Here is a 57422-nt window from a genome sequence, read left to right as displayed (position 1 = left end):
GATCAATTGCGAGCGGCGTTTCCTGCGCTTTGCTCCGCCGCGCGCGCGGCTCCGCATCGCGCAGGAAACGCCGCAGACAGGAGAACAATGATCGAATATTGTCAGGCATCAGCCCGGTCCAAAATGTCAGGAATCAACCCGGTGGACCATGCAACCCGCGCGATTGAAGTACTCGCATACCACGCCACTGCCCCCGAAGGGGCCTCCAACTTTTGGTCGAGCCTCGACAGTCCCAGCGGGGACTAGACTGCACCCCAAACCGACACAGATGGACTGGTCGGGTAAGGCGCTTGAGGAAACTACATTGTTGATCCGGCAATTTACCGCTCGGATGGATCCATCCCGCTCGAGACGATCCCCGCTCGGAACCGGCTCAAGAGCCTTTGTCTCGTAGTCTGCGGTCGGCCCCCGTACTGTTGTCAGCTGACAACATCTTGTGCGATGTGGGGGAGGGCAAAAGAGGCGCGATGAGAAAGCAGGCGAGTCGGCGTTGTCAGCTGACAACACCTCCTAGGTGATCTGCAGAATTCCGACGGGTCGCCCATTCGAGCACTTGTAGCCCGCGCGTCCGGCGAAACATGGTTAATGCATTTTAATGGTGAATCCGACACCAACACTTCGCAGCAAAACGTTGTCAGCTGACAACACAGCCTAGCTCAATCTAGGCCTTTGATACAGGCGTTCTCACGACTGGCCAGAGCGAGTGAAGGCCCGCGAAGCTCCAAATCGAACTACGGTTGGCTAATCGTTCGAACCCTTCTTGAAGAAGTCTCGTAACCGTTCTTTGACCATCCGCCGATACGCCGTTAGCTGGTCGGAACTGAACTCTTCAAGACGACCGTTGCCACGCCTACTCGCCAAATCTGGCTGCTATCTCCGCGAGGGGTAGTTCTCGATATGACCTTCGCACCGCCGCTACAGACTGCCTAATCATGCGCCAGACTCATGCGGGGCCCAGTGGGGGGCCATCGCCGCTTGTAGATGAGCCGCCCAGCAACTGCCCCCGCCGGTAGTAATGATGCCAACCGGGTTGCTCTACAGCTCTACAGGCGGACGGCCGAGGAAGGAGAATAGAGGCTAGGACTCCGACATCGGTTTAAAGACCGATCGGCACTAACGCTTGCACGCTCATCATAGCAGTTGAAGCTATGTCGCTATGACGGAAATTAGCGACATGATAGCTTCCGTGTCGCCGATTCTCATCAAAGTTATCAAGGCGTTGTCTAGTAGCTACAAAATACCAGAACCGTTGCCCTGGTCGGCGATTGCACTTCCGCTCGCAGCCGCGGAAGATGCTTTAGCCCGTCTAGATGAGCGCCTTGCGAAAAGCCCAATCCGAGACGGTTGGATTAGTCGGACGCACTTCACCGACGCATGCGCCACTCTATGGCTGGAAGGCGAACTCGTCCACCTCGAAGATCTCGTTCTTCATGACGCTGGCATGGATGTTCGTGCGCCAACTCACGAGCTGAGCCGAGCTCGCGATGTACTCCGCGCCCGCCGGCGCATTCACCGCGAGGGCCCCGACTGGGCTCTCTCGTCCGTCGGGATCACCGATCTGCGCGGGTTAGCCGGCACAAATGGAATAGAAGAGGAGGACTGCGAACCGCCGAACATCGGAACTACGCATCATGAGGCGGAGCAGGACAGCCATGTGCCGAGAACCCACGACTACTCTTCTGTAACTCAGAGCAATGACGGACTCGCGCAGGCTTTCGCAGAAATCGACGCCGCGATCGCCAAGACCGACCAGATCTTAACCAGCGATCTCCGTCGAATGACCGAGCGGGATCCACTGGTCTACGACCCCGATTGGGACGAAGAAAAGCGTCTTGCCGTCTGGAGACGCGGCCTTCAGCAAAGCAGGAGCCTGCCTCCGACGCTCGCGGCGGCCATTGCCGCGGACAGCTGGCGCAGTCTCGAGCCCCTTCAGCACCGACCCTGGCTTGGCCAGCTGCTTACGTCTGCGCTGCTAGGTCATCGGAGAAAAGCACGCTCACACCTGGCTTGCCTGCATGAGGGGCTGAAGACGATCCCGCGTGAGCGACGCCGCTCGCGCGACCTTGCAACCCGTCTCGTCGCGGAGCTTGAGGCCATCACGGCCGCTGGTGAGATTGGCCTGAAGACGCACGACAGGTGGCTGAACGAACGCACTCTGATGCTTCGAAGGGTGGCCGGCCATCGATCGACGTCGAAATTGCCGGCGCTTATCGATTACGTCTTCAGCCGGCCAGTCGTTTCTGCCGGCATGATCGCAGAAGAGCTGGATATCACACCGCGTGCAGCATTGAGTCTCGTAAATGAGCTTGGTCTGCGCGAGACCACTGGACGAGGGCGTTACCGAGCCTGGGGTGTTCTCTAAAAAAGATAACCTACCCGAGTGCCAGCAGACGACCAATCTGCCGGTTCCTAATGCCCGCAGGATCAACCCCGCCATCGAGAATTCCCGAGACTCTTGAAAAATACAGCTTGCGCCCAAGCGGGCCTCCGCACCGATTGATCCCCTCCTCCATGACTCGGACTCAACAAGAGAGATGGACAAACGGCCGATCTGCCGCAGGCTTCGTTCTCGTGACCTTGGAACGGCCTAAAGTCCTGCTGCCCATGCCGTTGCGGCGCTTGAGCTCGGCGGCTCTCCTAAGCTCAGCCTGCCGCGAACGGACAGGGGACTCGATGCTCGTGACCACCCACAGGCGAAAACGATAGCGGGTGGTGGGCTTGTCGATGGGGCTAAGGCCCATGTATCATCTGCATCCTTTCCTTGGGCTCCGGCGCTACGAGAATGACAGGGTATCCCGACCGCGGCAATCGTATCCCGTTGCGTGGTGTCGCTGGCGGCGATCACCGCGATCGTAGGCAGGAGCCGGGCAGATCAGCTGGCGATTGCCGGAGGGCTGAAGGCTGAAGGCTGCATCATTCATTGGCAGCGGTTTACAGAGTCATGCAACAGCCGCGTTGGACGGCCCATTCATCATTATTTTGCTCGAGCGGGATCGCGCCGATCAGGCGTACGATGGCGTCTTCGTTCAGGAAGATGCCGACCACCTCGGTGCACCGCTTAATCTCGTCGTTAAGGTCCTCGATTGGGTGGTGGAGTGCTGCTTGGTCCGGGGCTGCGGCGAGAAGGTCACATAGGCCAGCACATCGGTCCAAGCCTCGCCAGCAAGCGCGCAAGCTTGGGCAATTTTGGCGGAGCTGGTCGGCGACCTTGCACCATTGCGCCTTTTCTGTCTCCGCATCGTCTGGGCAAACGCAGTAGCAATGAACGCTGAGACGACGCGGCGTCCACTTTTTTGCCGGCATGCGCCGGGGCGTTGTTAGAGGCAATGCCGGAGACGCCGATGTCAGCGTCCGCCGAACGCCCTGAAATAGTGTTCGATCAAAAATTGCTGCAGATCCTCGTCTGCCCGCTGACTAAGGACCCGCTGGAATTTGGCTCGGCCAAGCAGGAGCTGATCTCGCGATCGCGCAAGTTCGCTGACCCGCCCGTTTTCATAATCCGTTAGGCAAAGCGGCGATCTGGCACGGGATTTGATCTCAAGAGCCTGGGTGCTCGGGTAGTGAAACTTTACCGTCGTGGCGAACAAGTCGAGAAACGCCCGGCCACTTCCGGGCCGGGCCCAAGCGGGGATAGAACCCATGAAAATGGTTATGGCAATTATCAAGCCATTCAAGCTGGAAGACGTCCGTGACGCCCTGACCGACATTGGTGTTCACGGTCTCACGGTGACAGAAGTCAAGGGATATGGCCGTCAGAAGGGCCATACGGAAATCTATCGCGGCGCCGAATATGCCGTGAACTTCCTGCCCAAGATCAAGATCGAGGTCGCTGTCGCTTCTGATCAGGTCGACAAGACCATCGAGGCCATCACGTCCGCTGCGAAAACCGGGCAGATCGGCGACGGCAAGATCTTCGTCATCAATCTCGTCCACGCGGTCCGCATCCGCACCGGAGAGACCGACGCCGCGGCCCTTTGATTTCGCGGCCTGGATCTACCTTTCGATAACCCGAGCTTCGGTGTGGTGCCGTGCCAGTTCGCGCGCAGTTCTTCCGGATCGGAACCGTGTTTTTCGCGAGATGCACCGCGGCCTATCGACAGCGGCTCGGGTCGCTGTAGTCCGATCGCGCAAACCGGCGCCGCACTCGCTAGAGCTGGCCCTCGATCGCTTTCTCGGAACCGGAAGCATCGCGTCGGGAGCATTCCTTCAATGCGGCGGAGGAACTCGGGCCGATTGCTGAGCAGCACGTCGTGCTGTTCAGCAGATCGCCTATGCGCCGCATTGCGGACCGTGTCACTAAAGGTACCGTCGCGTTCGCCAACAGTTTGGCACGTTCCAGACAGTAGGCGCGTTTGCGTTCCGACGGAAACGGGGCGGCCGTGTGGCGGTCGGCGATGATGTTTTTGAGCGTTGGGCATTCTCGTGATGAGCGCCACATCTGACCGCTTCCCGCGACAATGAGGCGCGGGAGAAGAATGCTTCGACCATGAGATTGTACCCTCGCGAGCTCCCGGGCATGCATGTAGAGGAGAGTGCCAAGCTACGATGGTCAACTTCTTGCAAAGTCCTTCGAACAACGTCGGCGCGTTTCGACATTCAGTCCAGGCGCCAGAGCATCACGCGGCGAAGTTTTCACAACTTATGCCGTCCCGCTGCAGCGAGCCTCGGGCTTTGACAGCTCGTAGCCGCCGTACTGCCTGAGCTCTTAAGACCAAGCTGCGCATCTGCGTAATCTGTATGCACGGGCTCAAGTGCACTTGCTGCCTGGAGAGCTTTATGCGGATCATCGCAAACCGCCGCTTAAGGAAGCGGGGCTGTCGATGATCTCGCTCGGCGCGACGGGCTATCATGGCGGCCGCTGGAGGCCAACCCGAGGCAATCTTTCCGGCAAATGCGGGCCAAATGTAAGGGCCAAGTACCTCGCGGCTCAAGACAATCCACCGCATCCAGACAAGTGCTAACGTCGCGGGCATTTCGATGCCGGCCGGTTGGCCGAGAATGGACGACGAGCAGGCTAGCAAGGGCTATTGCCTCTACAAAATGGCTGCAAGGGGAAACCACCTAACGCTTGCTCGACCAGAGTGCGCAGCAATTCGGTATTGAGAACACCATGGCGACGTTCGTCCATGCGGCATGTGATGGGGCTGAAATGCCTTACGAGCAAGCGCGGAAGCGCCGCCCACGAATTCAGTCGAACTCAGAGAGTACAATGATGGGCATTCAGACGCCCAACCGATTCACGCTCGGTAACTCCAGCGAGGGCGATCTTGTCGATCCGCTGACCAGGATCGAATTCACCTGCTTATCGAGGTGAATGTCGATTCCGATAATGTGATCCGCAACGCGGTCTCAACGAGACGATGCGGCGTGGTATTGGGCGCGCGATGCCTTGGCGTTCACCGAGCGAATTTGCTGGGTCTGTACCGGCACGCACGCGCCGGCACCTGCGCGCAGTAGTGAACCGCTTGGCATCGTCATCCGGGAGATTCCCAGTTTAAACCTGTTACATCATGCAACTATGCATGACTATCTCGTGCATTTTTTGTCACGTGCATGCTCTGGATTGGGCTGGCTTCGGTCGGCGCGGTCTTCGCAGTCGAGGCTGACGCCAAGGCGGCCTCAGCACTTGCGCAATCGATCTCATTCGTCGCGTTACTGCTCACCAGGCTCACCAGGCTCGTGCAAACAAAGAAACTCGATCCATTCAAGAGCGCATTTTCGAGGCACCCAGCGTACAAGCTTTCGCCGTAGGCGAACCTAATGGCGGTGGCACATTGCCTGCAGGCGCTCGATCTCTAGAAGGACGTCGACAAACTCCACGTGCTGTTACGGCGGCAAGAACCCGCATGCGAACTGGCTAGTTGGAGTGCACCCAATGTCGAAAGAGGAATACAATGAACGGGTCGCAATTCGAGCGCGGAAACATCGTGGCAGAAGAGCTGTCGGCGACGGTCGCCTCGAAAACGACCGATCCGATTCAGGAACACAATTCCCGCCCCAAAGCCGAAGGCCTGTACGATCCGAGCCTGGAGAAGGATTCCTGTGGCGTCGGCTTCATCGCCAACATCAAGGGCCAGAAGTCGCATGAGATCGTCTCGGATGCGCTGAGCATCCTCTGCAATCTCGAGCATCGCGGCGCCGTCGGCGCCGACCCGCGCGCCGGTGACGGCGCCGGCATCCTGGTGCAGATCCCGCACGCCTTCTTCAGCCGCAAGGCCAAGGAGAACAAGTTCGAGCTACCCGCGCCGGGTGAATACGCCATCGGCGCGCTGTTCATGCCGCGCGACACCGCCTGGCGCAACGTCATCAAGAGCATCATCGCCGACCAGATCAAGGCGGAGGGCCTGACCCTGCTCGGCTGGCGCGACGTGCCGACCGACAATTCCTCGCTCGGCGTCACCGTGAAGCCGACCGAGCCTGCCTGCATGCAGGTGTTCATCGGCCGCAATGGCGTTGCCAAGACCGAGGACGAGTTCGAGCGCCGGCTCTACATCCTGCGCAAGTCGATCTCGCAGGCGATCTACCAGCGCCGCGACCGCGGCCTCGCCGGCTATTACCCCTGCTCGATGTCCTGCCGCACCGTGATCTACAAGGGCATGTTCCTCGCCGACCAGCTCGGCAAGTACTACCCTGATCTGCACGAGAAGGATTTCGAGAGCGCGCTGGCGCTGGTGCATCAGCGCTTCTCGACCAACACCTTCCCGGCCTGGTCGCTGGCGCACCCCTATCGCATGATCGCGCATAACGGCGAGATCAACACGTTGCGCGGCAACACCAACTGGATGGCGGCGCGCCAGGCTTCGGTGAGCTCCGAGCTGTACGGCAAGGACATCAGCCGGCTCTGGCCGATCTCCTACGAGGGACAGTCGGACACCGCCTGCTTCGACAACGCGCTGGAATTCCTGGTGCAGGGCGGCTACTCGCTGCCGCACGCCGTCATGATGATGATTCCGGAGGCGTGGGCCGGCAATCCGCTGATGGATGAGAAGCGCCGCGCCTTCTACGAATATCACGCCGCGCTGATGGAGCCGTGGGACGGCCCGGCCGCGATCGCCTTCACCGACGGCCGCCAGATCGGCGCCACGCTCGACCGCAACGGATTGCGGCCGGCGCGCTATCTCGTGACCAAGGACGACCGCATCGTGATGGCGTCCGAAATGGGCGTGCTGACCATCCCCGAGGACCAGATCATCACCAAGTGGCGCCTGCAGCCCGGCAAGATGCTGCTGGTCGACCTCGAACAGGGCCGCCTGATTCCCGACGACGAGATCAAGGCCGAGCTCGCCAAGAGCCATCCCTACAAGGAGTGGCTGGAGCGGACCCAGATCGTGCTGGAAGACCTGCCGAAGGTGCCGACCACGGGCGTGCGATCCAACCTCTCGCTGCTCGATCGCCAGCAGGCGTTCGGCTACAGCCAGGAAGACATCGCGATCCTGATGACGCCGATGGCGGCCACGGGGGAGGAAGCCGCGGGCTCGATGGGCAACGACACGCCGATCTCGGCGCTGTCGGACAAGGCCAAGCCGCTGTTCACCTATTTCAAGCAGAACTTCGCCCAGGTCACCAATCCGCCGATCGACCCCATCCGCGAGGAGCTGGTGATGAGCCTCGTCTCGATCATCGGGCCACTGCCGAACCTGTTCGACCTGCAGGGCATGGCCACCACCAAGCGCCTCGAAGTCCGTCAGCCGATCCTGACCGATGCGGACCTGGAAAAGATCCGCTCGATCCCGGAAGTGGCCGAGTCGCACTTCAAGCCGCGCACGCTGGACACCACGTTCCACGCCGGCCTCGGTGCGGCGGGTATGGACCAGGTGCTGGACGAGCTCTGCGCACGCGCGGAAGTCGCCGTGCGCGAAGGTGTCAACATCATCATCCTGTCCGACCGCATGGTCGGCACCGACCGGGTGCCGATCCCCTCGCTGCTGGCCTGCGCCTCCGTGCATCATCATTTGATCCGCACGGGCCTGCGCACCTCGGTTGGCCTCGTCGTCGAATCCGGCGAGCCGCGCGAAGTGCACCACTTCGCTTGCCTTGCCGGCTACGGCGCCGAAGCGATCAATCCTTACCTCGCGTTCGAAACCATCATCGCGATGAAGGACCGCCTGCCCGGCTCGCTCGACGACTACGAGATCGTCAAGCGCTACATCAAGTCGATCGGCAAGGGGCTGCTCAAGGTGATGTCCAAGATGGGCATCTCGACCTACCAGTCCTATTGCGGCGCGCAGATCTTCGACGCGGTCGGCCTCAAGGCGGATTTCGTCGGCAAGTTCTTTGCCGGCACGCATACCCGCGTCGAGGGTGTCGGTCTTGGCGAGATCGCGGAAGAGGCGGTGCGCCGCCATGCCGACGCGTTCGGCGAGGCTCAGGTCTACAAGACCGCGCTCGATGTCGGCGGCGAATATGCCTATCGCAGCCGCGGCGAGGACCATGCCTGGACCGCCGAGTCGGTCGGCCTGCTGCAGCATGCCGCGCGCGGCAATTCGCTGGAGCGCTATCGCGCCTTCGCCAAGATCCTCAACGAACAGTCGGAGCGTCTGCTGACGCTGCGCGGCCTGTTCCGGATCAAGAACGCGGAGGAAGAAAAGCGCAAGCCGGTGCCGCTCGACCAGGTCGAGCCGGCCAAGGACATCGTCAGACGTTTCGCCACCGGCGCGATGAGCTTCGGCTCGATCTCGCGCGAGGCGCACACCACGCTCGCGATCGCCATGAACCGGATCGGCGGCAAGTCGAACACCGGTGAAGGCGGCGAGGAAGCCGACCGCTTCAAGCCGATGCCGAACGGCGATTCCATGCGCTCGGCGATCAAGCAGGTCGCCTCGGGCCGCTTCGGCGTCACCACGGAGTATCTCGTCAACTCCGACATGATGCAGATCAAGATGGCGCAGGGTGCCAAGCCCGGCGAAGGCGGCCAGCTGCCCGGCCACAAGGTCGACGCCACCATCGCCAAGGTCCGGCACTCGACGCCGGGCGTCGGCCTGATCTCGCCGCCGCCGCACCACGACATCTACTCGATCGAGGATCTGGCGCAGCTCATCTACGACCTCAAGAACGTCAACCCGACGGGCGACGTCTCGGTCAAGCTGGTCTCCGAGATCGGCGTCGGCACGGTCGCCGCGGGCGTCGCCAAGGCGCGCGCCGACCATGTCACCATCGCGGGCTTCGAGGGCGGCACCGGCGCTTCGCCGCTGACCTCGATCAAGCACGCCGGCTCGCCGTGGGAGATCGGCCTTGCCGAGACCCATCAGACGCTGGTCCGCGAGCGGCTGCGCAGCCGCATCGTGGTCCAGGTCGACGGCGGCTTCCGCACCGGACGTGACGTCGTGATCGGTGCGCTGCTCGGGGCCGACGAGTTCGGCTTCGCCACCGCGCCCTTGATCGCGGCCGGCTGCATCATGATGCGCAAGTGCCATCTCAACACCTGCCCGGTCGGCGTCGCGACCCAGGACCCCGTCCTGCGCAAGCGCTTCACCGGCCAGCCCGAGCACGTCATCAACTACTTCTTCTTCGTCGCCGAGGAAGTGCGCGAGATCATGGCCTCGCTCGGCTTCCGCACCTTCAACGAGATGGTCGGCCAGGTTCAGCTGCTCGACCAGACCAGGCTGGTCGCGCACTGGAAGGCCAAGGGCCTCGACTTCTCCAAGCTGTTCGTCAAGCAGAAGGAAGAGAAGGGCCAGAAGATCTATCACTCCGAGCGCCAGAACCATCATCTGGAGGCTGTGCTCGACCGCACGCTGATCGAGAAGGCGACGCCTGCGCTCGACCGCGGCGCGCCGGTGAAGATCGAGGCCAAGATCAACAGCACCAACCGCTCTGCCGGCGCGATGTTGTCGGGCGTGGTCGCCAAGATCTACGGCCATGCCGGGCTGCCGCACGACACCATCCATGTCGGCCTCAAGGGCACTGCCGGCCAGGCCTTCGGCGCGTGGCTGGCGCAGGGCGTCACCTTCGAGCTCGAAGGTGAAGCCAACGACTATGTCGGCAAGGGGCTCTCGGGCGGCAAGATCATCGTCAGGCCGCCGGCCAACAGCGGCATCGTGCCGGAAGAGAGCATCATCGTCGGCAACACCGTGATGTACGGCGCCATTCAGGGCGAGTGCTACTTCCGCGGCATCGCCGGCGAACGCTTTGCCGTGCGCAATTCCGGCGCGGTGGCGGTGGTCGAGGGCGCGGGCGACCATTGCTGCGAATACATGACCGGCGGCATCGTGGTCGTGCTCGGCAAGACCGGGCGCAACTTCGCGGCCGGCATGTCCGGCGGCATCGCCTATGTGCTGGACGAGACCGGTGACTTCGACAAGCTGTGCAATCTGTCGATGGTCGAGCTCGAGCCGGTGCTGTCGGAAGAGCTGATCAACGCCGGCACCTACAACCACTCCGGTGACCTCGAGGCGCATGGCCGGGTCGACGTCTTCAAGAACCTGCTCGACTCCGACGTCGAGCGGCTTCACGTCCTGATCTCGCGCCACGCCAAGGCGACCGGCTCCAAGCGCGCCGCCGATATCCTTGCCAACTGGAAGGAATGGCTGCCTAAATTCCGCAAGGTGATGCCGGTCGAGTACCGGCGCGCGCTGCGCGAACTGGCCGCCAACGCGGACGCCGAGCCGAAAATCTAAATCGGGGCGTAAGAAAACGATCTCATGGTGAGTGGGGCGCGAAGACCGCCTCGTAAATACACAAGGCCGTCGCCGACAGCTTTAATTACCAAATCAAACTGATCGCGATGCAACATTGAGGCGTGTTAGGCCTCGCCAGACGGACCGTGTTTCTTGGCGGCGGATCGAGGTCAAGCGACTGAAGACGCTGGAGGAGGAGAATGCGAAGCTGAAGAAGCTTCTGGCCGAGCAGATTCGATGCGGCTGCCCTTCGCGAGCTCCTTTCAAAGAAGGGGAGGGGGCCCCCCCGCCACGCGCGCTGCCGTCTGCAGGCTGTCATGAGCCTGTCGGTGCGGAGCGCCTGCTCAATCATCAGCGCGGACCGGAAGATGATCCGCTATCAGTCCAGCCGCCCGCTGGATGCGGAGCTGCGCGGCCGGTTGCGCGATCTCGCCACCGGGCGGCGGCGGTCGTTCGGCTACCGCCGGGTGTTCGTCCTCTTACGACGGGAAGCAGAGCCATGGGGGATCAGCCGGATCTACCGGCATTATCGGGAAGAAGCACTCGCGTCCGCAAGCGGTGAGCTCGCCGCAAGGCCGTGGGGACCCGGCCCCGATTCTGGTGCAGGCCAGGCCCAATGCACGCTGGTCGCTGGACTTCGTTCATGACCAGTTCGGCATGGACGGCACTTCCGCATTCTCAACATCGTCGATGACGTGACCAAAAAGTGCCGGGGGGCTGTTCCGGATACGTCGGTCTCGGGCCAGCGCGTCGCCCGCGAGCTGACGTTCGTCGAGCGACGGGGCAAGCTACGGATGATCGTGTCCGACCATGGCACCGAGTTTCACCTCCAATGCCATGCTGCCTGGTGCAAAGGACACAATCATCGACTGGTACTTCATTGCGCCCAAAAAGCCGATGCAGAACGGCTTCATCGAAAGCTCCAACGGCTCGATGCGTGACGAACTCCTGAACAAGACCCCGTTTTCGATCTTGACGACACCCGCGCCAAGATCGTCCGCTGGGTCGCTGACTACGATATCCGGCGCCCTCACTCGTCGCTAAATACCTCACCCAGCGGCCTATGCCGTCCAACTCACCGCAAGGACGACCGGTTACGCAAACCCGACCAGCTCCGCCGATCGTCCGCTGCTACACACGCGCCGCTCAGCGTACAAAACCCTGAGCCTCTAACCGCTGCCGGATGAGTGGCAGGTCATGCCGATTATACAAGGATTGATCTGTCCAGGATCAACTTATCGCCCCGCCGCTCGGGGTACTGCGATGCGTCTCGTTTGGATGCCGAGCCACGAGATGCTTGCGGATTTCCAGGCTGTTATGGCTCAAGCCGAAGGTAAGAACTGCTGAATCGCGCGCTGTTGGCATGTGATCACCAAACAGTTGCGGGGAGACTTGATATGAATGGGCTGCTTCATCAGGTCTGACAGCTGTTTAACTGCATCGATGATCATCACTGGTCGACTCCCGGCGGACCTCCTGATGTGAGGCGGCCTAATGGGCACGTCACCTACGACTCGCTGGAGAGTTTGATTGATTGTCTCACTAGCGACGCGCCGATCAGACGAGTGACTCCTCGCCTTCCGTATTTGAAAGGAACAATCAGGCGTTGGTACGACAGCTGAACTTTGTCGTTCAAATGGGGGCGAAGAATCTTGGCATCGACCTCATCTAGGCGAGGTTGGTGCGTTTCTAGGACGGACTCGTACATACGATGCACCCATCGCCCATATTCATAATCCGGTTGTTCATCAACCGGAATGCCGGGCGCATTCTCCCGCCAGGTCTTGCTGAAGATTTCGAAGCCGGCTCCGAGATCGATAATGGTGAGGCGACCAGCCACGGCCTCAATTGCGGCGAACCTGACCGCGGCTGGGGAGCACAACGCCTTCTTCAGAGCTGTCAGATCGGCGGTTCGGTCCGAACAGTCCCAGTAGGACAAAAGCATGGATAGTGGACCTTGGCAGCCTACCAAAGTCTCAATCGGCATCTGCCTGTATCGAATGTTTGTCGCCGCTCGCTGGCAAGGCTCGCCTAGCCGCTGATTTATATATGTGACCGCTTGCGAACGAGTTGAAAACAACTTGTCGGCGAGGTCTACCGAATTTGAAATGACCATTCGCTCCACCCCAAGGTCGCTGACAAGATTGATCGCCGCAGCAACGCTGACTGGGGTGGCAGTCTCAAACCGGATTCGTATCTGTGCCGACCCGGGGCGGAACAGAGCAACTGTCACGAAACCCATATTATTGATGAGATAACTCAGGAAATCGAATTCGGTCACTGGGTAGTGTAGAAAACATTTACGCAGAGCTGAAGAACATGCGTCCCAAGCGTGGCCGCGATCGTCCAGTACGATTGTCCGCATGAGGGCCTCACGGCAAATCTGAGTGCCATTGTTTGCGCCAACTATGCGACTACAAAACATCGCGCCCGCGCGCTTGCACAGTACCGCCGGCAGCTGGCAGCTGCGAAACAAGATGCCAATCCAATGCAAGCATCAACCTGCCGAAGTTGGTAGCCCAGAATGGGCCCGCACGACGGGACCTCATTGGCTGCGGGACATTCCTACCAGGGCTGGTCATTGATCGTCTGTAGCGGTCGTGTATCAACTCGTGAATGATGAAAACGGTCGGGAAATGGTCGTCTGATACTGAAATCAGTCGCCGAACAACCCGCAGAGAGTTCTTATGCATTTCCAGTCAATATCGCTCATCCCCGACACTCACGACGATCTGATTCTAATCCCCAGGGTCGAGGCGGAGATCGCGCGATATGGCATGAATGAGAGGCTGAGTCGCGCCTATACCGTCCCTTCGACGATCAGCCCGATCCAAGGCCGCTACCGGAGACCAGGATCATTACCGGCGCTGTTGCAGACATGTTTGACGCGCTGGTTGCGTCATTGAGCGATACCCGGCTGGAGCCCGACCTCGATGATCTCCTCTGGCCGACGGTCAACCTGTTCCATCGCGCCGTCGAACGCATCGAGCGCCAGCTCGACGTCAACGAACAGGCGCAGCAGAAGAGCCAGCGCGAGCAGAACGGCTCGGAAGTGCGCTCGGTCGAGCTTGAGCGCCTAACCGCCGAGGGCATCTCGCTGATCGAGCGCCGCAACTGTCTCGAACTCTTCCGCGACCAGGCGATCGAGCGCTTCGAAGTCCACACGGGGTCTGCTTGGCGCCCACGGTCGGGATCACTGGTCAGCCATCGCACGCTCACCGCGGCGATAATCGATTCCCGCGACTTCATCGCAGCCAAGCGCCGCTCGGAAACCGAGATCATGGTGCCGCCGGGTCCGAAGATCGCCCTGACCGGTGGGCTCGACTTCAACGACTATAGCCTCGTCTGGGATCGGCTCGACAAGGTGCACGCCAAGCATCCCGACATGGTTCTGCTGCACAGCGCTTCACCGAAAGGCGCCGAGCTGATCGGCTCCAAATGGGCAACCAGCAAGTGCCACAGATCGCATTCAAACCGGATTGGACCAAACACGCCAAGGCAGCGCCCTTCAAGCGCAATGACGCGATGCTCGAACTGCTGCCGATCGGCGTCCTGCATTTCCCCGGCACGGGCATTCAGGACAACCTTGCCGATAAGGCAAAGCGGCTTGGCATTCCGGTCTGGAAGTTTGGCGGCGCGTGAGCGCCGTCTTGCCGTCAACCGACGAGTGGCGAGGCCGCACCCGCCGTAACTCCGCCTCGTTTTGTTTATACGTCGGCGGCTGGGCTGCGGTGGTGGTGGAAGGCGCGAGCGCTCACACGCGTGCCTTGGAGCCACCACCATGCTCGCCCTCGGGCTTCTTCTCAATATTGCTGGTATCGGCCTATTTGCTGGCTGATCGTTGTGCTAGCGGTCTATGCGCTGCGCTTTTTGTTGCGATCAATATCGGATTGATGGCGTTCAACAGCGGTGCGGGCATTGTCGGCGCACTGCTCGTCGGCACAGTTTGCGCTGTGCTCACACTCGCAGCCGGCCAGCTGGCCATTACCCTTAGCCGCCACGTGGCCCTGCGACTTGCAATTGCGGCCGTGTTCGTCGTTCCCGCGGCCGTTGCCGGCTATCACGTGGTGTTCGCGCTCTCACAGATCGGAGCGCCGTCGCTGGCTTGGCGCGAGGTCTTCGCATGGCTGGGCGCGGTTTGCATCGGCTCGTCAACATTCACGCGCTTGACGCTCATCTCGAAGACCCGCCCGATCGAGCCGGAAAGGACGGGCGGAGAGCCGTCCCGCCCCGTTCTCACGGCCGCGGCAAACGAGGGATGAACTTTCCGCGCTTTTGTCGTCGAACAGGTCGCAGAATAAGCACCCTCGACGATGGATGATGCTCACCAGAGCAGAGGAGGCGGACGGTCCTCTCAGAAACCTTCGAACACGTGCTGGAGATTTCCGATCCGGCACACATAGCTGCCACGGCTGGACCCGCCGCACCGCTTGACCGCTTTGCCGGGACGATGCCGCCCATTCCCGCAGATTGTTTCTCTTCCTTCCCGAACCGTTCCGACCTCTTGTGCAGAGGAACCGAAATTCGCCAAGCTTCTCCCCGGGTTTGAGGTTCAGCACGCGGACGCACGAGGCCTCTTTGATGGCTCGATCTGGCCGAAGACCGGCTGCGCCTCGATCGGCTGAGCCGCAACGCCGTTGCTGCGACTTTCTTCCCCTGGGCTCACGCCCATTCCTCGCGAGACAAGAAAGTCTCTTCAACGGCGTCCTCCGCTGCGCTTCAGCCCGCGAGCGGGTGCGTCGCCGATCGTCCTCGCCCTTGAGATCGCCATCGAGGCCGCGGTGGTCGCGGGCTCGAAACACAACGGAGAAGCAAGATGGCTAATATCGGAACTTTCAAGAAGGTCGGCAATGATTTCCAGGGCGAGATCGTCACGCTGAGCTTGCAGGCTAGGGGCGTCCGCATCGTCGCCGAGACCAACCGCTCCAACGAGAACGCGCCCAGCCACCGCATCTATGTGGGTCGGGCCGAGATCGGCGCAGCCTGGTCGAAGCGCTCCGAAGAGGGCCGCGACTACCTCTCGATCAAGCTTGACGATCCCTCCTTCAACGCGCCGATCTACGCGAGCCTGTTCGACGACGAAGGTGGCGAGGGCTACAACCTGCTCTGGTCCCGGCCGCGCAAGAACGGCGAGTGAGATCCTCCGCCAAGCCCCGCCCGGTTCGCCGGGCGGGGTAATATCTCCATCGGAGAAGCATCTCGCTAATACGCGACACTGCGGTCGCATCCGCCGGTTGTCCGCAACTGCGGGCGTCAAGCTATCCCCGAGCAAAACCCTCGATCGTGCGGCGGACACGCACTTTGCCGGGACCAACGTGGTAGTCTTTTATCACAGCGCCTTCCAGAGCTTGCTCGGCCATGGTGGAGCGGTTGCGCTGGCGCAGGTAGTCGTGCCAGGTGTGGAAGTGATAGCGCTCGATCCACGCTTCTGGGTCTGCCATGTTTTGTGCGATCGACCAACCGTAGGCGCCATTGCGCTGCCTGACGAGCCGAAGCTCTTGCATGGCCTCCCGAAAGTCCGGAGCGTTTTTCTGCTCCACCCGATATTCGATCTCGATCACCACAGGTCCGTCGCGCCCCCTGACCGGCAACCGCACCTGCGGATCTTCGAGGAGGCTTCCCTCTTCGGCACCCTCACCAACAGAAGGCATCCGCAATCGTAGGCCGACCAGAGGAGATGCCAGCATCAGCGAGGCTGCGACAAGCAGCGCTGTTTCAACGCCGGCGATGTCGGTGAGATGTCCCCACCCCCAGCTGCCTATGGCAAGACCGCCGGATGCGGCGGCCTGGTACGCCGCCAGAGACCTCGCGGCAACCCAGCGGGGTGCAGAAAGCTGTACGCCGATGTTCAAGAGCGTCCAAGACAACGTCCACCCTGTACCAGCCAGAACCAATCCGAACGCAGCCATCAACGGATTGTGGCTTAGTGCCAGAGTTGCAATACCCGCTGCCATGGACAGCGTGCAGCATCTCATGGCGGCTTCGCTACTTAAGCGCTCGCGCACCAGCGAGATATTGATCGCTCCCAAAATGGCTCCCAGGCCAAAGGCGCCCAGCATCACGCCGTAAGTTGGCGCGCCACCGAGAAGGCGATCACGTACGACCACTGGCAACAGCGCCAGGATAGCTCCGCTGACCAACCCGAATATGATCGTTCGGACCAACACGATCATAATAGGTGGCGAGTTCGTGATGTACCGGACGCCCAACAGGATGGCATGGCCGAGCCGTTCCGGTGGGAGACGCGACCGCTCACTTGCGCGCTTCCATAGATAGAGCGCGGCGATAAGTGGCACGAACGAGATCGTGTTGAATGTGAACGCGGCTACGGTCCCGGCGGAGGCCACAATGATACCCCCGACTGCCGGACCTACGCTCCGCGCGATGTTGTAGCTGATGCCATTCAACGCAACTGCGGCGGGCAGGGCTTGTGGAGGCACTTGCTCGCCCACTGCCGCCTGCCACGCGGGTCCCAACATCGCGGTGCCACAGCCTGCTGCAAAGCAGAGACCAAGCAAGAGGTCCGGCGTAAGCAATCCCAGCAAAGCGAGTACCGCCAGCGTAGCGCTGGCGGTCAGTGCAATACCGAGTGAAATCAATGCCACGATGCGCCGGTCATGCAGGTCAGCAATTGCGCCGGCCGGAATCGCAATGAGCATCACCGGCAATCCGAGAGCGGTTTGGACCAGCGCGACCTTGTCCGCTGACGATGACATTTCGGTCATAGCCCAGGCCACCCCGACTCCCTGTACCAAACTACCGAGATTTGACACCAGGCTGGCGGTCCAGATGCGGCGGAACGTGCGGTGCCGCAGAGGGGCGGTAATGCGATCGGCCTTGGCAGAGTGGAGGCGAGCTTCAAGGTCAGGCGAGGTTGGCTCAGCTTCCTCGGTCGTCGACCGCTCTTTCGGCTTGCCCGGAGCCAGGACAGGGCCGTTCAATGAGCGAAGCGAATTATCTGGACACACGAAGGTCTGCCTTTCGGCGGACCTTTTCGCGGTCCTACCGATCCCTTAGAATCACACATTATACCCATGCCCGCCGAAGAATTGCAGTGACGAAGTCCTACTTCGCGCCGGATTGCCGCACCGAGAACAAATGCCCGTGAGGCGGGATAAAACATATCTGACATGTGCAGTGGCTCGACGATGAGCTGAGGGCCGCGATATCTGGTTCTCGGCGTCCGGGGGCCGTACTGATCAGTTCTCGCAGATGTCCTGCGGTACGTGCACGCAGCACTGGCCTGGGTCATCACCTGAATGGCCTTAATCTGCAACGGTGAGGCAGCGTTCACATGGATGACGCTGCTAGGATAGACGTACTCGACTGGACGGCCGAGGCGGTGAACTACCGACTCACCCAGTTATTGCGGCCGCGATGCGCAAAGCCGGACCGTTAGGACGTTCCTCATCGTCATACAGATTTCTAAGATTGGTAGCCGACGAGGCATGATGTCGTGTGAGCAGCTTAACGGCTTGCCTATGAAGTGCTACGAACAAGCAGCACCGATTATCACGTCTCGCCCCACATAGCTCCGGCGCCGGGACGAAGCGCACCGCTTGACCGGCTTTGCGGGGACGATGCCGCCCATTCCCGCAGATTGTTTCTCTTCCTTCCCGAACCGTTCCGACCTCTTGTGCAGAGGAACCGAAATTCGCCAAGCTTCTCCCCGGGTTTGAGGTTCAGCACGCGGACGCACGAGGCCTCTTTGATGGCTCGATCTGGCCGAAGACCGGCTGCGCCTCGATCGGCTGAGCCGCAACGCCGTTGCTGCGACTTTCTTCCCCTGGGCTCACGCCCATTCCTCGCGAGACAAGAAAGTCTCTTCAACGGCGTCCTCCGCTGCGCTTCAGCCCGCGAGCGGGTGCGTCGCCGATCGTCCTCGCCCTTGAGATCGCCATCGAGGCCGCGGTGGTCGCGGGCTCGAAACACAACGGAGAAGCAAGATGGCTAATATCGGAACTTTCAAGAAGGTCGGCAATGATTTCCAGGGCGAGATCGTCACGCTGAGCTTGCAGGCTAGGGGCGTCCGCATCGTCGCCGAGACCAACCGCTCCAACGAGAACGCGCCCAGCCACCGCATCTATGTGGGTCGGGCCGAGATCGGCGCAGCCTGGTCGAAGCGCTCCGAAGAGGGCCGCGACTACCTCTCGATCAAGCTTGACGATCCCTCCTTCAACGCGCCGATCTACGCGAGCCTGTTCGACGACGAAGGTGGCGAGGGCTACAACCTGCTCTGGTCCCGGCCGCGCAAGAACGGCGAGTGAGATCCTCCGCCAAGCCCCGCCCGGTTCGCCGGGCGGGCTTTCCGCACATCGGCGCGAATTCCATGGGCTCGGAATGCGAATCTTAATTTTGCGATGGATTCAGCACTAGCCACAGGTCGGCGCCACTGAGATCGGCAAACCCCTTCGCACCGGCCTGTTACGATCAGGGCCATCTCGCTCCAAAGACGGCCCACGCGTTACACAAGCGACGTAGGCGTATATCCCGCGATTGTCGAAACAGAGGGTGTTATTTCTTCTTGCGGTCAAGTCGGGTCGATTTGCGCCCTTTAGGCAATGTTTTATGGATCGTAGCGCCCTTTGGTAATGGAAGGAATAACTCGTTGAGTTGGACACCGAGGGTGTCAGCCAACCGGTCAAGCAAATCAATCGTAGGATTTTCCAACTTCCGCTCAAGACCACTCATATACGAACGATCTATTCCCGCGTCATAAGCCAATTGCTCCTGCGGAATACCGCGATCGACGCGTATCCGGCGTATATTCCAGGCTACGAGTGCGCGAGCTTTCATTTGCGCAGGCAGCCATTTGGTGGCCCATTAAACCACTGGATATGGCCCGACTATTTAAGTAGGCTCTCGATAGAGAGACCGTTCAGCACGCCATCACCAGAACATCCCGTGTCTCCCAAGGAGGTTGCTGGCGCAGCTGAAACGGTAAGACTTTTGTAGGCCGTTGGAGCCGTCGACGTGCGAACAGTGCTGTCCGAACCATCGTCGCACCTGTGGGAAGCGTCCTACCCTCACTTGGGGCAGGTGCTTTGGCTTTTTCGGAAACAGTTACTTCCGCTTGGCCAGTTTTCCTTCGTTTCGCGCCTCCTCGTCCGGCGCGATGAGATCAACCGGAGTGACGCCCAACGCACTGGCGAGCTGGAACAGGCTTACGACGGTTGGATTGCGGCGGCCGCGTTCCAAGTCGCTGATGTATTGTTGAGTAAAGCCGGACAGGTCGGCGAACTTCTCCTGCGTAAAGCGCTTTTGCTTCCGCAGCTTTGCGAAATTCCGGCCGACCAACTTGCGCATGTCCATTCGCGCAAGTTGCGTCTTACATACTATGAGGTTTATCTCCTATAGTATGTATCTGCACCGACCCCGGAATACGACTAAAATGAGACCGCTCGTCAATCGCGCGTCCAGGAACCTTGCAATTATTCGATGTTTGTTGTCAGCCCATGACCAAGTTCAACTTAAATCCCGAAGTGGCCGATGCCCCTCCCGCTGGGGACGCCATGACCTCCTACGACGAACAGCATGTCGTAACCTACATGCGCCTTCTGCAGGCGGAGAGCGAGGGGGCCGATTGGTCCGAGGTCGCTCGGATCGTGTTGCACATCGACTCCGATCGCGAGCCGGAGCGTGCGCGTACTGCATACCAGACACATGTTCAGCGCGCGAAGTGGTTGACCGAACAGGGACGTCTGTTGCGCGGACCTAGATCAACCTAGAATAGTTTTCTAGACGGCTTTGGTTCTGACGACACCTTTTTCTCGGCACTCGGGCGTGGTGACTCACGTGCACCACGTGGTGACAAGCTGGCATCTTTTCCCAAAGGCCTGTTCGCAGCTATTGCGCCGTCATCGTTGTTAGCTCTTTGCAATGAGGCGGATGTTATGGCCCAAGTCGATTGGCGCTCCCCGGACTCCTACGACTACCTGAATAATGCTGACCCCACTGATATCGCTTGGGAGTTCGTGCGTCGCAATCCTGAATACCAACGTGACTACCAGGCTGTGATCGCCAAGAGCCCGACGGGTGAAGTCACCGAGGAATTCAGGAGGAAGTGGGGCATCTGCTTTCGCCCATGACCCGCAGCGGTCCTTTGATCAACAGACAATCTTTTGGGCGCCCGAGGCGCTGCCGGATGTCGTCCCGGTTGCGGTAACGACGTCAGGCGCTGACCCGAGTGCGCCAGATCTACCTCTATTCAACGTCTCGACGGCCGAAATGCGTCGCGCCGCTGATGGGTGGCACGCCGTGCTGCGCATCGGGACCGTGAACCACCGTGTCTGGTTGAAGGATGAACCTTCCATTGGTCATCGCTATGCCGCCAAACTTCCCTTCGATGAGAACTTGCCGCCGCGAGCGCATGCAGCTCGCAGATTGTGGCGCGCGCTCAACGGACGCGCGGCAGGCCCCGCTTTCCACGAACTTTCCAAACAGCGCCGGGATCGCCTAAGGCAAGTCGCGCGTGCGCTCGACGCACGTCATGCCGGTAGCAGCTATCGTGTGATCGCGTTGGCACTGCTTGGAAAGAAAAGCGTCCCAAAGCAAGCCTGGAAGACCCACGATTCCCGTAGCCTCATCATCCGTCTGGTACACGACGGCTTCTCCTTGATGCGGGGCGGCTATTGCAGGCTTCTGCGCTCCGGGCGCAGGAACAAATAGCCTCATCGCGGGGGTGTCGAAACATGCACCCCCGATCTTCGGCATCCCCCTCCGAAGCCCTGCTTCTCCAAGATGACCACACCCACGCCGGCGCCCTCATGGGTGGTGCGCCGCCATCTTGGAGCTCTCAAATGCCCGATCCGACCGCCGGACTTCCTCCGCGTTTCCTGCGCACTCCCGAGGCTGCACGCTACCTCGGCCTGTCTGGCCGCACGCTGGAAAAACATCGCACTTACGGTACCGGGCCGACCTACCGGAAGATCGGCGGCCGCGTCGTCTACGCCTTGGACGACCTGAAAGCGTGGGCCGATCTCGGCGCCAAAACGTCCACTTCTGACCCTGGCAAAGACACGGTGCTGCCGGCCAAAAAGCATTCGCAACTACGTCGTTATGCCGGCCAGGAACACCGCTGATGGTCGCTCTGAAGGCAATCATCATGCGACGCATTCAGCAAGCCGACCGCCATCAGCTTGAGCTTTTCCGCGCCCTGCCGGGAGATCTTGCTCCACGCGATGCGCAGGATCTGATGGCTTATCCATTCTTTTCGCTGGCTAAGACCAAAAGGATCGTGCCCATCGATTTCTGCGCCGGAACAACCTCAATCCGCGTCGAAGCTGTCCCGGAGCACGGCATGGCAACGATCTGGGACGCCGACGTCCTGATTTGGGCTGCCTCCCAGATCGTCGAAGCTCGCGATGCCGGTCTGAAAACATCACGCCTGATAGCCGCAACGCCATATGAGATTCTGACGTTCGTCGGCCGCGGCACCAGCGCACGCGACTACGACCGGCTGAAGGCAGGTCTTGACAGACTTCAGTCAACGACCGTGCTGACCTCGATCCGTCAACCCGCAGAACGGCGGCGGCACCGCTTCTCCTGGATTAACGAGTGGAAGGAAGCCGCTGATGCATATGGCAGACCATTTGGGATCGAACTGATCCTGCCAGATTGGTTCTATGCCGGCGTGATCGATGACGCTCTCGTTCTGACGATCGACCGCGCCTATTTCGACCTGACAGGTGGCCTTGAGCGCTGGCTTTACCGGCTGGTGCGCAAGCACGGCGGCCGGCAGCGCGGCGGCTGGAGCTTCGACCTTGCCCATCTTCATGCCAAGTCCGGCAGCCTCTCGCCGCTCAAGCATTTTGCCTACGACGTTCGACAGATTGTCCAGCGGCAGACATTGCCGGGCTATCGGCTCGTCCTCACGCGCGATCCAAACGGCCGCGAGCGGCTGAACTTCGCCTCGATCCCAAACCTTCCCGTTACGGCGCGCCTGTCGGCGCGTCGTTCGGGACCAATTTCAGGGGACAACCTGTGAATCAGCTCGTGCTATCGGGGACCGCAACCCTCGTGCCATCAGGGACCAGATCATCGTGCTATCGGGGACCGAAAGCGAACCTAAAGGCTTGTGAACGCGCGCTTTCCTGGCCCCCTAACTTTACTAACCAGAAATCCTTCGGATTTCTTCTAACGGAACTCGCTGTTGCCCACATTGTGGAAGAGCGGCAGTGGCACGGACGGTCGAGCTGCCTTCAGGTTCAAATCCCGCAATCGTCCGTCCTCATCACTAGCCGTTGGCTTTTCGAGCTTCCGGGAGAGACAGCATGAGCGATCTCACCGAGGTGGAAGTGCTGTGGCTGGAGAAGCGGATCGAGAACCGGGTTCGATTTGGCCGCAATGTCGAGGAACGGAAGCTCGATCGCCATCGTCGCGTCCTGGCATTTGCTCCAGGCAGCATCTTTGCGTTCGTTCGTTGGACGTCGAATGATTTCGGGACGGTGATTTCGCGCATTGATATCCTGCGTGCCGTCGCCGCGGGTCAGCGCTGCTCGACCGTGCCCTATGTGAAGCCAGGAGGCGACATTCTGCTTCGCCTTTCTGGCTGGCCGAAGGTCGAGCGCGTGCTGCAGATGATCGATGCCGTCGAGGCACTTGGTATCGATCCGGCTGATGTCGCCCCAGATCATTGGCAGCATGTCCACAACCGTCTTTCCGTCAATGAAAGCCCACGTCCCTACACGAAAGCTCGCCATCAGGCCTGGCTTCGCCGGCGGAGGATCATCCGATGAGAGGGCGGATGATGACGCTGCTTGCGATGTGCGGGGCTGCCGCAGCGATCGCCGTAACCATCGTGGAAGGGCGAACGCCGGCCTTCATCTGGAATGCATCGCCGAGCGTGCCCATCGGCCTTTACCGCCTGCGTTCCGCAGAGACTTTGTATGTCACGGAGCTGGTTGCGGTTCAGCCGCCTGAACCGCTGGCGAGCTTCCTCGACCTGAAGGGCTATTTGCCGCTCGGCCTTCCTATGCTCAAACGTATCCTCGCGCTCCCCGGGCAGACGGTTTGCAGAACAGGCCTCGCCATCTCGGTGGACAACATTGCTATGGGTGAGGCGCGTGAGCGTGACGGCCGCGGCCGTCCGCTGCCAGACTGGCAGGGCTGCCGCGTCGTCGGGCCGGCCGAGCTCTTTCTCATGAACTGGCAATCGGATGAGTCCTTCGACGGCCGGTATTTTGGCTTTCTTCCAGCCGCAGCCGTGATCGGCCGTGCGGACCCGGTGTGGACCTCGGAGGAGTGATGAGGTGTGTTCGTCATATTCATTTCACCATGCGCTTGTTCGATGGACCGCAAGGCCCTTTCTCCATTCCGGCTCCTCCATGCAAAGGCGATGTTAGGGAGGAACACCTCCCGCTGCTGAATGGCGCGCACAAAGGCTTTCTCCATCGGGAAGAGGCGCGCAGGAGGACGTACCTGGCACAGTTTGGCGCGCGCCTGTTCGCTGCACCCTTCCTGTTGCTCGTGCTCGCGCTTTGCAGTGCTTCGGTCGCCGAGGAGACAGCAACAGGGGCGGAGCACGAAGGGGCCCAGCCATTCGAAACCTTCATCATCGAAGCTTCACAGCGTTTTTCCATTCCAGTCTCCTGGATTGTCGAGGTGATGGCTGTCGAAAGCACTGGAGACGTTCGTGCCAGATCGCCCAAAGGCGCCATGGGGCTGATGCAGCTCATGCCCGACACCTGGGCCGAATTGCGCCGCCGGCACGCCCTCGGCAGCGATCCGTTCGACCCCCGTGACAACATCCTGGCAGGAACGGCGTATCTGCGTGAAATGCTCGACCGCTTCGGACCGAACGGCGTATTTGCTGCCTATCACGCAGGACCGCTGCGCTATCAGGAGCATCTTGCCGGGCGTCCATTGCCTGTCGAAACCCAAGCCTATGTGAAGAGGCTTGGGTCCGTGCTGGACGTCGATCAGCAACCGACCTGGAAGGCTGGCGTCACGTCATCAGCATCGTCGCTGCTCATTCCGCAGTCAACTCATAAGCCAACTGACATGCCGAGAACGGACGACCGGTCGATAAGGATTGTGCCTTCGGCAGACATCATGAACGCTATCTCCTCGCGAGATATTCTGCGGATCGTTCCAAGCTCGACTGGTCTATTCGTGGCGCGGACCGATTCTCGCACCATGCAATGATCAGAAGCGCGGTTGCGGAGCGGAACACATGTCAGCGAGCGATCGGCGAGAAGTGAGAGGGGCGGAGGTGAACGACCGTAAGCGTCCGGCATCTGCATACGGCATATGGGCGATGCCTTCGGCCCGCGCTCTACTCGTCGCTTCGCTCCTCACCGAGCCACCCTATGGGTGTCTCGGCCCTTCGGGTAACGATCGCTATCGCAAGCGCTCGCAAACAGTGTGCGCTTCGCAAACTAACTGCCACGTCGCGGCTGTTTTTTTCCCAATGAATCGGCCACCAGCCGACGTGTTTCTGCAGGCGCTGTTGGAGGATCCACCACAATGAATCCCAACTGCTCTTTGCCGTAAATCTCCCTCCTTTGCAGGCGAAAAGGCAGGAGATTTGTCTGCTGATCCGTGGACCAGCAGACGAAATGTTCGTCAACTAGAGGAAGGAAGAGCGAGTAACAAAGAACGACGGGCTAGGGCAAGATAAAAGCGGCTCGCCCGTCGAACGCCAAGCCATTGCCATGGCTTGGGTTCTGGCGTGCCGATCGGTCGTGGCGCGTGCCGCGCTTTGAACATTCACAAGCAAATTCAATGCATCTTTCGGTACTGACTAAGATTTACGAGGAAAGAACGACCGTGAATACCAAGGACAGCGAACTTCACATCCGGCCCGGCCGCATCCGCAGCACGCGCGCGCCCAAGGCCAAGAGCTTCTTCAATCAGGTACTGCAAGCGGCGCAGAAGGCGGGCCACACCTCCGCCTCCTCGATGAGCCGCGGAGGACGCGTCGGGCGCTCGACGTTCGGCCGCGGCCGGCTCCAGTTTGCCCGCAACCGTCTGTTTAGCGCTGCGCGCCGCGTGACCGTGAAGGCGCGGGTCGCGCGGCATAAGGGATTGGCATTCGGCTCGGCATCACTCGCGGCGCATATCTCGTACCTCCGGCGCGATGGCGTGACCCGCAGCGGCGAGAGAGCCTCGCTGTTTGACGCCGAACGCGAAGAGGTTGATGGCAGCGCCTTCGCCGAGCGTTGCAAGGGCGATCGGCATCATTTTCGATTCATCATCGCACCCGAGGACGGGGGCGAGATGAGCGATCTGAAAGCGTTCACGCGCGATCTCGCCAGGCAGATGAAGGCGGACCTCGGCACACGGCTCGACTGGGTCGCCGTCGATCACTGGAACACGGACAATCCACACATTCACCTGCTTGTTCGCGGGGTCAGCGACAACGTTGAGGACCTCGTGATCTCCCGCGACTATATCAGCCAGGGACTACGCTCTCGCGCGGAAGAGCTGGCATCCATCGAGCTCGGGCCCAAAGCCGAGCACGAGATCCGCAGGGCTCTCGAACGCGAAGTCTTCGCCGAAAGATGGACACGGCTCGACCGCGAGATCCGTCTGGCTGCCGACGAGACCGGCTATCTCGACCTGCGGCCCGATCGGGAAGGGATATCTGACCCCGAAATCCGCCGCCTTATGATCGGGCGCCTTCAGCATCTGCAAAAGATGGGCCTTGCCTCATCGGCGGTACCCGGTGAGTGGATGGTGGGTTTGGACGCAGAACCCCATCTCAGAGACCTTGCAATTCGGGGCGATATCATCAAGACCATGCATCAAGCGATGACAGAGCGGGGACAGGAACGAAGTCTCTCGGAATTCGCCGTTACGGGGGAAAGAACGACCGCACCGATTATCGGGCGATTATTGGCAACCGGGCTACACGACGAGCTCACCGGCGAAGCCTATGCGCTCATTGATGCGACCGACGGACGGCTCCATCACGTCCGCTTTCGTGGTCTTGAGGCATTCGAACAGGCGCCCCCCATTGGCGGCATTGTCGAAGTCAGGCAGTTCGGTGGGATGGACGAGCAGCGGCCGACGCGCGTGCTCGCCAATCGCTCGGATTTCGATCTTCCCGCGCAAATAGGTGCGCCGGGAGCAACCTGGCTCGACCACCGACTGGTCGAGCGCGATTCGATGCCGCTCGCCTTGGGCGGCTTCGGGCGGGAGGCTCGGCAAGCGATGCAGGCGCGAGCCGAACATCTTGCAGAAGCAGGGCTCGCACACCGAGCGGGAGGGCGCATCATCCTGCAACGCGATCTCCTCAATACGCTGCGGCGCCGGGAGCTAGAGGCGGCCGGTGCCGAAATCGCGGCCGAGACCGGCTTGCCTCACGCGCAAGCCGCAGTCGGTGAGCAGGTCGCAGGAACATACCGAAAGAGCCTGTCCCTCACGTCGGGCCGCTTTGCATTGATCGACAATGGGCTTGGCTTTCAACTCGTCCCCTGGACGCGCGAACTGGAAAAACGCCTCGGCCAGCATGTGACGGGAAGCGTTAGGGATGGCGGTGGGATCGAGTGGAGTTTCGGCCGCAAGCGCGACCTCGGTCTTTGATTTCCTTGGCCAGAGCGTCATTCAGCGAAGGAGAGCCTTGTCGATGTCCGGAACCAAGATCTTGTGGGGGCAGCTCGTGGCTGTCGGCGCGATCGTCCTGCTCACGATCTGGAGCGCGACGGAGTGGACGGCCTGGCGCTTGGCCTTCCAACCCGAGCTCGGTCTGCCCTGGTTCAAGATGTATGGATTTGCGGTCTATTACCCGCCCGAGTTCTTCTGGTGGTGGTTCGTGTTCGACGCCTATGCACCTGACGTATTCACCGAGGGCGCCTACATCGCCGCCTCTGGAAGCTTTCTCTCCATCGCCGTGGCCATCGCCATGTCTGTCTGGCGCGCCCGGGAGGCCAAGGACGTTGCCACCTATGGCTCGGCCCGATGGGCCAAGCTTGAGGAGGTGAGGGCGGGAGGTTTGCTGAGCGCGGACGGGGTTGTGCTTGGCCGACTGGAGAAGAACGACCTGCGTCACGATGGGCCCGAGCACGTCCTCTGCTTTGCTCCAACGAGGTCCGGCAAGGGCGTCGGGCTCGTCGTCCCCTCGCTGCTGACATGGCCGCACTCGGCCATCGTGCACGACATCAAGGGTGAGAACTGGCAGCTCACAGCCGGGTTTCGGTCGAAGCACGGCCGTGTGCTGCTGTTCGATCCGACCAATGCCAGATCATCAGCCTATAATCCGCTTCTGGAGGTCCGGCGCGGGGAGTGGGAGGTCAGGGACGTCCAGAACGTCGCAGATGTGCTCGTAGACCCCGAGGGCTCGCTCGACAAGCGGAACCATTGGGAGAAAACCAGTCATTCCCTGCTCGTCGGGGCAATCCTTCACGTCCTCTATGCCGAGCCCAATAAGACGCTCGCCGGCGTCGCCGCTTTTCTATCGGATCCCAAGCGGCCGATCGAAACGACGCTGAACGCGATGATGACGACAGCACACCTCAAGGACCAGGGGCCGCATCCGGTCGTCGCCTCTACGGCAAGAGAGCTGCTGAACAAATCCGAGAATGAACGCTCGGGTGTGCTTTCGACAGCGATGTCCTTCCTCGGACTTTATCGGGATCCCGTCGTCGCCGAAGTGACAAGCCGCTGCGATTGGCGGATCGCCGACCTTATCGCAGACAACTGCCCCACCACGCTCTACCTGGTCGTGCCGCCCTCGGATATTTCGCGAACCAAGCCACTAGTCCGCTTGATCCTCAACCAAATCGGGCGGCGGATCACCGAGGACCTTCAGGATAAGGATCGCCGTCACCGCGTGTTGCTGATGCTGGATGAATTTCCAGCTTTGGGACGACTTGATTTTTTCGAGTCGGCACTGGCTTTCATGGCCGGCTACGGCATCAAGGCGTTCCTCATTGCCCAGTCGCTCAACCAGATCGAGAAGGCCTACGGCCCGAATAACGCGATCCTAGACAACTGTCATGTCCGGGTAAGCTTTGCGACCAATGATGAGCGCACCGCAAGGCGCGTCTCCGATGCGCTAGGCACGGCAACCGAAATACGCTCCATGAAGAACTACGCCGGCCATCGGCTCAACCCATGGCTCGGCCATCTCATGGTCTCTCGCCAAGATACCGCGCGGCCGCTTCTGACCCCGGGAGAGGTCATGCAGCTGCCGCCGTCAGAGGAGATCGTGATGGTGGCAGGCACTCCTCCAATCCGTGCGAGAAAAGTGCGCTACTACGAGGATGAGCGATTTGCCGAGCGCGTACTTCCCCCGCCAGATCCCGTCAAGATCCGAAGGTCTTCTCGCGCCGACAGCTGGTCAGGGCTGAAGGCCGCTATTCCCGATAAGACGCCCGCGGACATTGGCGGTGGCGACGCTGACACGGCCAATGGCGGACTGCGGCGAGAGCCCGAGCTTCCGGATCACCTCGCCATCGTTAAGGAAACGACGGAGGTCGCGCCGGCCGAGGAATTCGCCGTGCTGGAAGACGACGAAGATGCCGCGCGCCAGTCGCGCCTGCTGCGGCAGAAGATGCGCGGCGTTGCGCGGCAAGCCGCACTCGACCCGAATGATGGCATTGAATTGTGAGAAGATCATGCGCAACCGCATGAACGTCTACTTCCCTCCAGAGCTGTTGGCACAGATCACGGAACTTGCCGATCGAAAAAACATCTCACGCTCTGCAATCGTCGAGGCGGCAGTCAGCTCGTTCCTGTCCCCAGATGGCTCGGACCGGCGGGAAGCCGCCTTTTCGCGTCGTCTCGACAGGATATCGCGCCAAATGCAACGCCTCGAACGCGACCTCGGACTTACCGCTGAAACTCTGGCTCTGTTCGTGCGGTTCTGGTTGACAGTCACGCCCCCGCTTCCCTCCGACGCCCAGGCTGCCGCCCAAGCCAAGGGGCGTGAGCGCTTCGAGGGTTTTGTCGAGACGCTCGGCCGTCGCCTGCAAAAGGGGCAGAGTTTTCTGCGCGAGATTCCCGAAGATATCGTTCGGCAGCCGGCGGACGGAGACAGCAACTGACATCGGTTGTTGAGGCTTTGCGCCAATGTTTCTCTTTCTACGCTAGCCTACGATCCGACGAGCCACGTTGTTGCGTCATCTTCCATCGTGGTTTTTCTAATCGTCCCCATCTGAGGCGCTCGTGGGGGGCGCTCTCAAGCGAATGGGGCTCTCGTGATAATCCAGTCGGCTCAAGCGGAGGCGATCTCGCGCGGCGCGCGCATGCTGCGCAGCGCGCTCGGGCCTGCGGTCGCGCGCTATCTCGAAGACGATGCCGTCATCGAAGTGATGCTCAATCCCGATGGGCGGCTCTGGATCGACCGCCTGTCCGGCGGTTTGGAGGATACCGGCCAGCAGCTGTCACCTGCGGACGGGGAGCGCATCATTCGGCTGGTCGCGCATCATGTCGGTGCAGAGGTCCATGGAGCTGCTCCCCGGATCTCGGCCGAGCTGCCGGAAACCGGAGAGCGGTTCGAGGGATTGTTGCCGCCGGTCGTGGCTCGGCCGACCTTTGCGATCCGAAAGCCAGCGGTCGCTGTCTTTACGCTCGACGATTACGTCGCCGCCGGGATCATGCGCGCCGGTCAAGCCGCGATGCTGCGGGACGCCGTTGCCGGGCGACAGAACATCCTCGTCGCGGGCGGCACGTCGACAGGCAAGACCACGCTGACCAATGCGCTGCTGGTGGAGGTTGCCAAGACCTCCGACCGGGTCGTTCTGATCGAAGATACCAGGGAGCTGCAATGCCTGGCAGCAAACCTCGTGTCTCTGCGAACCAAGGACGGCGTGGTCTCGCTGTCTGACCTCGTGCGCTCTTCACTTCGGCTGCGGCCGGATCGAATTCCAATCGGTGAGGTCCGAGGCGCGGAGGCGCTCGATCTCCTCAAGGCCTGGGGCACGGGGCATCCCGGCGGCATCGGCACGATCCACGCAGGTTCTGCGCTCGGGGCGCTACGTCGCCTGGAGCAGCTCATCCAGGAGGCGGTCGTCACCGTCCCGCGCGCGCTCATTGCCGAGACCATCAATGTCATCGCCGTCCTTTCGGGGCGCGGCGCCGATCGCCGCCTTGCCGAGCTCGCCCGCGTCGAGGGCATCAGTGCGGGCGGCGACTACAGTCTTTCACCAGCAGGAGATCTCAAGTGAACCATCGCCTCCAGACTTCGCAAGCTTTCACCCTGGCCTTGATTGCCATGACCACGACCGCTACCCCCGTCATGGCCGCCGGCTCCAACATGCCCTGGGAGCAGCCGCTCAACCAGATTCTGCAATCGGTCGAGGGGCCTGTCGCCAAGATCATCGCGGTCATCATCATCGTGGTCACAGGCTTGACGCTGGCCTTCGGCGATTCGTCCGGCGGCTTTCGCCGGCTGATCCAGATCGTCTTCGGCCTGTCGATTGCCTTTGCGGCTTCGAGTTTCTTCCTGTCGTTCTTCTCGTTTGGCGGCGGCGTGGTGATCTGATGCAGGAGGGCGTCGCAGGCTTCCTCGTGCCGGTGCATCGCGCATTGACCGAACCGATCCTGATGGGCGGAGCGCCGAGAGCTGTTGCGATCGTCAATGGCACGCTCGCAGCGGCACTTGGATTGGGATTGCGCCTGTGGATCGCGGGCCTGCTGCTCTGGGCGCTCGGCCACGCCGCAGCTGTATGGGCCGCAAAGCGCGATCCCGCTTTCGTCGAGGTCGTACACCGCCACCTGCGAATTCCCGCTCATTTCGATCTTTAGGAACCTTTCCCATGTTGAATCTTGCCGAATATCGCAAGTCGAACACCCGCCTTGCGGACTTCCTTCCCTGGGCCGCGTTGGTCGATGAGGGCATTGTCCTGAACAAGGATGGCTCGTTCCAACGCACGGCCAAATTTCGCGGGCCCGATCTCGACAGCGCGGTACCGGCGGAGCTCGTCGCAGTCGCCGGCCGGCTCAACAATGCGCTGCGCCGCCTTGGCTCGGGCTGGGCGGTCTTCGTCGAAGCCCAGCGTCACTCCGCGGGAGCATACCCGCCGAGCATGTTCCCGGACGTCGCCTCCGCGCTCGTTGACGCCGAGCGCAAGGCCCAGTTCGAGGAGGAGGGCGTCCACTACGAGTCGAGCTACTATCTTACGCTCCTTTATCTTCCGCCGCCGGAAGATGCCGCAAGGGCCGAGCGGCTTCTCTATGAGGGCTGCGCTCGCAACGAAGATGCCGATGCGCGGCAGGTGCTGGCTGGCTTCGTTGATCGGACGGCGCGCCTCCTGCAGTTGATCGAAGGCTTCATGCCCGAATGCCGCTGGCTCGATGACAGCGAAACACTGACCTATCTTCACGCGACGATCTCGACAAAGCGCCATCGTGTCCGCGTCCCGGAGATCCCGATGTACCTGGACGCTCTGCTGGCGGATCAGCCGCTCTCGGGAGGGCTGGAGCCGATGCTGGGAGCGGCGCATTTGCGGGTGCTCACGATCGTCGGCTTCCCGACCGCCACGACCCCTGGGATTCTTGATGACCTCAATCGGCTTGCCTTCTCCTATCGCTGGTCGAGCCGAGCCATCATGCTCGACAAGCTAGAAGCCACAAGGCTGCTAACCCGAATTCGCCGGCAGTGGTTCGCCAAGCGGAAGTCTATTGCCGCGATCCTGAAGGAGGTGATGACGAACGAAGCATCCTCGCTGCTGGATACCGATGCGCACAACAAGGCGATGGACGCGGACGCCGCGCTCCAGGAACTTGGATCCGACGAGATCGGAGAGGCCTTTGTCACCGCCACTGTCATCGTTTGGGATCTGAATGCAAGGGCGGCCGACGAAAAGCTACGCCAAGTGGAAAAGGTCATTCAGGGTCGCGATTTCACCTGCATGGTCGAGACGGTCAATGCCGTCGAGGCGTGGCTCGGCAGCCTCCCCGGCCATGTCTACGCCAATGTTCGGCAGCCTCCGATCTCCACCTTGAATCTCGCGCACATGATTCCTCTCTCTGCCGTCTGGGCAGGCGAGGCGAGGGACCAGCACTTCAACGCGCCGCCGCTGCTCTTTGGCAAGACGGAAGGCTCGACGCCATTCCGCTTCTCCCTTCACGTTGGCGACGTCGGGCATACTCTTGTTGTGGGACCGACCGGCGCCGGCAAATCGGTTCTGCTCGCGTTGATGGCCCTTCAGTTCCGCCGCTATCCCGGCTCGCAGGTGTTCGCGTTCGATTTTGGCGGCTCGATCCGGGCGGCCGCGATCGCCATGGGCGGCGATTGGCACGACCTTGGTGGCGCGTTGTCGGCCGATGATGGCGCACCGATCGCATTGCAGCCGCTGGCCTGGATCGACAATCCCGCCGAACGGGCCTGGGCGACTGACTGGGTGGCCGCTCTTCTTACACGAGAGAAGGTCGATCTTTCTCCAGAAGGCAAGGACCATCTGTGGTCGGCCCTGACCTCGCTTGCCTCGGCACCGGTACCCGAGCGGACGCTAACCGGGCTTTCTGTCCTTCTGCAGTCGAACGTCCTCAAGCGCGCTCTCCAGCCCTATTGTCTGGGTGGGCCCTATGGGCGGCTGCTGGATGCAGAATTCGAGCGGCTTGGGGAAGCCTCAGTCCAGGCATTTGAGACCGAAGGACTGATCGGAACGGGGGCTGCGCCGGCCGTACTCGCTTATCTTTTTCACCGGATCGGTGACCGGCTCGACGGCAGGCCTACATTGATCATCGTCGACGAGGGGTGGCTAGCGCTCGATGATGCCGATTTCGCAGGACAGTTGCGGGAGTGGCTGAAGACGCTCCGAAAAAAGAACGCCTCGGTGGTGTTTGCCACCCAGTCCCTTTCCGACATCGACGGCTCGGCAATCGCCCCCGCAATCATCGAGAGCTGCCCGACGCGGCTGCTCTTGCCAAACGAGCGCGCGATCGAGCCGCAGATCACAGCCATCTATCGCCGGTTCGGGCTCAATGATCGCCAAATCGAACTCCTGAGCAGGGCAACGCCGAAGCGCGACTATTATTGCCAGTCTCGCCGAGGCAACCGCATGTTCGAGCTTGGCCTCGGCGAGGTCGCACTCGCCTTTACAGCCGCATCAGCCAAGTCCGATCAACTCGCAATCGAGCACCTGGTCGCCGAGCACGGCGCCGAGGGGTTTCTAGCGGTCTGGCTTGAGCACCGCGGAGCAAGCTGGGCTATCGACCTCATCCCGAATCTGAAAAATCTGGAGTCATCACGATGAGCCTTCGACGCTTGCGTTTCGCCATCACGATCCTTGTTGCATCGGCTTTTTCTAGCGGCACAGCGCGTGCCCAGTGGATTGTGTTCGATCCCAACAATTACGTTCAGAACGTGTTGACCGCCGCTCGCGAGCTGCAGCAGATCAGCAACCAGATCACCTCGCTGCAAAACGAAGCGCAGATGCTGATCAACCAGGCAAAAAACCTGGCGAGCCTGCCCTATTCTTCGCTTCTGCAGCTTCAGACCTCCATCCAGCGCACCCAGCAGCTCCTTGGTCAGGCGCAGCACATCGCCTACGACGTCCAACAGATCGACCACGCCTTTGCCACAAGCTATGCGCCGGCAACAAGCAGCCAGTCCGATGCCGCGCTGTTTGCGGGAGCGCAGGCGCGCTGGCAGAACTCCGTCGGAGCGCTTCAGGACGCTCTTCGCCTCCAAGCCGGCGTTGTGGGCAACCTCGACACCAATCGCATTCAGCTGTCCGCCCTGGTGAGCTCGAGCCAGAGCGCCAGCGGCGCGCTCCAGGCAACCCAGGCCGGTAATCAGCTCCTCGCTCTTCAGGCCCAACAGCTCGCCGATCTCACCGCGACCGTCGCGGCCCACGGCCGGGCACAGGCTCTCGAAGCAGCCCAACGCGCAGCGGCCCAAGACCAGGGCCGCGAACAGCTGCAGCGCTTTCTGACTCCTGGGCCCGGCTATCAATCCTCCAACGTACAGATGTTTCACTGATGAGGGATCCGAAAACTATCAAGGCGGTGTCGATCGCAATCACCGTCTTTGGCGGCATAGTGGCGATCATCGCATGCACGCTCACGCTGCAGAATCATGCGGGTGAGCTCGAACACCAGCCGATGACCGCCCAAATACCGAGTGTGCACGAGGCTGACCTGATCCGTTGCCGTGCCGTGACATCCACGCAAACTGATGCCTATGAGACTTGCCGGAAGGTCTGGGCAGAAAGCCGCCGGAGCTTCCTTGGGCAGAAGACGGACTCGAAGGGTTCGTCAGTTGGCTCTTCGGCGGAAGAGGCTTTGGAAGCAAAGGATCAGAGCCGATTGCCTCAAGGCTATCTAGCCCGTCCTGCGGTAGGGGGCGACCAATGACCGGCACGGGCATCATCGACCAATTCCTGGAGACTTTTACACGCTACATCGACAGCGGCTTTGGTCTCGTGGGCGGGGAGGTCGGTTACCTCGCAACGACCCTCGCTGCGATCGACATCACGCTTGCAGCGTTGTTCTGGAGCTGGGGCGCGGACGACGACATCATCGCGCGGCTGGTCAAGAAGACGCTCTTCGTCGGGGTTTTTGCTTACCTGATCGGAAATTGGAACAGTCTCGCCCGTATCGTCTTCGAGAGCTTTGCGGGCCTTGGGCTGAAGGCCTCCGGCACCAGCTTGTCGGCCGGCGATTTCGTGCGGCCGGGCAAGATCGCGCAGGTGGGCCTCGATGCAGGCCGTCCGCTCCTGGACTCGATCTCCAGCCTGATTGGCTACATCAGCTTTTTCGAGAACTTCGTCCAGATCGTGGTTCTGTTGTTTGCCTGGGCAATCGTGCTTCTTGCCTTCTTCATTCTGGCCGTTCAGCTTTTCGTGACACTGATCGAGTTCAAACTCACTACATTGGCCGGATTTGTGCTGATTCCCTTCGGCCTGTTCGGCAAGACCGCCTTTGCGGCAGAGCGCGTCCTCGGCAACGTGGTCTCATCAGGCATCAAGGTGCTGGTGCTGGCTGTGATTGTCGGCATCGGCTCAACACTGTTTTCGCAATTTACGTCGGGCTTCAACGGCGCCCAACCGACCATCGAAGATGCCATGACATTGGTTCTTGCGGCGCTCTCGCTGTTGGCGTTGGGGATCTTCGGACCGAGCATCGCAAGCGGGCTGGTCTCCGGTGGGCCGCAACTCGGCGCAGGATCTGCGGTCGGTACAGCACTTGCCGCAGGCGGCGCCGCGGTGGCGACAGCCGGGCTTGCTGCAGGTGCGGCAGGTCTCGCCGGCGGAGCGCTCGTGGGCGCCGGCAGGATGGGCGCAAGCGCTGTCACGGGCACCGCAGCGGCATATCGCAGTGGCGGCCTCACGGGCGTCGCAAATGCGGCCGCCTCTGCAGCAGCAAGTCCACTTCGCAGGATGGCCTCGACGGTTGGCGGAGGCGGTCAATCGACGAGCACTTCAGCTCAGACCGCGAGCGGTAGCCCCACTTGGGCTCAGCGCATCAAGCAAGGTCAGGGCCTTGATCGGGGGGTATCGGCGGCAGTTCATGCAGTCAAATCCGGCGATCCCGGTGGCAGCGGCAGCTCGGTCGATCTCTCCCAGGAAGAGCGCCGATGAGAGGGATTTCCGAGAACGGCGCATGGCCGTCGAACTCCGCTCGGCCTGTTCCGATGATCAGCTGTTCTCGTGGGTCCTCTGCAGTGCGTCGGCTGGGTCGTCAATGCGTCATTCAAGCCTCTCGCATTCTGTCCTTGACGCTGACGCCAGCTCTGATCTGGCAAGCGATCCATGGCCAGATCCCGTCCGACACGTCGCTGCGCCAACGGCCCCTTCTTCTCGGTGTCGCGGGTGCGAAGGCAGGATTGGGCTCGGTTCTTTTGCCGCGCAATCCGGCGCAGCTCCCGGAAGTAAGGGGACTCAGTCGCAGCATTCGCCGCCGGCGGTGCAGAAGCTGCCACATCGTACGGTGCTTGTGCGTGTTCGCGCGCGTGATCCGCATCGAGCAGCCGACATGAGCAAAACGCCGTCTGCTGCCGGCTCGCTACGATGGATCAGGGATACTCAGGGGAAGTTCAATGTTTAAGAGATCAGCAACGCATTATGGCCGCGCGCCGGCGGCACTCACCCCTTATCAGAAGGCAGGTCAAGTCTGGGACGAGCGCATCGGCTCGGCCCGCCTGCAGGCGAAGAACTGGCGCTTGATGGCGTTCGGCTGCCTTGCTCTGTCTTGCAGCCTTGCCGGCGGGCTGATCTGGCAATCGACACAAGGAACGATAACGCCGTGGATCGTCGAGGTCGACCGGCTCGGTCAAGCTCAGCGGGTCTCGCCTGCAAGTTCCGACTACGACCCGACGGATCCACAAATTGCCTGGCACCTGGCGCGGTTCATCGAAGATGTGCGCGCCCTGCCATCCGATGCCATCGTGCTGCGGCAGAATTGGCTCCGGGCCTACGACTTCACGACCGATCGCGGGGCCGTCGCACTCAATGAATATGCCAGGGCAAACGACCCATTCGCCGGGCTCGGCAAGGCGCAGATCTCGGTGGAAGTCTCCAGCGTCATACGGGCCTCGCCCGACAGCTTTCGTGTCGCATGGATTCAGCGCGCTTACGAGAACGGCTCGCTCGCCTCGACCGAGCGATGGACAGCCATCCTGAGCATCGTCATCCGAACGCCGCGTGATGCCGATCGGCTGCGCAAAAATCCTCTCGGAATCTATGTGAATTCGATCAATTGGTCCAAGGAGTTGGGGCAGTGAAAGTATATCCTTGCGAGTTCAGGACAGCGCCAATGAAGAGGGGCATCACTTCCGCAGCCGTCATGCTTGGCTGCATGCTCAGCGGCTGCTCGACCTTCATTCCACCCGAAATCAGCTATGACACAGATGTGCCGCCGCTGCCTGTGGCGGCAGCGCCGGCGGATGATCGTCCGCGTCCCCTGCATGTGCCTCCATCCTGGAAGCCGTCGCTTGGCGGCAAGCCGGGCACCAAGGAGGATGTCGAGCCGGTCAACCGGATCGAAATCGCCAACAGTGCGGCGCGCGTCGAGCCGAGGCGGAGAGGCTATTTCAACGCCGCACAGATCTACAGCTATAGCCCGGGCGCGCTCTATCAGGTCTATGCCGCGCCGGGACAGATCACCGACATTGCTCTTGAGGAGGGGGAGCAGTTGACCGGCTCCGGCCCGCTCGCAGCCGGCGACACCGTGCGATGGGTCATCGGCGACACCGAAAGCGGCAGCGGCGAGGAGCGCAGGGTGCACGTGCTGGTCAAGCCGACGCGCGCCTCCATCGAAACCAACCTCGTGATCAATACTGATCGGCGCACCTATCTCCTCGAGCTCCGCTCGCGCGAGAAGCCCTACATGCCATCGGTCGCGTGGTACTATCCGCAAGATCGGATCAAGCGGCAGCAATTGACTCCTGTTCCGCTGCTCCCAGAGCTTGCACAACGGCGCTTTCGGTATGCGATCGAGGGGGACAATCCGCCGTGGCGCCCCCTTGCAGCCTACGACGACGGCCGAAAAGTCTACATCGAGTTCTCGCAAGGTATCGTCCAAGGCGAAATGCCGCCGCTGTTTGTGCTCGGGCCTGACGGTAAGAGCGAAATCGTCAATTATCGCACCTTTGGCAGCGTCCTGATCGTCGACCGCCTGTTTGCGGCTGCCGAACTGCGGCTTGGTGGAGAACATCAACAAAAGGTTAGGATCGTCCGCACCGACGGGAGGTTTTCGTCATGACGGAAGAACACCGCGAAGATGAGACCTCCCCGGACGGCGAACAGGAGACAGGTGAGCTCGAGGATGGGTTTCGGCTCCGGCCCGAATACCCGAGCGTCACCCGCTTGTCTCGCAAGGTGCTGCTGACCGGATCCGCGCTCTGCCTGGCGCTGGTCGCCGCGGCGGCGACGTGGGCGCTCCAGAAACAACGGCCGCGTGAGGCCGCTTCCGAGGAGCTCTATCTGGCTGAGCGTCACAATGTTGCTGAGAGCGTCACAGCGTTGCCGCCGGACTACTCGAAGGTCACCCCTCCTGTCCCCCAGCTTGGTCCACCTCTTCCCGGCGATCTCGGCAGACCAATCCTGGCCGCCAAAGGCCAGATCGCCGCGCCAGGCGCTGCGGCCGACCAGGAACAGCAACGCCGTGACCAGGAACAAGAGGCGGCTCGTGTAAGCCGACTGTTCGCCTCTACCAATGTGAGGGACACGGCAGCGTCGAGCGGAGCCCAAGCAGGTGGCGCCAATGCTCCCTCCCTGATCCCCAGCAGCGAGGATGGGTCACTGCAAAACGCTCAGGACCGGAAGCTCGCCTTCGTAAATGCGGCCACCGATCGACGAACGACCAGTCCAGACCGCCTCGTGAAGGCGCCATCACCTTACGTGGTGCAGGCCGGATCGGTTATCGCCGGGGCCCTGATCACCGGCATTCGCTCCGATCTGCCTGGAATGATCACAGCTCAGGTAAGCGAGAATGTTTATGATACGCCCACCGGGCGCTTTCTCCTCATCCCCCAGGGCGCCAGACTGACTGGCATCTATGACAGTCAGGTGAGCTTCGGCCAGAGCCGCGTGCTGCTCGTTTGGACCCGGTTGATCATGCCGAACGGCCGCTCGGTCGTCTTGGAGCGCCAACCGGGGACAGACACGCAAGGCTATGCCGGCCTTGAAGATCAGGTTGACAACCATTGGGGTGAGCTGTTCAAGGCGGCGGCGCTGTCGACCTTCCTGGCTGTTGGCTCGGAAGCGGGTGCAGGTTCCGATGCGAGCAATAGCAACAGCGCAATCATTGGTGCCCTCAGGCGCGGTGCATCAGATTCGCTGAACCAGGCCGGCCAACAAGTGGTCCGCCGTAGCCTCAATATCCAGCCGACCTTGACGATACGCCCGGGTTACCCGGTCCGCGTCCTGGTCAACCGTGATCTCATTCTTGAACCTTATAGAGGCTAGCCGCATGCCTAAATTGAAGATTGCAGCGCTTGTGGACGATCGGCCTGTCAAAATGACGGTCGAACTCGCGGCCCATGTTCACCGGGATTTGCACGTCTATGCCGATGTGCTGGCGAAGCAAACCGGACAGGCCGTCGAACCTGCCAAGCTCATTGGCCCGATGTTGGCGCGCTTCATGGCGACAGACCGGGCTTTTGCGAAATCAAAACGTCAAGCCCGCTCTTCCCCTCCTGAAGAATAACATTCTCTCAGAAGGGCTAGGAAGTGGGCGACAACAGATCTTTCATCGCCGGTTCTGACATGAGCTGACATTGTGATCCGACTGGGTCCCCTTGCGTCGTGCAGTTCGCGATACACCACCCCTGGGAATCCGGCGTGAGCTTCGGATGCCAATAACGGCGTGACGCCGCGGCCAATGCTGACGAGACTGGTCAGCTTGCTGCGGCTCACGTCGCAGGCTTCGATTAAGGCCCCGTTTCCATGAGCCGCCAGTTTGCAGACCAGAAGGTCTTCGACTTCTCTTGCGGGATCATCGCGGCTGACGAGAACGGTTCGACTGTGCAGATCGGCGCAGGAGACCGACTCGTTCTGAGCTAACTCATCATTCTTGGCGAGTGCGATGAGAATACCTTCACGCCATAGGGGAAAGGCCGCCGTGAGCAGCATGGAAGATAGACCGTCTGGCGCGATGGCGATATCGAGCGAGCCCGTCTGAAGCGCGATCAGGAGTTCCGGCATGACGCGTTCAAGGACGGCGACCTTGATTTCCGGATAACGGCTTTGAAACTCGGCGATCGCAGGTGTTATTCGTCCTGCGGAGACGAATGGGCAGAAGCCGATAGCCAGGTGATCCGCCCGCTTGGACAGGGTCAAGACTGTCGCCTTCGATAATGAATCGACCTGCTCGATGATAAGCTTTGCCGTCCTCAGGAATGTCGTACCAGAGGCTGTTGGATTCATCCCGTATCTCGATCGCTCGAACAAGCGGGTACCAACCAGGCATTCCAATCGTCCGATCGCCCGACTGATGGCCGAGTGTTCGACACCCAGCACCCTGGCTGCGCTCCGAATGCTGCCCGCTTCATTGACTGTCACAGCAACGCGCAGATGTTGTAAACTTATTGGATTGGATATTGGTCGCTGTGTCTGACAGGCAAGGTGGTCGATTGGAGGCATTTACAAATCAAGGTGCGGCGATTTAAGTCGGATGAGTTCTGCGGGCAGCGAGCCGGCAGTCAGGCGGCGTGCGACAGGACTGGAGTCCAGAGAACTGGGCCGGCGAGTCCACCGGCCGCACGTATCCTGTCCAAAGCATTGAGCGTGATTTCCAGGTGGCCGGCGACAGCAAGCGTGTTTCCAATTTCACAAGGCGATGCAATCCGGCGAAGCGGCCATCCTGCGCGCCTCAGAATTCGCTCCATCCGGACGTCGGTGACTGTGACGATGCTCGTGAGCTGTCGAGACAGACCAAACTCAATCATGCCCGCGAAGAGTTCGTAAGTTGCCCTCGCAAGCCCGTGTGCCGCCTTCGGAGCATCTGAAGGAAGATCAACTGCAAAGCGGCTGCTCTCCCACACATGAGGATCCGATGGGGCAGGGCACTTTCCCAGGAGCACAGAAAAGGTGTCGCGGATCATCGTCGGGCCGGTTGTCGGCAAAAGGCGAACCGACCCCTGCACCAGTCCCTCGACCGACGTTTGGACGAGATATACCGGACCTAGCGCGTCAAACTCGTCGGTCTCCATCTCGCCGGAACTGTGAACGCTCCAATCTAATCTTTGCTTGAAGACGCGATGCCGCAGCCTGTGCATGGCCGCTAGCGTTTGGGAGAACGCGCCGTGAAATGGTTCGGCAATCAGTTGAATCATGACCCCTCCTGTCCGGATTTCGACTATATGGGAGAGCCGGGTGCAAATGGCACCACGTACAACTAGAGGGGCGGCGCGGCCCTAATCTTGCCTAACTGCCTTAGCAGCGCCAAGTCGTGAAGTCGCTTCGGCCAATGTCCTCACGCCCAGCTTGTTCTTTGCATTATTCAAATAGGACTTCACGGTATTTGGCGATATCTGCAGGATCTGCCCAATCTCCCATGTGGTCTTGCCCTTTGCGACCCAGTCGAGGCACTCCATTTCGCGACGTGAGAGTTCAACGTTAGCGATCATCAGTTCATGAGAAAGCTTTTGCCGCACGCGCCGGTCGAAAGAAATGGCCATGAACTGGAGGACCTCCGAGCGGCGCTCTATGCTCAATTGAAATGCTCGGTCATTCTGGTCGGTGGCAAACGTCAAGGCGGCCATGGAGGCGCCGTTGTGGATTGGAACGGTGAATCCCAATCGGATCCCACACTGAGCAGCTTCGTCGAGCAAGCTTCGCTGCGCCCGAGAAATCAATCTATGAGGTTCCCTGTGGTCCCAGCTAAAGGGCTCCGTGGTCTCCAGCGCACGCTCGATAATGGGGTCGAGGCGCTCATAGTGACTGCGCACATAATGCGCAACCCAATTGGCGGGATACGTGGAAATCACGAGGGCGTTCTCACCCCGTCTCTTCGGCCAGGCCAGATAAGCCAAACATGGCAGCTCAAGTGCGCGTCCGGTGACCGCCAAGGCGTCGCTAAAGCCATCAGCGTGGTTCGCGTTGATCAGCAGATTGAGAAAATTTTGGAAGATACGGTGCGTGCTCATTCGCATACGATTCGGTAGAGAAGATGAGCGACGTTACGAGTCCCTTTGCTGCGTAAAGGCAAGTTGTTCGAAAGTCTCGCGACGTCACACTGTTAACCGACCAGCGATCGAGCTGCACCTATTCAGCTCACGTCCACTTTCGACACGGCGCAACCGACATCACTGTTCTGGGCGGTTCTGTAGGCGAGAACCGCCAAAGAGCGCAAGGACGACAAGCCCTGATAGTTTGGCGGTCATCTTCCACACACGCAACTACACTTAGAGGCCGCAGTCCTGCGCTCATCGCAGAATTTGGCAGGATAAATGCGCGTACGCCGGGATTCTTCGCGGATTTACTCCCAAAGTGGTCCTACGTTCTCTACGGCAGGCGAGGCGGGGCTGAGGAAAAGCTAAGAGATAATTTTTCGTAGGCAGACGGGGCCGTGCGCGTCAAGCGCCGCCCAGCGTTCTGCTCGCCGTCCAGTTGGAGACTTTTCTATGCGTCGTCGAAGCGGCCTTTCGAAAATGCCTACACTTTTGCGATCATTGCTCTCGATCGCCAACTAAGGGGACGACGGCAAGAGACGGGGTTCTGAAGTGCATGAATTGATCAGGCAGACCGCCTGCAGTGTTGTCGAAAAATTGCGGAATGGCGAAGTAAGCCCCCTGGAGCTGCTGGACGCGCTGGAGCAGCGGATCGGGCAAGTCGACGGCAAGCTTAACGCGCTGCCCATCCTTTGTTTTGATCGCGCGCGCACACATGCTCGTACGCTGATGGAGCGACCTACCGGCGCACGTGGGCTGCTGGCCGGTCTTCCCGTTCCCATCAAAGATCTGATTGACGTTGCCGGCACTCGCAACACACAGGGCTCCCCGATCTTCAGGAACAAAATAGCTGAGACGTCGGACATCTTGGTCGAGCGCATCGAGCAGAATGGTGGTGTTGTTTATGCAAGATCGAACACCCCCGAGTTCGGAGCGGGGGCCAACACGGTCAATGAACTCTTCGGAGCAACGCTCAATCCGTGGAATCCAGCTCGCTCTGCTGCTGGCTCGTCCGGAGGTGCCGCGGTTGCGATCGCCGCCGGCATGGCTTGGGTTGCGCATGGCTCTGACATGGGGGGCTCACTCCGAAATCCGGCGAGCTTTTGCGGTGTAGTGGGTCTTCGGCCGAGCTTGGGCCGAGTGGCCCGAACTCCCAAATCTAAAATCGACCGCAACCTCGGCATACACGGACCAATGGCGCGCAATGTCGAGGACGTTGCGCTCCTGTTGGACGCAATGAGTGGTGAGCATCCTGCCGATCCACTGTCCTTGCCGGCACCCGCAGAATCGTTCCTGACGACCACGCGCACGGCAAAGAGACCAAGACGGGTTGCCTATTCGGCCGATCTGGGCATTACACCCGTGGATCCTCAAATTGTGGAAATTACCCGCGGCGCTGCAGCGCGCTTCGTCGAACTTGGTGTAATCGTCGAAGAAGCTCACCCCGATCTTCGAGAAGCTCAAGAGTGCTTCCACGTTCTCCGCGCATTCGATTTCGCTATTAGCAAAGCTGCTCTACTTCGAAGCCATCGCGATCTGCTCAAGCCGGACGTCGTTTGGAACATCGAAGAAGGGCTGAAGCTTTCTATCGAGCAACTCGAACGCGCCGAGGAGCAGCGAGTTGCCATGGTGGTGCGCGTACTTAAGTTTTTCGAGAAGTACGATCTTCTCTTGACGCCGGCAACAATCGTAGAGCCTTTCCCCGTGGCCAACAGCCACGTCATGGAGTGCGACGGCAGACAATTTGAGAATTACGTGGATTGGGTTGCCATCGCTTTTGCAATCACCCTCGTCTGTTGCCCCGCGATGTCTCTGCCCTGCGGTTTCACGAGTTCCGGCCTTCCGGTAGGCTTGCAAATGGTCGCTCCCCCTCGAGCCGACGGGCAGTTATTGGCCGGTGCTAAACTGCTTGAAGATAGTTTGGGGCTACTCGGCAGTACGCCGATCGATCTGGGGCTCGCAACATGAATGGCACAATCGCGGTTCTCGGCTGCGGGCTTATAGGCCAAAGCTGGTCGGCGCTATTCACTGCCTATGGTTATGACGTCGTCGGCTGGGATCCAGCGCCAAAATCGCAGTCCCTGTTGCAAGAAGCGATTTCTCGATGTCAGAAGCAGGTTTTTCGTCCCTCGGAACTTGAATCAGGCCTTGGTTCCTTTCGCCTTGTCGAGACACCGGAACAGGCGGTTTCCGACGCCTTTTGGGTTCAGGAAAACGCACCCGAAGTGCTCGAGTTAAAAGGAGAGCTCTACGGCCGCGTTGAGGCGGCAGCCCATCCCGATACGGTACTCGCAAGCAGTACATCCTCTCTAACTTGGTCACAGCTTGCCACCAGCCTAAAACGAACCTCGCGATTCATTACTGCTCATCCCTTCAATCCTCCACACATCATGCCGCTAGTGGAGATTTATGGGGCCGATGCTGATCTTCGGACGACGGCTGTGTCGTTCTTTCGCGGGCTCGGCCGCGAGCCAGTTCTTTTAGCCCGCGACGTAGTAGGGCACATCGCCAACCGGCTTGCTTCAGCACTCTGGCGTGAAGCGGTCAACTTAGTCGCCGAGAATATTGCTGATGTCGCCGCTGTCGACGCGGCGCTCGTGCATGGACCTGGGCTGCGCTGGTCAGTGGTCGGTGCACATATGGCCTACCACCTTGGTGGGGGTCCTGGGGGAATTGAGCATTACCTGCGACATCTCGGGCCTAGCCAGGAACGCCGATGGGCCACGCTAGGTCAGCCACAGCTTACTCCCGATGTCTGTACCCGTCTGGTCGCTGGCGTCCATGCAGAGGCGGATGGCAGATCGATTTCCGAATTAGAAGGTGAACGTGATCGCGCACTCTTGAGACTCCTTGCCGCGCGGAGTTCAATTTAAGCATATGGACAAGCTCAGCGTGGGTTGACTTCAGCGACAATTGGAAGACAACCTGTACATCCGAGCCGGCGCTCGCAGGACTGACGCGCCGTTGACATTGGCCAAAGCTGTTGCCTGACGGCGCTATCAAGCGTGAATTGCACCAAACAATCATCATTGCCAAGCCGCCGACGGCGCGTGGCACGCTCCCTCAGTCTGAGCTGCTGCCGGTTTGATGGACACCGAGATTAGGTGTTTCATGAAGCCGGAGGTGGGCGATGAAGAGACGGAAGTTTAGTCGCAAGTTCAAGATCTAGGCGGTCAAGCTGGTCCGGAAACGCGGGGTGTCGGTGGCACAAGCCGGCCGCGACCTGGACGTTCATGAGAACGTTCTGCGCAAATGGGTCAAGGAGTTCGGCTGCTGATTCCGCTTGATGTCGCCCACCATTCCGGGATGATGTCGCCCGGGGTATCGCAAGAGCGAACCCGGGGTGACGAGGCCTCTTCTGGCTCCGATACGGTCCCGCCTTTCGTTGCGAAGGGGGACCTGGATGCCGACGGAGAGGCTTGCGATGCGCCATGTGCGCGATGTGATCAGATTGAAGTCGGCTGGGATGCCGACCCGCGAGATTGCGCGGCGGTTGGGGACGGTGCCTTCGACGGTGCGGTTGACGATCCGCCGGTTTGAAGCGGCGGGGCTGACCTGGCCATTGCCCGACGGCATCACCGACGCTGTGCTGGAAGCCCGGTTGTTCGCCAGCGCGGGAGCCGGTCTCGGCACCCGGCGTGGCCATCGCCGGCAGGCGGAGCCGGACTGGGCGGCGGTGCACCGCGAGCTCCGGCGCACGCACGTGACGCTGTCGATCCTGTGGGAGGAGTACATCGCGGGCGAACCCGGCGGGTATCGCTATTCGCGGTTCTGCGAGCTCTACCGGGCCTGGGAAGGCCGGCTGTCGGCGACGATGCGCCAGTCGCATGCAGCCGGCGACAAGCTGTTCGTCGATTATGCGGGCGACGGCGTGCCGGTGGTGATCGACCGGTTTACCGGCGAGCGGCGCACCGCGCAGATCTTCGTCGCGGTGCTCGGCGCATCGAGCTTCACCTGCGCGCAGGCGACCTGGACGCAGGGGCTCGCCGACTGGATCGATGGCCACGTCGGCGCCTTCGAGGCGATCGGCGGCGTGCCGGCACTGCTGGTGCCGGACAACACCAAGGTCGCCGTGATCAAGGCCTGCCTGTACGATCCGCAGATCAACCGCAGCTACGCCGACATGGCGGCGCAATACGGCACCGCCATTCTGCCGGCCAGGCCCACGGCGGCCACGGGACAAGGCCAAGGTCGAGCAGGCGGTCCTCATGGTCGAGCGCTGGCTGCTCGGACGGCTGCGCCATCGGACCTTCCACAGCCTCGCCGAGGTCAACGCGGCGATCGCCGAGTTAATGACCCGGCTCAACGAGGAGCGACCGATCCGGCGGCTCGGCGTGACCCGCCGCAAGCTGCTGGAGGAGATCGACCGGCCGGCACTCAGGGTCTTGCCGGAGAGCCCTTACGTGTTCGCCGAGTGGCGGATCTGCCGGGCCAGCATCGACTACCACGTCGAGGTCGAGGCGCATTACTACAGCGTCCCGCATCGCTTCGTCCGCGCCGAGGTCGAGGTGCGCTTCACCGCCCGCACCGTGGAGATATTCCACAAGGGCGAGCGGATCGCCGCGCATCAGCGCATGAGCGGCAACCACAAGCACACCACCGTGCCGGAACACATGGCGTCCAGTCATCGGCGCTACGCCGGCTGGACCATCGAGCGCATCCGCAAGGAGGCCGCCGCGATCGGGCCGGCCACCGCCGCGCTGTGCGACCTGATCCTCGATGAACGCACGCACCCCGAGCAGGGCTTTCGCACATCGGCGCGCACCTACGGCTCAGTCAAATCGATCCTCGCCAACAATCTCGATCGGCGGCCTTCACCCAAGCGGCCCGCGGACGACGCGCCGATCCTCCATCCCAACAACCGCGGGCCGCGCTACTACAACTAGGAGATCACGCCTTGCTCACGCATCCGCCCCTCGATCAACTCTACACGCTCGGCCTGCATGGCATGGCGAAGGCGCCTTCGCCGACATCGAAGCCGGCGGCGAGGCCGCAAGCCTCGGCCACGCCGAATGGCTCGCGCTCCTGCTCGAACGCGAAGCGTCGCTGCGACGCGACAAGCGGCTGTCGAAGCGGCTGCAATACGCCAAGCTGCGCCAGGAGGCCTGCGTCGAGGACATCGACTATCGCACCCCGCGCGGCCTCGACCGCAGCCTGCTGACGATGCTGGTCGAAGGGCAATGGATCGACGACCACGCCACCTTTTGATCTGCGGGCCCTCCGGCGTCGGTAAGAGCTGGCTCGCCTCAGCGCTCGGCAACAAGGCCTGCCGCGACAATCGCTCCGTGCTTTATCAGCGCGTCCCACGGCTGTTTAGCGATCTCGCTTTGGCGCGCGGCGACGGCCGCCACTCCCGCCTGCTGCGCGCGCTTGGCCGCGTCGATCTCCTCATCTTTGATGGTGTGGACGGCCTCACCTCAACGGCATCATAGTGCCAAGGCGTGGTCGCCAGAGCGCCACAAAGAAGGGGGACCGTCCGAGATGAAGTTTATTAGAATAGGCGTTGATCTCGCCAAGAACTATTTTCAGATTAATGCGCTGTCTAGTGAGGATGCACCAGCCGTAAAGCGCAAGCTGACGCGCCGGACGATGCGCGAGTTCTTCTCGAGGATCGAGCCGTGCCGCGTTGGCATGGAGGCTTGCGGCTCAGCCCACTATAGGGCGCGCGAACTGAAGGCCATGGGACACGATGTGTCTCTGATGCCGCCGGCCTACACAAAACCCTATGTCAAGCGAGGTAAGAACGATGCCGTCGATGCGGAAGCCATCTGTGAAGCGGTCTCGCGCCCTGCCATGCGTTTTGTGCCGATCAAGAGCGCTGATCAGCAAGCGACCCTGATGTGGCACAAGACGCGCGAGCTGCTGGTCAAACAGCGAACGATGAGCGTGAACGCTCTACGCGGCCATTTGGCCGAATTCGGTCTTGTCGTCGCCAAGGGCACCGGCCGCGTCGACGAGCCTTTAGGCCTCGCAGAAGGCGATGCGACTCTTCCCGACGCCGCTGTCCTGGCCGCGAGGGTTCTCGGTCAGCAAATTGATGCGCTCGGAGGCGCACTCGATGATTTGGAGAGGGAGATCGCCAAGGCTCACGCGCTCAGCGAGACGAGCCGTTCGCTCGGAGAAATTTCCGGCGTTGGCAAGCTTGTTGCCTCGGTAATTACAGCCAGTGTACCAGACCCAAGCGTATTCAATTCGGGACGGGATTTTGCTGCCTGGCTGGGTCTGACGCCCAGGCAAATTTCAAGCGGGGGTAAACCAACTCTCGGAACCATCACCAAGGCGGGTAATCGATATATAAGGAAGTTACTCGTTCTCGGAGCAACATCGCTTCTAAACGTTGTGGAAAAACGCCGCGGCGGCTTGCGCGACTGGATTGTCGGGCTTTTGGCTAAAAAAGCCGGCGCGGCTTGTGACCGTCGCCCTCGCCAACAAGCTTGCTCGGATCATCTGGGCAATGATGAAAACCGGAGAATGCTTCCGCACCGAGATGTTCGCCAAACTTTGAGTGTCGGACAGCCGCATCGAAGAGTTATAAGCTTGGTAAGTGCAAGAAAGGCATGATGAAAGACAACGGTCGCCACCGAAAACCAGGAAAACCCGACCAGTCGTGTGAGCCTCAAAGCTCGCATCCTTGATGTGACCCCTTGGTTGTCGGACTTCATCAGGGCCAGCGGAGATATGATCCGCGCTAAACGCCGGACATACGATCGCAGCCGTCCAAGTCGTTCGAAGTGCCAAATTGTGCTTGCCATCAGAGGCCGTCCACATACGACGACTGGGGCCTCGAGCCGCTTGACGCCGCGGCCCGCCACGACCTCCTGGAGATCCTCGAGGACCGCTACGGCCGCGGCTCCACCATCGTCACCAGCCAGCTCCCGATCGATCAATGGCACGCGCTGATCGGCGAGCCGATGACTTCATGATGCCTCCTCCTTCGAACGCTTGGTGTGTTGTACTCGATTGCGAAGCTGACTGATTTGTTCGTCTGAGAGCTCGATCTGCCATGGCTGGCCTTTGGTTAACTGACGACCTGCCAGCATTCCGCGCGCGAGATAGTCGAATACCGTCTGCGGGGTTACTCCAAGCTCAGCCGCTGCGCCCTGAATCGAGAAGCTGCCGTCGGGCCAGCGCATCGGATTCTTGTCTACGCCGTTGATTTTGACCGTGGGAATGCCCCAGCGGGTGCGCAACAGCCGGACGTTCTCGCCTTTGAAAGCGCAGCCTCGGGCCGCGACAAAGCCTTCCTGATTGAGGATTGCCGCGATCTCGGCATCCATTTTATGTTCAGCATTCAACTCGACGATCCGTCGCCGCAACCGATCAATGTCAATGTAGTTGCGGTAGGTATGAACGCGCCGTTGTACGTGATGCTCGCTGGTTGTGGCGGTCTGCCAGACGACGGGCCAAGCGAGAAGCGTCGAGGCTCACCACAAGGCCGGCGTTGCCAAGGCCGATCTCGGCAATGAGCTTCTGGAAACCATGACGATCCACAGCGCCAGCTCCGGACTTGCCCAGATCCTCGTCAATGACCTGGACGCGCTCCGGCGGCCAGCCCAGACCGATGGCCCGATCGACGAGGCGGTACTGCAGCTCGGTGCTCTCCTGGTGCTGGCGCACCTGGTTCACGGATGACTGCCGCACGTAGACGTAGGCCAACTTGGCTCGGTGTGCGGTCGTGAGCCGCTCGTCAGCGACGGTCGAGCTGATCAGCACGACCCAGTCTCCTTCCGGCCGTGCCGGGAACCGCTTGCATTCGCCGCAGCAGCGTGGCGAGGATTTGAGCGATCTGGGTTTGCGTCGCGGTCGACAGATTCGGCCACAGGCGCGGAATGTCGGCCGTCGGACGGCGGGGTGGATTTGCCAATATCGGCAGGGGTCGATACGCAACGCGACCTGGAAGCGGTCGGTGGGTCATCGCGAATCACCTTCTCGTCGAGAAGGCTCAGACTCGCGCTCAAATGTTGCATCAATGGGATCAGCGTACGGGCACTGATGCGCGGCAGATCGGCGGCGTTCGGGCGAGGCGTGATCGGCGTCTCGACAAGATCCGTCGACGCGATCCGAACTGCCCGCGGCCGGCCGTCCGGCAGCGCGACAACGACGTAGGCGGGACCGCCCCCGACCGCTCCTTCAGCACCTCAAGCCGGTGCCCAAAAAGAAAATGATGCGGGTCAGTGATCGTGACGTGAGACACGACCCGTTCCAAAATAGGGGCACTCTGTTGTGTTTGGTGATCCCACCTACGCCGACGCCGTCCTCGACCGCCTGGTCCATAACGCCCACCGGATCGATCTGAACGGCGAAAGCATGCGGCGAACCCGCAAACCTGACCGAAAGGCCTGAGCCTGTGGCGCTGTGGACATGCCGCTACGCTTGGACAACGCAAGAGCGTTGCCCACATGCCCACAGCAGGAACAACAGAAAAACCCGCCCGTCGAGCCGCGATTCAAGATTGACCACGCGGCTTCGCCGATGCCAGAAACCAGACAGCCAGAACGCCTCGCGCCCCGGGCGACATCAAATCGGAATGGTGGGCGAGATCATCTCGGAATACTGGAGGGTTCAAATAGGTCCCGCGTCGCAGATCTCGCCGCAAGTCCAGCGCGGGACCTATTTGAAGCTGGATTGAACGAAGCCGCGTCTTGTGAGCGAGGACCTATGGGGGCTCGATCTAGGCGCCGGTAGGCGCGATTGACCCGATGTCGGGCCCGCGAGCGAGTGTGGCCGCAGATTGCCGTTGATATTGGCAGCAGAGGATGCCGGCGTCGATAGCGTCGAACGGCGCGTCAAGCCCAAGCGGCTGACTATCGCCCGTTCGCCGCGCGTTGTGAGCGTGCTTGATCGTTCCGACGGAGAACGTCGGCATGGCGATGCCTGCAGTGGGAGCGAACAAGTCGAGGTAGTCGGTCATGATGTATCGCAGCGAGGTGCTGCGCGTCGCGGCGTTTGCGCACGCGGCACAGGCCCAATCTCGACCATGCGGCCTCCGCAGATGGGGCACAAGTCGAGGCGGTGACCAATGAGGATGGCGCAGCGCTCACGATAGTCGACAGCTTCGGCAGGCGGAGGCGGCTCTGGCGCCTTTAGCGCCGCTCGGATGCGCGCGAGTTTGGCGACGCGGCAGGCGTTCGCCAGGAAGCCAAAATGACGGATGCGGCGAAACCCCTTCGGCAATACGTGGAGCAGAAAGCGACGAAGGAACTCCTCAGTGTCGAGCGTCATCACTTTGGATCTGTTGCCAGCGCGATAATCCTTCCACCGGAAGCGGACGTGGCCCTGGTCACAGGTAAGGAGCCGGCCGTTGGCGATTGCAACGCGATGGGTGTAGCGCCCGAGATAGGCCAGAACCTGTTCTGGTCCGCCGAAGGGACGCTTGGCGTAGACGACCCACTCGACCTTGCGGAGGGCGGTTAGATGGCGGGCGAATGCCGCTGGCTCGACGAGGTGCGCGAGATGGCCGAAGAACTGGAGCTTGGTGCCATTGAACGCCGCCTGCAGGCGCTCCAGGAACAGCCGACGATACAATCGTGACAGGACGCGAACGGGAAGGAAGAAGCCGGGGCGACAATGAACCCAGCTTCCATCAGGGGCGATCCCGCCGCCTGGCACGAGGCAATGGGCATGCGGATGATGCGTCAGGGTCTGGCCCCAGGTATGGAGAATGGCGATCATCCCGGTCTCGGCACCGAGATGCTTCGGGTCGGCGCTGATGAGACGGATCGTCTCGGCTGCTGCCTTGAGCAGGATGTCGTAGACCGCCGTCTTGTTCTGCAGCGCGATGGCGGCCACCGGCGCCGGCACGGTGAAGACGACATGGAAATAGGGGACCGGCAGCAGGTCGGCCTGGCGCTCGGCGAGCCATTGGGCGCGCGCGAGCGCTTGGCACTTTGGACAGTGCCGATCGCGACAGCTGTTATAGGCGACGCGGACCAGGCCGCAGTCGTCGCACCGCTCGACGTGGCCGCCGAGCGTCGCTGTGCGACACGCCTCGATGGCCGCCATCACACGGCGCTGATCGGAGGACAGCCGAGGACCCTGCGCGGCACGGAAGGCGCCGCCGTGGCGGCGGAGGATGTCCGCCACCTCGAGCACGGGGCGCATATGCGCAGCTCAGTCGGGTGGGATCACCCTGACGGAGAGTCCATCGAATGGGCTGGTCGTGCGGGCGAGCAGGTTGGTCGCAACCTGAGCGTAGCGCGCGGTCGATCCCAGGTCGGCATGTCCGAGCAGAACTTGAATGATGCGAATGTCGATCCCGCTTTCCAGGAGATGGGTCGCAAACGAGTGCCGGAGCGTATGGACAGTAATCGGCTTGGCAAGCCGAGCGCGGCGGCGGGCGGCGCGGCAGGCCGCCTGGACGCAGCGGACGCTGACATGTTCACTTGGGTCTTGGCCTGGAAATAGCCACAGCCCCGGTCGGGCTCGCATCCAGTACGTACGCAGAATCTCCAGCAGTCGCGGAGAAAGCATCGCGTAACGATCCCTGCCGCCCTTACCGTTCTCGATGTGGATCAACATTCGCTTGCTGTCGATCGAGCTCACCTTCAGGCGGACGACTTCACTAACCCGTAAGCCAGCCGCATAAGCCGTCGCCAGCACGACGCGATTGCGCACCCCTGTAACCGCGTCCAGGAAGCGCTCGATCTCTTCGGCACTAAGCACGAGCGGGAGCTTGTCGGGCTTCTGGCCACCAATGATCCGCTCGAATGCCTCCGTCTGCCCGAGTGTGACGCCGTAGAAGAACCGCAGCGCGCAGGCCACCTGATTGATGTGGGACCACGAGCGCTTTTGGCCGATGAGATGTAGTTGGTAGGCGCGGACCTGCTCGAAACTCAACCGGTCCGGGGCATAGCCGAAATGGCGGCTAAACTTTGCGATCGCATAGATATAGGATTGTTGAGTCGACGGCGACAGATTGCGGACCGTCATGTCCTCGATCATGCGCTGCCGAAGAGGGCTCATCGTAGCCATCTGGGTCTCCTGTCTTGAGAGGGGTGGTGCGAAGACCAACATCCTCTCAGACAGGACACCTCAGTTCAGCAGGTTTGCCCCCTACTGCCGCGTAGCGGGTTCGTTCAATCCTGGGCGAGATCAAATCGGTACACCCCGGCGAGATCATTGGAATCAGCAAGTTCGGCTCCGACCCGGTGCAGGCCTTTCCCGGTCACGGGCAGATGAAGCCGGAGCAGCAGGAGATCGAGCGGCTGCGCCGTGAGGTCGCCAAGCTGAAGGCCGAGCGGGATATCCTAAATAACTGTCCAGCGTCGTGGCGCGCCTGCGCGGGATAGAAACAGCCTTGTGCTATCCTTTAGCTCGGAGGGTAGCGGCCGTCAGCTTATTGGAGGCACTGTCCCCGTTAAAAAACGTGGTCCATGGGCGCATGCGGACTTGAGAGTGGTGACGCCGTTTCGACGGCGATCCCGATTAGGAAGATGACAAATTGGCATAGCCCTGACCCTCCAGCCCATCATCGGACGGAGGAGTTGCGATGCCTAACAGGACAACCGACCGCGGCCCGGACCTAAAGCTGGTCAACCTCAGCCCGGCCGCTATCGATATCGGATCAAAGATGCACATGGCCGCGGTAAACCCGGCCTGCACCGACAAGCCAGTGCGTGCATTCGGCACATTCACGCAAGACCTGCATGAACTGGCGGACTGGTTCAAGATGTGCGGCGTGACCAGTGTCGCGATGGAATCCACTGGGGTCTATTGGATCCCAGTCTACGAGATCCTAGAACAGCGCGGGTTTGAGGTCATTCTGGTCAACGCGCGGTACGCCAAGAATGTACCTGGCCGTAAAACCGATCTCAGCGATGCCGCTTGGTTACGCCAGCTCCACTCCTATGGCCTGTTACGGGGCAGCTTCCGACCGATGCCGAGATCGCAACGTTGCGAGCCTATCTACGCCAGCGCGAGCGGCTCGTGGAATATGCTGCCGCCCATATCCAACATATGCAAAAGGCTCTGATGGAGATGAACCTGCAGCTCCATCATGTTGTGTCGGATATCACCGGCGCGACCGGCATGCGGATTATCCGAGCCATTGTTGCAGGCGAACGCAATCCCGACGTCCCGGCAACCTATCGGGACGTGCGCTGCCACTCATCGATCGAGACGATCCGCGCAGCGCTCGTAGGCAATGACCGCCACGAACATGTTTTCGCGTTAGCTCAATCACTGGAGCTCTACGACGTTTATCAGGCAAAGATGCTCGACTGTGATCGCAAGCTCGAAGTCCTGATCAGTGCATTGAACACCAAAGGAGCAAGACCGGTCGGAAACCTAGCCAAGCCGCGCGTAAAGACCAAGCAGGTCAACACCCCCACCTTCGATGTCAGGACCGCACTGTACAGAGTGCGGGGCGTCGATTTGACTGAGATCCACGGGTTGGGTCCGTCGCTCGCATTGAAGCTCATTGGCGAGTGCGGTATCGATCTAACGGCATGGCCGAGCGCCAAACACTTCACTTCCTGGCTCTGCCTCGCACCCGGCAACAAGATCTCCGGCGGCAAGGTGCTGTCTTCGCGCACACGGAGATCTTCAAGTCGCGCAGCTGCGTTGTTGCGTTTGGCAGCCACAACCGTGGGGCGGAGCGAGACAGCGCTGGGAGCATTCTATCGCCGGTTGTCAGCACGTGCGGGTAAATCGAAGGCGGTGACGGCGACGGCTCGCAAGATTGCGGTTTTATTCTACAACACACTCCGGCACGGCATGAGCTACAAGGATCCTGGCGCCGACCAATATGAGCAGCAATATCGTAGCCGCGTCCTCGCCAACCTACAGCGCCGGGCGAAATCGCTAGGCTTCGTGTTGCAGGCCATCCCGGGCGACGCCAATCCGGCTGTTTCTTAGGAAGGCCGCAGCCTACTTCGCGAAGGAAGCGACATGAAGTTCCCCTTCGTTGCGAAGCACCGGACGATCTGGCCGGTGGCATGGCTATGCGATGCGCTGGGGGTGTCGCGGTCGGGCTTCCATGCTTGGCTGAATCGTTCGCCCAGCGCCAGATCCCGCAGCGACGAGGAGCTCGGCGGCAAGGTCAAGGCCAGCTTCGCCGCCAGCGACCGCACCTATGGCGCACGCCGAGTGTGGCGCGACCTGCTCGCCGAAGGGGCGGATTGTGGCCTGCACCGGATTGAGCGGCTGATGCGGCTGCAAGGCTTGCGGGCGCGGCCGCGACGTCGGCGCTTGCCGAAGGACAGCGGCGATCGACAGCTCGAGACCGTACCGGCGAACCTCCTTGACCGGCAGTTCGCCGCCGAGCGTCCCAACCAGAAATGGATCGCCGACTTCATCTATCTCTGGACGGCCGAAGGCTGGCTCTATGTCGCAGCGGTGATCGACCTGTTCTCGCGCCGCGTGGTGGGCTGGTCGATGAGTGCCGCCATGACCGCACAGCTCGTGACGGACGCATTGTTGATGGTCGTCTGGCGACGCGGCAAGCCGGATGCGCTGTTGCATCACTCCGACCGGGGCAGCCAAGGCGGATTCAAGCGGTCGTCGCAATACCAATTGTGTTCACTCACGATAGCAACTCGTCAAGGGCCTCTGCCGGCGTTTTCCAACCCAGGGTTTTTCTCGGTCGAGCATTGAGGGCCGCGGCCACAGCGGCGATCTCGTCGGCGCCGTGGACGATAAGGTCGGTGCCTTTCGGGAAGTACTGACGCAGCAGCCCATTTGTGTTCTCGTTGGTGCCACGCTGCCATGGGCTGTGCGGATCGCAGAAGTAGATTTGGACACCCGCGTCGATCTTAAGACGATCGTGCTGAGCCATTTCAGCTCCCTGATCCCAGGTCAGCGAACGACGCAGCTCTTCGGGCAAGCTGATGATGGTGCGCGTAATCGCGTCGCGCACCGCTTCAGCTCCGTGCCCTGCGAGAGTAGGCCCATTCTTCATGCGCGGAGCTTCGCCATGCCCCGCAAGCCGGGGAAGATGCAGCAACATCGTGAAGCGCGTCGTACGCTCAACCAGCGTGCCGATCGCCGAGCTGCCAAGACCAAGGATGAGGTCTCCCTCCCAGTGACCCGGCACCGCGCGATCGGCCGCTTCGGCGGGGCGTTGACTGATCATGATCTCCGGCGAGACAGAGCTCCTGTCTCGCCTGCGTACGCGCGCCCTGGGTACCCGCAACACGCGCCCCGTTCGCAAGCAGGCCGACAGTTCGCGGCGTAGCGCTCCCCGCCCCTGAACGAAGAGGGCTTGATAGATGGCTTCGTGGCTGATGCGCATCGTCTTGTCGTCCGGGAAGTCGATCGGCAAGCGTCGGGCAATCTGCTCTGGGCTCCAAGCCCTGGCCCATCGCCGATCCTTGCGCGGGCGGGCGGCCCTTCCACGGAACGGCGGGACCAGGAACGGCAGCGCCACTCAGGGTCGTGACGACGCCAGCCAGCGCTGCTCCCCATAAGTGCGCAAGGTTGTGTTGAGCGCAAGCTTGCTCGGTTTGGGTCGACGGGCCGATCGCTCGGCGTGCCATTGGGCTGTCGACGCACGATACTCCAGGCCGCCGCTGCTCGTCGCGGCATTGCGTCGTAGCTCACGGGAGATAGTCGAGACGGATCGGCTAAGTCGGCGCCCGATCTCGCGGCTCGAAAGGCCCTGAACGCGAAGAAGTGCAATCTCCTCACGTTCCGCAAACGAGAGGTACCGCCCGGACGGCGGCTTGGTCGAAGTACTGAACATCGCTGGTGCCATGCCGCCCGCGTCGGAACAATCTGGTTCCGACAGGCTGCGACATACCAGCCGCCAATGCAGCATCCTCGCTGGTCATCCCCTGCGCGATCCCCAACCAAAATCGCTGGAGTGCAGATCGCCCCGCTACCGGCGGTCGTCCCCGTGACGGCAACGGCGCCCGTCCAGAACGGTGTGATCGTCGCTTTCGAATCCCATCGCAACCTCCTTCGTTCAGGTGTTGCGACGACCGCTTGAATCCGCCCAGTACACAAGCGAGCAGTTCCAGCGCCTGATGGCCGACAACGGCATCGTTTGCAGCATGAGCCGCTCCGGCAACGTCTGGGACAACGCGGCGATGGAAAGCTTCTTCTCCTCGCGCAAGACCGAGCGTACGGCCAACAAGATTTATCGAACCAGAGACGAGGCACGCGCCGATGTGTTCGACTACATCGAACGATTTTACAACACGACGCGCAGGCACTCGACCATCGGCTATCTCAGCCCGGTTGAGTTCGGGCGTAAGGTGGGATTAGCTTGACCGGGTGTCCATCAAACCGGCAGCAGCTCAGTCACGTGTTTCTGTTTAGAATGCACGAGCCGCTCAACAGACACGCCAGATTGTTCATCCATG

The 57422-nt window shown here is 61.1% G+C and carries 49 protein-coding genes and 13 pseudogenes (1 of these 62 only partly in view); 47 read left to right on the top strand and 15 right to left on the bottom strand.

Annotation, left to right across the window (positions count from 1 at the left end; all coding sequences use genetic code 11):
* Window positions 1–91 carry the 3' portion of an integrase core domain-containing protein gene (locus XH83_RS39515; protein ID WP_128929795.1) on the top strand. It extends 1112 nt beyond the left edge of the window, so the window shows 91 of its 1203 coding nt (coding positions 1113–1203); the start codon falls outside the window, past its left edge; its stop codon occupies window positions 89–91.
* A gap of 1083 nt (window positions 92–1174) precedes the next feature.
* Window positions 1175–2362, top strand: a complete 1188-nt coding sequence (locus XH83_RS39510) for an RHE_PE00001 family protein (RefSeq protein WP_128929796.1) — start codon at window positions 1175–1177, stop codon at window positions 2360–2362.
* A 590-nt stretch (window positions 2363–2952) separates the two neighbouring features.
* Here XH83_RS39510 and XH83_RS39505 read toward each other — a convergent pair.
* Window positions 2953–3303: pseudogene (locus XH83_RS39505) on the bottom strand (transposase); the annotation flags it as partial.
* Between the two features lie 38 nt (window positions 3304–3341).
* On the opposite strand from XH83_RS39505, the gene XH83_RS39500 reads away from it, so the two are divergent.
* The 8 genes and pseudogenes from XH83_RS39500 (at window position 3342) to XH83_RS40615 (ending at window position 11803) form a co-directional block, all read left to right on the top strand.
* The gene (locus tag XH83_RS39500) at window positions 3342–3506 is read left to right on the top strand and encodes a Trm112 family protein (RefSeq protein ID WP_128929798.1); all 165 of its coding nucleotides are present in this window, start codon (window positions 3342–3344) and stop codon (window positions 3504–3506) included.
* Window positions 3507–3639: 133 nt separating this feature from the next.
* Complete coding sequence (glnK, locus tag XH83_RS39495) at window positions 3640–3978, top strand: P-II family nitrogen regulator (protein WP_128929799.1); 339 nt, start codon at window positions 3640–3642, stop codon at window positions 3976–3978.
* Window positions 3979–5068: 1090 nt separating this feature from the next.
* Window positions 5069–5314, top strand: coding sequence for a hypothetical protein (locus XH83_RS40175; protein WP_237874327.1), 246 nt, complete (start codon window positions 5069–5071; stop codon window positions 5312–5314).
* A gap of 75 nt (window positions 5315–5389) precedes the next feature.
* Window positions 5390–5761 (top strand): nickel-dependent hydrogenase large subunit, encoded by a 372-nt coding sequence (locus XH83_RS40170; protein ID WP_232995620.1) that lies wholly within the window; start codon window positions 5390–5392, stop codon window positions 5759–5761.
* A 133-nt stretch (window positions 5762–5894) separates the two neighbouring features.
* Window positions 5895–10616, top strand: a complete 4722-nt coding sequence (gene gltB / locus XH83_RS39485; protein WP_128955105.1) for a glutamate synthase large subunit — start codon at window positions 5895–5897, stop codon at window positions 10614–10616.
* Between the two features lie 317 nt (window positions 10617–10933).
* Window positions 10934–11263 (top strand): hypothetical protein, encoded by a 330-nt coding sequence (locus XH83_RS40625; RefSeq protein WP_371746377.1) that lies wholly within the window; start codon window positions 10934–10936, stop codon window positions 11261–11263.
* Between the two features lie 48 nt (window positions 11264–11311).
* On the top strand, window positions 11312–11557 hold the full coding sequence (locus XH83_RS40620) for a hypothetical protein (RefSeq protein ID WP_371746376.1): 246 nt from the start codon (window positions 11312–11314) through the stop codon (window positions 11555–11557).
* Window positions 11454–11803 (top strand): annotated as a pseudogene (locus XH83_RS40615) (transposase). The gene XH83_RS40620 and the pseudogene XH83_RS40615 overlap by 104 nt, the downstream one beginning before the upstream one ends.
* A 135-nt stretch (window positions 11804–11938) precedes the next feature.
* On the opposite strand, the gene XH83_RS40295 reads toward XH83_RS40615, so the two are convergent.
* Both XH83_RS40295 and XH83_RS39475 read right to left on the bottom strand, forming a co-directional pair.
* Entirely contained in the window at window positions 11939–12070 is a 132-nt protein-coding gene (locus XH83_RS40295; RefSeq protein ID WP_256438973.1) for a hypothetical protein, read from the bottom strand.
* A gap of 53 nt (window positions 12071–12123) precedes the next feature.
* Window positions 12124–12981, bottom strand: coding sequence for a hypothetical protein (locus XH83_RS39475; protein ID WP_128929800.1), 858 nt, complete (start codon window positions 12979–12981; stop codon window positions 12124–12126).
* A 438-nt stretch (window positions 12982–13419) separates the two neighbouring features.
* On the opposite strand from XH83_RS39475, the pseudogene XH83_RS39470 reads away from it, so the two are divergent.
* The 3 genes and pseudogenes from XH83_RS39470 to XH83_RS39460 all read left to right on the top strand — a co-directional run.
* Window positions 13420–14258 (top strand): annotated as a pseudogene (locus XH83_RS39470) (DUF2493 domain-containing protein); the annotation flags it as partial.
* Window positions 14255–14878, top strand: a complete 624-nt coding sequence (locus XH83_RS39465) for a hypothetical protein (RefSeq protein WP_313753974.1) — start codon at window positions 14255–14257, stop codon at window positions 14876–14878. The pseudogene XH83_RS39470 and the gene XH83_RS39465, both read left to right, overlap by 4 nt.
* Before the next feature lie 554 nt (window positions 14879–15432).
* Entirely contained in the window at window positions 15433–15753 is a 321-nt protein-coding gene (locus tag XH83_RS39460; RefSeq protein WP_128929802.1) for a DUF736 domain-containing protein, read from the top strand.
* A 121-nt stretch (window positions 15754–15874) separates the two neighbouring features.
* Here the strand turns inward: XH83_RS39460 and XH83_RS39455 are convergent, their stop codons facing one another.
* Window positions 15875–17443 (bottom strand): MFS transporter, encoded by a 1569-nt coding sequence (locus XH83_RS39455; RefSeq protein WP_232995657.1) that lies wholly within the window; start codon window positions 17441–17443, stop codon window positions 15875–15877.
* A gap of 1119 nt (window positions 17444–18562) precedes the next feature.
* Here XH83_RS39455 and XH83_RS39450 point away from each other — a divergent pair.
* Window positions 18563–18883, top strand: a complete 321-nt coding sequence (locus tag XH83_RS39450) for a DUF736 domain-containing protein (RefSeq protein ID WP_128929802.1) — start codon at window positions 18563–18565, stop codon at window positions 18881–18883.
* A gap of 247 nt (window positions 18884–19130) precedes the next feature.
* Here the strand turns inward: XH83_RS39450 and XH83_RS39445 are convergent, their stop codons facing one another.
* Together XH83_RS39445 and XH83_RS39440 are read right to left on the bottom strand one after the other, a co-directional pair.
* Entirely contained in the window at window positions 19131–19412 is a 282-nt protein-coding gene (locus XH83_RS39445; protein WP_128955107.1) for a helix-turn-helix domain-containing protein, read from the bottom strand.
* A gap of 267 nt (window positions 19413–19679) precedes the next feature.
* Entirely contained in the window at window positions 19680–19928 is a 249-nt protein-coding gene (locus XH83_RS39440; protein ID WP_128929805.1) for a helix-turn-helix domain-containing protein, read from the bottom strand.
* Between the two features lie 143 nt (window positions 19929–20071).
* Here XH83_RS39440 and XH83_RS39435 point away from each other — a divergent pair, with 143 nt between their 5' ends.
* The 22 genes from XH83_RS39435 (at window position 20072) to XH83_RS39330 (ending at window position 39656) form a co-directional block, all read left to right on the top strand.
* Window positions 20072–20344 (top strand): DUF2285 domain-containing protein, encoded by a 273-nt coding sequence (locus XH83_RS39435; protein WP_128929806.1) that lies wholly within the window; start codon window positions 20072–20074, stop codon window positions 20342–20344.
* 165 nt (window positions 20345–20509) lie between these two features.
* On the top strand, window positions 20510–20704 hold the full coding sequence (locus XH83_RS39430; protein WP_128929807.1) for a transcriptional regulator domain-containing protein: 195 nt from the start codon (window positions 20510–20512) through the stop codon (window positions 20702–20704).
* A gap of 139 nt (window positions 20705–20843) precedes the next feature.
* Entirely contained in the window at window positions 20844–21284 is a 441-nt protein-coding gene (locus XH83_RS39425; protein ID WP_188637459.1) for a DUF2285 domain-containing protein, read from the top strand.
* A 131-nt stretch (window positions 21285–21415) separates the two neighbouring features.
* Entirely contained in the window at window positions 21416–21697 is a 282-nt protein-coding gene (locus tag XH83_RS39420; RefSeq protein WP_128929809.1) for an AlpA family transcriptional regulator, read from the top strand.
* 23 nt (window positions 21698–21720) lie between these two features.
* Window positions 21721–22602: a replication initiator protein A gene (locus XH83_RS39415; protein ID WP_128930181.1), complete on the top strand. Its 882-nt coding sequence runs from the start codon at window positions 21721–21723 to the stop codon at window positions 22600–22602.
* Window positions 22603–22888: 286 nt separating this feature from the next.
* On the top strand, window positions 22889–23353 hold the full coding sequence (locus XH83_RS39410; protein ID WP_128929810.1) for a DUF2840 domain-containing protein: 465 nt from the start codon (window positions 22889–22891) through the stop codon (window positions 23351–23353).
* Complete coding sequence (locus XH83_RS39405) at window positions 23350–23862, top strand: S26 family signal peptidase (protein ID WP_128929811.1); 513 nt, start codon at window positions 23350–23352, stop codon at window positions 23860–23862. The genes XH83_RS39410 and XH83_RS39405 overlap by 4 nt, the downstream gene beginning before the upstream one ends.
* A complete protein-coding gene (locus XH83_RS39400) occupies window positions 23862–24761 on the top strand; it encodes a lytic transglycosylase domain-containing protein (RefSeq protein ID WP_232995621.1) in 900 nt (299 codons plus the stop codon). The genes XH83_RS39405 and XH83_RS39400 overlap by 1 nt, the downstream gene beginning before the upstream one ends.
* Window positions 24762–25385: 624 nt before the next feature.
* On the top strand, window positions 25386–27143 hold the full coding sequence (locus XH83_RS39395; protein ID WP_128929812.1) for a DUF3363 domain-containing protein: 1758 nt from the start codon (window positions 25386–25388) through the stop codon (window positions 27141–27143).
* 43 nt (window positions 27144–27186) lie between these two features.
* A complete protein-coding gene (locus XH83_RS39390; protein ID WP_128955108.1) occupies window positions 27187–29169 on the top strand; it encodes a conjugal transfer protein TraG in 1983 nt (660 codons plus the stop codon).
* Between the two features lie 7 nt (window positions 29170–29176).
* Entirely contained in the window at window positions 29177–29605 is a 429-nt protein-coding gene (locus tag XH83_RS39385; protein ID WP_128929814.1) for a CopG family transcriptional regulator, read from the top strand.
* A 201-nt stretch (window positions 29606–29806) separates the two neighbouring features.
* The gene (trbB, locus tag XH83_RS39380) at window positions 29807–30727 is read left to right on the top strand and encodes a P-type conjugative transfer ATPase TrbB (RefSeq protein WP_128930183.1); all 921 of its coding nucleotides are present in this window, start codon (window positions 29807–29809) and stop codon (window positions 30725–30727) included.
* 47 nt (window positions 30728–30774) lie between these two features.
* Complete coding sequence (locus XH83_RS39375) at window positions 30775–31044, top strand: TrbC/VirB2 family protein (RefSeq protein ID WP_232995658.1); 270 nt, start codon at window positions 30775–30777, stop codon at window positions 31042–31044.
* Window positions 31044–31307 (top strand): VirB3 family type IV secretion system protein, encoded by a 264-nt coding sequence (locus XH83_RS39370; RefSeq protein ID WP_128929816.1) that lies wholly within the window; start codon window positions 31044–31046, stop codon window positions 31305–31307. The genes XH83_RS39375 and XH83_RS39370 overlap by 1 nt, the downstream gene beginning before the upstream one ends.
* Window positions 31308–31318: 11 nt before the next feature.
* A complete protein-coding gene (trbE, locus tag XH83_RS39365; RefSeq protein ID WP_128929817.1) occupies window positions 31319–33760 on the top strand; it encodes a conjugal transfer protein TrbE in 2442 nt (813 codons plus the stop codon).
* The gene (trbJ, locus tag XH83_RS39360) at window positions 33757–34488 is read left to right on the top strand and encodes a P-type conjugative transfer protein TrbJ (RefSeq protein ID WP_128929818.1); all 732 of its coding nucleotides are present in this window, start codon (window positions 33757–33759) and stop codon (window positions 34486–34488) included. The genes trbE and trbJ overlap by 4 nt, the downstream gene beginning before the upstream one ends.
* On the top strand, window positions 34488–34862 hold the full coding sequence (gene trbK-alt, locus XH83_RS39355; protein WP_128955109.1) for a putative entry exclusion protein TrbK-alt: 375 nt from the start codon (window positions 34488–34490) through the stop codon (window positions 34860–34862). The genes trbJ and trbK-alt overlap by 1 nt, the downstream gene beginning before the upstream one ends.
* Complete coding sequence (gene trbL / locus XH83_RS39350) at window positions 34859–36088, top strand: P-type conjugative transfer protein TrbL (protein ID WP_128929820.1); 1230 nt, start codon at window positions 34859–34861, stop codon at window positions 36086–36088. Before trbK-alt ends, trbL begins: the two co-directional genes overlap by 4 nt.
* A 458-nt stretch (window positions 36089–36546) precedes the next feature.
* On the top strand, window positions 36547–37230 hold the full coding sequence (gene trbF, locus XH83_RS39345) for a conjugal transfer protein TrbF (RefSeq protein WP_128929821.1): 684 nt from the start codon (window positions 36547–36549) through the stop codon (window positions 37228–37230).
* A 32-nt stretch (window positions 37231–37262) separates the two neighbouring features.
* Complete coding sequence (gene trbG / locus XH83_RS39340) at window positions 37263–38210, top strand: P-type conjugative transfer protein TrbG (RefSeq protein WP_128929822.1); 948 nt, start codon at window positions 37263–37265, stop codon at window positions 38208–38210.
* Entirely contained in the window at window positions 38207–39415 is a 1209-nt protein-coding gene (locus XH83_RS39335) for a TrbI/VirB10 family protein (RefSeq protein WP_128929823.1), read from the top strand. The genes trbG and XH83_RS39335 overlap by 4 nt, the downstream gene beginning before the upstream one ends.
* A 4-nt stretch (window positions 39416–39419) precedes the next feature.
* The gene (locus tag XH83_RS39330) at window positions 39420–39656 is read left to right on the top strand and encodes a DUF2274 domain-containing protein (protein ID WP_128929824.1); all 237 of its coding nucleotides are present in this window, start codon (window positions 39420–39422) and stop codon (window positions 39654–39656) included.
* Here the strand turns inward: XH83_RS39330 and XH83_RS39325 are convergent.
* From XH83_RS39325 to XH83_RS39315, 3 genes are all read right to left on the bottom strand, one after another.
* Complete coding sequence (locus XH83_RS39325) at window positions 39626–40591, bottom strand: LysR family transcriptional regulator (protein WP_128929825.1); 966 nt, start codon at window positions 40589–40591, stop codon at window positions 39626–39628. The two genes, XH83_RS39330 and XH83_RS39325, sit on opposite strands and share 31 nt — an antisense overlap.
* 59 nt (window positions 40592–40650) lie before the next feature.
* Complete coding sequence (locus XH83_RS39320) at window positions 40651–41283, bottom strand: acyl-homoserine-lactone synthase (protein ID WP_128929826.1); 633 nt, start codon at window positions 41281–41283, stop codon at window positions 40651–40653.
* An 81-nt stretch (window positions 41284–41364) separates the two neighbouring features.
* Entirely contained in the window at window positions 41365–42096 is a 732-nt protein-coding gene (locus XH83_RS39315) for a LuxR family transcriptional regulator (RefSeq protein ID WP_128929827.1), read from the bottom strand.
* A gap of 576 nt (window positions 42097–42672) precedes the next feature.
* On the opposite strand from XH83_RS39315, the gene XH83_RS39310 reads away from it, so the two are divergent.
* The 7 genes and pseudogenes from XH83_RS39310 to XH83_RS39280 form a co-directional block, all read left to right on the top strand.
* Window positions 42673–44088 carry an amidase gene (locus tag XH83_RS39310; protein WP_128955110.1) on the top strand — a complete coding sequence of 472 codons (1416 nt, stop codon included), beginning with the start codon at window positions 42673–42675 and terminating at the stop codon, window positions 44086–44088.
* The gene (locus XH83_RS39305; protein WP_128929829.1) at window positions 44085–44993 is read left to right on the top strand and encodes a 3-hydroxyacyl-CoA dehydrogenase NAD-binding domain-containing protein; all 909 of its coding nucleotides are present in this window, start codon (window positions 44085–44087) and stop codon (window positions 44991–44993) included. The genes XH83_RS39310 and XH83_RS39305 overlap by 4 nt, the downstream gene beginning before the upstream one ends.
* Window positions 44994–45250: 257 nt before the next feature.
* A pseudogene (locus tag XH83_RS39300) lies at window positions 45251–45385 on the top strand (transposase); the annotation flags it as partial.
* Between the two features lie 159 nt (window positions 45386–45544).
* A pseudogene (gene istA / locus XH83_RS39295) lies at window positions 45545–47006 on the top strand (IS21 family transposase).
* Window positions 47007–47017: 11 nt separating this feature from the next.
* A pseudogene (locus XH83_RS39290) lies at window positions 47018–47546 on the top strand (ATP-binding protein); the annotation flags it as partial.
* Between the two features lie 55 nt (window positions 47547–47601).
* Window positions 47602–48625 (top strand): annotated as a pseudogene (locus XH83_RS39285) (IS110 family transposase).
* Window positions 48626–48890: 265 nt separating this feature from the next.
* Window positions 48891–49031 (top strand): annotated as a pseudogene (locus tag XH83_RS39280) (ATP-binding protein); the annotation flags it as partial.
* A gap of 6 nt (window positions 49032–49037) precedes the next feature.
* Here the strand turns inward: XH83_RS39280 and XH83_RS39275 are convergent.
* Both XH83_RS39275 and XH83_RS39270 read right to left on the bottom strand, forming a co-directional pair.
* Window positions 49038–49397: a hypothetical protein gene (locus tag XH83_RS39275; RefSeq protein WP_128929830.1), complete on the bottom strand. Its 360-nt coding sequence runs from the start codon at window positions 49395–49397 to the stop codon at window positions 49038–49040.
* A gap of 49 nt (window positions 49398–49446) precedes the next feature.
* Window positions 49447–49833 carry a recombinase family protein gene (locus XH83_RS39270; RefSeq protein ID WP_128929831.1) on the bottom strand — a complete coding sequence of 129 codons (387 nt, stop codon included), beginning with the start codon at window positions 49831–49833 and terminating at the stop codon, window positions 49447–49449.
* A 510-nt stretch (window positions 49834–50343) separates the two neighbouring features.
* On the opposite strand from XH83_RS39270, the pseudogene XH83_RS39265 reads away from it, so the two are divergent.
* A pseudogene (locus tag XH83_RS39265) lies at window positions 50344–50463 on the top strand (ATP-binding protein); the annotation flags it as partial.
* Window positions 50464–50791: 328 nt separating this feature from the next.
* Here XH83_RS39265 and XH83_RS39260 read toward each other — a convergent pair.
* Genes XH83_RS39260 through XH83_RS39250 form a run of 3 tightly spaced genes read right to left on the bottom strand, consistent with a single transcriptional unit; the run spans window position 50792 to window position 53091 of the window.
* Window positions 50792–51031 carry a hypothetical protein gene (locus XH83_RS39260; RefSeq protein WP_128929832.1) on the bottom strand — a complete coding sequence of 80 codons (240 nt, stop codon included), beginning with the start codon at window positions 51029–51031 and terminating at the stop codon, window positions 50792–50794.
* Complete coding sequence (locus XH83_RS39255) at window positions 51028–52221, bottom strand: IS91 family transposase (RefSeq protein WP_128929833.1); 1194 nt, start codon at window positions 52219–52221, stop codon at window positions 51028–51030. The genes XH83_RS39260 and XH83_RS39255 overlap by 4 nt, the downstream gene beginning before the upstream one ends.
* A 9-nt stretch (window positions 52222–52230) precedes the next feature.
* Window positions 52231–53091: a site-specific integrase gene (locus XH83_RS39250; protein WP_164935788.1), complete on the bottom strand. Its 861-nt coding sequence runs from the start codon at window positions 53089–53091 to the stop codon at window positions 52231–52233.
* Window positions 53092–53608: 517 nt separating this feature from the next.
* Here XH83_RS39250 and XH83_RS39245 point away from each other — a divergent pair.
* Window positions 53609–54975: pseudogene (locus XH83_RS39245) on the top strand (IS110 family transposase).
* Window positions 54976–55602: pseudogene (locus XH83_RS39240) on the top strand (IS3 family transposase); the annotation flags it as partial.
* Window positions 55603–55642: 40 nt separating this feature from the next.
* Here the strand turns inward: XH83_RS39240 and XH83_RS39235 are convergent.
* A pseudogene (locus XH83_RS39235) lies at window positions 55643–57002 on the bottom strand (IS30 family transposase).
* 42 nt (window positions 57003–57044) lie between these two features.
* Here XH83_RS39235 and XH83_RS39230 point away from each other — a divergent pair.
* Window positions 57045–57329 (top strand): annotated as a pseudogene (locus tag XH83_RS39230) (IS3 family transposase); the annotation flags it as partial.
* Between the last annotated feature and the right edge of the window lie 93 nt (window positions 57330–57422).

It is taken from the genome of Bradyrhizobium sp. CCBAU 53351 (assembly GCF_015291745.1).
Lineage (GTDB): Bacteria > Pseudomonadota > Alphaproteobacteria > Rhizobiales > Xanthobacteraceae > Bradyrhizobium.
Note: the sequence above shows the minus strand (reverse complement) of the source record. Positions and strands in the feature narration are given on the sequence as shown.

What these genes read in the sequence shown, in the direction of transcription:
- XH83_RS39510 (WP_128929796.1), top strand. Translation starts at nt 1,175, where the DNA reads ATGATAGCTTCCGTGTCGCCGATTCTCATCAAAGTTATCAAGGCGTTG.
- XH83_RS39500 (WP_128929798.1), top strand. Translation starts at nt 3,342, where the DNA reads ATGTCAGCGTCCGCCGAACGCCCTGAAATAGTGTTCGATCAAAAATTG.
- glnK (WP_128929799.1), top strand. Translation starts at nt 3,640, where the DNA reads ATGAAAATGGTTATGGCAATTATCAAGCCATTCAAGCTGGAAGACGTC.
- gltB (WP_128955105.1), top strand. Translation starts at nt 5,895, where the DNA reads ATGAACGGGTCGCAATTCGAGCGCGGAAACATCGTGGCAGAAGAGCTG.
- XH83_RS40625 (WP_371746377.1), top strand. Translation starts at nt 10,934, where the DNA reads ATGAGCCTGTCGGTGCGGAGCGCCTGCTCAATCATCAGCGCGGACCGG.
- XH83_RS39475 (WP_128929800.1), bottom strand. Translation starts at nt 12,981, where the DNA reads ATGCGGACAATCGTACTGGACGATCGCGGCCACGCTTGGGACGCATGT.
- XH83_RS39460 (WP_128929802.1), top strand. Translation starts at nt 15,433, where the DNA reads ATGGCTAATATCGGAACTTTCAAGAAGGTCGGCAATGATTTCCAGGGC.
- XH83_RS39450 (WP_128929802.1), top strand. Translation starts at nt 18,563, where the DNA reads ATGGCTAATATCGGAACTTTCAAGAAGGTCGGCAATGATTTCCAGGGC.
- XH83_RS39445 (WP_128955107.1), bottom strand. Translation starts at nt 19,412, where the DNA reads ATGAAAGCTCGCGCACTCGTAGCCTGGAATATACGCCGGATACGCGTC.
- XH83_RS39440 (WP_128929805.1), bottom strand. Translation starts at nt 19,928, where the DNA reads ATGGACATGCGCAAGTTGGTCGGCCGGAATTTCGCAAAGCTGCGGAAG.
- XH83_RS39435 (WP_128929806.1), top strand. Translation starts at nt 20,072, where the DNA reads ATGACCAAGTTCAACTTAAATCCCGAAGTGGCCGATGCCCCTCCCGCT.
- XH83_RS39430 (WP_128929807.1), top strand. Translation starts at nt 20,510, where the DNA reads ATGGCCCAAGTCGATTGGCGCTCCCCGGACTCCTACGACTACCTGAAT.
- XH83_RS39425 (WP_188637459.1), top strand. Translation starts at nt 20,844, where the DNA reads ATGCGTCGCGCCGCTGATGGGTGGCACGCCGTGCTGCGCATCGGGACC.
- XH83_RS39420 (WP_128929809.1), top strand. Translation starts at nt 21,416, where the DNA reads ATGCCCGATCCGACCGCCGGACTTCCTCCGCGTTTCCTGCGCACTCCC.
- XH83_RS39415 (WP_128930181.1), top strand. Translation starts at nt 21,721, where the DNA reads ATGCGACGCATTCAGCAAGCCGACCGCCATCAGCTTGAGCTTTTCCGC.
- XH83_RS39410 (WP_128929810.1), top strand. Translation starts at nt 22,889, where the DNA reads ATGAGCGATCTCACCGAGGTGGAAGTGCTGTGGCTGGAGAAGCGGATC.
- XH83_RS39405 (WP_128929811.1), top strand. Translation starts at nt 23,350, where the DNA reads ATGAGAGGGCGGATGATGACGCTGCTTGCGATGTGCGGGGCTGCCGCA.
- XH83_RS39400 (WP_232995621.1), top strand. Translation starts at nt 23,862, where the DNA reads ATGAGGTGTGTTCGTCATATTCATTTCACCATGCGCTTGTTCGATGGA.
- XH83_RS39390 (WP_128955108.1), top strand. Translation starts at nt 27,187, where the DNA reads ATGTCCGGAACCAAGATCTTGTGGGGGCAGCTCGTGGCTGTCGGCGCG.
- XH83_RS39385 (WP_128929814.1), top strand. Translation starts at nt 29,177, where the DNA reads ATGCGCAACCGCATGAACGTCTACTTCCCTCCAGAGCTGTTGGCACAG.
- trbB (WP_128930183.1), top strand. Translation starts at nt 29,807, where the DNA reads ATGCTGCGCAGCGCGCTCGGGCCTGCGGTCGCGCGCTATCTCGAAGAC.
- XH83_RS39375 (WP_232995658.1), top strand. Translation starts at nt 30,775, where the DNA reads ATGACCACGACCGCTACCCCCGTCATGGCCGCCGGCTCCAACATGCCC.
- XH83_RS39370 (WP_128929816.1), top strand. Translation starts at nt 31,044, where the DNA reads ATGCAGGAGGGCGTCGCAGGCTTCCTCGTGCCGGTGCATCGCGCATTG.
- trbE (WP_128929817.1), top strand. Translation starts at nt 31,319, where the DNA reads ATGTTGAATCTTGCCGAATATCGCAAGTCGAACACCCGCCTTGCGGAC.
- trbJ (WP_128929818.1), top strand. Translation starts at nt 33,757, where the DNA reads ATGAGCCTTCGACGCTTGCGTTTCGCCATCACGATCCTTGTTGCATCG.
- trbK-alt (WP_128955109.1), top strand. Translation starts at nt 34,488, where the DNA reads ATGAGGGATCCGAAAACTATCAAGGCGGTGTCGATCGCAATCACCGTC.
- trbL (WP_128929820.1), top strand. Translation starts at nt 34,859, where the DNA reads ATGACCGGCACGGGCATCATCGACCAATTCCTGGAGACTTTTACACGC.
- trbF (WP_128929821.1), top strand. Translation starts at nt 36,547, where the DNA reads ATGTTTAAGAGATCAGCAACGCATTATGGCCGCGCGCCGGCGGCACTC.
- trbG (WP_128929822.1), top strand. Translation starts at nt 37,263, where the DNA reads ATGAAGAGGGGCATCACTTCCGCAGCCGTCATGCTTGGCTGCATGCTC.
- XH83_RS39335 (WP_128929823.1), top strand. Translation starts at nt 38,207, where the DNA reads ATGACGGAAGAACACCGCGAAGATGAGACCTCCCCGGACGGCGAACAG.
- XH83_RS39330 (WP_128929824.1), top strand. Translation starts at nt 39,420, where the DNA reads ATGCCTAAATTGAAGATTGCAGCGCTTGTGGACGATCGGCCTGTCAAA.
- XH83_RS39325 (WP_128929825.1), bottom strand. Translation starts at nt 40,591, where the DNA reads ATGCCTCCAATCGACCACCTTGCCTGTCAGACACAGCGACCAATATCC.
- XH83_RS39320 (WP_128929826.1), bottom strand. Translation starts at nt 41,283, where the DNA reads ATGATTCAACTGATTGCCGAACCATTTCACGGCGCGTTCTCCCAAACG.
- XH83_RS39315 (WP_128929827.1), bottom strand. Translation starts at nt 42,096, where the DNA reads ATGAGCACGCACCGTATCTTCCAAAATTTTCTCAATCTGCTGATCAAC.
- XH83_RS39305 (WP_128929829.1), top strand. Translation starts at nt 44,085, where the DNA reads ATGAATGGCACAATCGCGGTTCTCGGCTGCGGGCTTATAGGCCAAAGC.
- XH83_RS39275 (WP_128929830.1), bottom strand. Translation starts at nt 49,397, where the DNA reads ATGGATGCCGAGATCGCGGCAATCCTCAATCAGGAAGGCTTTGTCGCG.
- XH83_RS39260 (WP_128929832.1), bottom strand. Translation starts at nt 51,031, where the DNA reads ATGACCGACTACCTCGACTTGTTCGCTCCCACTGCAGGCATCGCCATG.
- XH83_RS39255 (WP_128929833.1), bottom strand. Translation starts at nt 52,221, where the DNA reads ATGCGCCCCGTGCTCGAGGTGGCGGACATCCTCCGCCGCCACGGCGGC.
- XH83_RS39250 (WP_164935788.1), bottom strand. Translation starts at nt 53,091, where the DNA reads ATGGCTACGATGAGCCCTCTTCGGCAGCGCATGATCGAGGACATGACG.